Annotated in this window: 47 protein-coding genes (1 of these 47 running past the window's edge); 31 read left to right on the top strand and 16 right to left on the bottom strand. The window is 69.7% G+C overall.

What is annotated here, in order from left to right; translation table 11 throughout:
* Positions 1 to 576, top strand: partial view of a lipoate--protein ligase family protein gene (locus tag ACFQY2_RS00235; RefSeq protein WP_378743575.1) — the 3' portion only. It extends 474 nt beyond the left edge of the window; only the last 576 of its 1,050 coding nucleotides appear in the window; the start codon falls outside the window, past its left edge; the stop codon is at positions 574 to 576.
* 32 nt (positions 577 to 608) lie between these two features.
* Positions 609 to 1,586 (top strand): DNA-methyltransferase, encoded by a 978-nt coding sequence (locus ACFQY2_RS00230; RefSeq protein ID WP_378743574.1) that lies wholly within the window; start codon positions 609 to 611, stop codon positions 1,584 to 1,586.
* 10 nt (positions 1,587 to 1,596) lie between these two features.
* On the opposite strand, the gene ACFQY2_RS00225 is transcribed toward ACFQY2_RS00230, so the two are convergent.
* A complete protein-coding gene (locus ACFQY2_RS00225; protein ID WP_378743573.1) occupies positions 1,597 to 2,490 on the bottom strand; it encodes a LysR family transcriptional regulator in 894 nt (297 codons plus the stop codon).
* 89 nt (positions 2,491 to 2,579) lie between these two features.
* On the opposite strand from ACFQY2_RS00225, the gene ACFQY2_RS00220 reads away from it, so the two are divergent.
* Positions 2,580 to 6,053 (top strand): bifunctional proline dehydrogenase/L-glutamate gamma-semialdehyde dehydrogenase, encoded by a 3,474-nt coding sequence (locus tag ACFQY2_RS00220; RefSeq protein WP_378743572.1) that lies wholly within the window; start codon positions 2,580 to 2,582, stop codon positions 6,051 to 6,053.
* 103 nt (positions 6,054 to 6,156) lie between these two features.
* On the opposite strand, the gene ACFQY2_RS00215 is transcribed toward ACFQY2_RS00220, so the two are convergent.
* Positions 6,157 to 7,599, bottom strand: a complete 1,443-nt coding sequence (locus tag ACFQY2_RS00215; protein ID WP_378743571.1) for a carboxylesterase/lipase family protein — start codon at positions 7,597 to 7,599, stop codon at positions 6,157 to 6,159.
* 291 nt (positions 7,600 to 7,890) lie between these two features.
* On the opposite strand from ACFQY2_RS00215, the gene ACFQY2_RS00210 reads away from it, so the two are divergent.
* Positions 7,891 to 12,516, top strand: coding sequence for a DUF6923 family protein (locus ACFQY2_RS00210; RefSeq protein WP_378743570.1), 4,626 nt, complete (start codon positions 7,891 to 7,893; stop codon positions 12,514 to 12,516).
* A gap of 45 nt (positions 12,517 to 12,561) precedes the next feature.
* Here the strand turns inward: ACFQY2_RS00210 and ACFQY2_RS00205 are convergent, their stop codons facing one another.
* The 4 genes from ACFQY2_RS00205 to galT all read right to left on the bottom strand — a co-directional run bounded on the left by ACFQY2_RS00205 (position 12,562) and on the right by galT (position 16,601).
* Positions 12,562 to 13,071 carry a GNAT family N-acetyltransferase gene (locus ACFQY2_RS00205; RefSeq protein WP_378743569.1) on the bottom strand — a complete coding sequence of 170 codons (510 nt, stop codon included), beginning with the start codon at positions 13,069 to 13,071 and terminating at the stop codon, positions 12,562 to 12,564.
* 4 nt (positions 13,072 to 13,075) lie between these two features.
* Positions 13,076 to 14,053, bottom strand: coding sequence for a UDP-glucose 4-epimerase GalE (gene galE / locus ACFQY2_RS00200; protein WP_378743568.1), 978 nt, complete (start codon positions 14,051 to 14,053; stop codon positions 13,076 to 13,078).
* A gap of 73 nt (positions 14,054 to 14,126) precedes the next feature.
* Positions 14,127 to 15,311 (bottom strand): galactokinase, encoded by a 1,185-nt coding sequence (galK, locus tag ACFQY2_RS00195; RefSeq protein WP_378743567.1) that lies wholly within the window; start codon positions 15,309 to 15,311, stop codon positions 14,127 to 14,129.
* Positions 15,312 to 15,422: 111 nt separating this feature from the next.
* Entirely contained in the window at positions 15,423 to 16,601 is a 1,179-nt protein-coding gene (galT, locus tag ACFQY2_RS00190; protein ID WP_378743566.1) for a galactose-1-phosphate uridylyltransferase, read from the bottom strand.
* 71 nt (positions 16,602 to 16,672) lie between these two features.
* Here galT and ACFQY2_RS00185 point away from each other — a divergent pair, with 71 nt between their 5' ends.
* The 6 genes from ACFQY2_RS00185 (at position 16,673) to ACFQY2_RS00160 (ending at position 23,751) form a co-directional block, all read left to right on the top strand.
* Positions 16,673 to 17,653 (top strand): LacI family DNA-binding transcriptional regulator, encoded by a 981-nt coding sequence (locus ACFQY2_RS00185; protein WP_378743565.1) that lies wholly within the window; start codon positions 16,673 to 16,675, stop codon positions 17,651 to 17,653.
* Between the two features lie 208 nt (positions 17,654 to 17,861).
* Positions 17,862 to 19,820 (top strand): DUF2264 domain-containing protein, encoded by a 1,959-nt coding sequence (locus ACFQY2_RS00180; RefSeq protein ID WP_378743564.1) that lies wholly within the window; start codon positions 17,862 to 17,864, stop codon positions 19,818 to 19,820.
* Positions 19,821 to 19,881: 61 nt separating this feature from the next.
* Positions 19,882 to 21,156, top strand: a complete 1,275-nt coding sequence (locus tag ACFQY2_RS00175) for an ABC transporter substrate-binding protein (RefSeq protein ID WP_378743563.1) — start codon at positions 19,882 to 19,884, stop codon at positions 21,154 to 21,156.
* A gap of 68 nt (positions 21,157 to 21,224) precedes the next feature.
* On the top strand, positions 21,225 to 22,151 hold the full coding sequence (locus ACFQY2_RS00170; RefSeq protein ID WP_378743562.1) for a carbohydrate ABC transporter permease: 927 nt from the start codon (positions 21,225 to 21,227) through the stop codon (positions 22,149 to 22,151).
* A complete protein-coding gene (locus ACFQY2_RS00165) occupies positions 22,151 to 23,065 on the top strand; it encodes a carbohydrate ABC transporter permease (protein ID WP_378743561.1) in 915 nt (304 codons plus the stop codon). The genes ACFQY2_RS00170 and ACFQY2_RS00165 overlap by 1 nt, the downstream gene beginning before the upstream one ends.
* A complete protein-coding gene (locus ACFQY2_RS00160; protein ID WP_378743560.1) occupies positions 23,065 to 23,751 on the top strand; it encodes a DUF624 domain-containing protein in 687 nt (228 codons plus the stop codon). Before ACFQY2_RS00165 ends, ACFQY2_RS00160 begins: the two co-directional genes overlap by 1 nt.
* 94 nt (positions 23,752 to 23,845) lie before the next feature.
* Here ACFQY2_RS00160 and ACFQY2_RS00155 read toward each other — a convergent pair whose 3' ends face one another.
* Positions 23,846 to 24,862, bottom strand: coding sequence for a hydroxyacid dehydrogenase (locus ACFQY2_RS00155; protein ID WP_378743559.1), 1,017 nt, complete (start codon positions 24,860 to 24,862; stop codon positions 23,846 to 23,848).
* 129 nt (positions 24,863 to 24,991) lie between these two features.
* Here ACFQY2_RS00155 and ACFQY2_RS00150 point away from each other — a divergent pair, with 129 nt between their 5' ends.
* The 7 genes from ACFQY2_RS00150 (at position 24,992) to ACFQY2_RS00120 (ending at position 31,535) form a co-directional block, all read left to right on the top strand.
* A complete protein-coding gene (locus ACFQY2_RS00150; protein WP_378743558.1) occupies positions 24,992 to 26,890 on the top strand; it encodes a hypothetical protein in 1,899 nt (632 codons plus the stop codon).
* The gene (locus ACFQY2_RS00145; RefSeq protein ID WP_378743557.1) at positions 26,887 to 27,987 is read left to right on the top strand and encodes a substrate-binding domain-containing protein; all 1,101 of its coding nucleotides are present in this window, start codon (positions 26,887 to 26,889) and stop codon (positions 27,985 to 27,987) included. Before ACFQY2_RS00150 ends, ACFQY2_RS00145 begins: the two co-directional genes overlap by 4 nt.
* 67 nt (positions 27,988 to 28,054) lie before the next feature.
* Positions 28,055 to 29,764 (top strand): MDR family MFS transporter, encoded by a 1,710-nt coding sequence (locus ACFQY2_RS00140; RefSeq protein WP_378744990.1) that lies wholly within the window; start codon positions 28,055 to 28,057, stop codon positions 29,762 to 29,764.
* Between the two features lies 1 nt (position 29,765).
* The gene (locus ACFQY2_RS00135) at positions 29,766 to 30,203 is read left to right on the top strand and encodes a MarR family winged helix-turn-helix transcriptional regulator (RefSeq protein WP_378743556.1); all 438 of its coding nucleotides are present in this window, start codon (positions 29,766 to 29,768) and stop codon (positions 30,201 to 30,203) included.
* 64 nt (positions 30,204 to 30,267) lie between these two features.
* On the top strand, positions 30,268 to 30,747 hold the full coding sequence (locus tag ACFQY2_RS00130; protein WP_378743555.1) for a MarR family winged helix-turn-helix transcriptional regulator: 480 nt from the start codon (positions 30,268 to 30,270) through the stop codon (positions 30,745 to 30,747).
* A gap of 45 nt (positions 30,748 to 30,792) precedes the next feature.
* Positions 30,793 to 31,161 (top strand): YidH family protein, encoded by a 369-nt coding sequence (locus ACFQY2_RS00125; protein WP_378743554.1) that lies wholly within the window; start codon positions 30,793 to 30,795, stop codon positions 31,159 to 31,161.
* Positions 31,158 to 31,535 carry a DUF202 domain-containing protein gene (locus ACFQY2_RS00120; RefSeq protein WP_378743553.1) on the top strand — a complete coding sequence of 126 codons (378 nt, stop codon included), beginning with the start codon at positions 31,158 to 31,160 and terminating at the stop codon, positions 31,533 to 31,535. Before ACFQY2_RS00125 ends, ACFQY2_RS00120 begins: the two co-directional genes overlap by 4 nt.
* A gap of 88 nt (positions 31,536 to 31,623) precedes the next feature.
* Here the strand turns inward: ACFQY2_RS00120 and ACFQY2_RS00115 are convergent, their stop codons facing one another.
* On the bottom strand, positions 31,624 to 32,577 hold the full coding sequence (locus ACFQY2_RS00115; RefSeq protein WP_378743552.1) for a formylglycine-generating enzyme family protein: 954 nt from the start codon (positions 32,575 to 32,577) through the stop codon (positions 31,624 to 31,626).
* A gap of 241 nt (positions 32,578 to 32,818) precedes the next feature.
* Here ACFQY2_RS00115 and ACFQY2_RS00110 point away from each other — a divergent pair, with 241 nt between their 5' ends.
* The 6 genes from ACFQY2_RS00110 (at position 32,819) to ACFQY2_RS00085 (ending at position 39,009) form a co-directional block, all read left to right on the top strand.
* A complete protein-coding gene (locus ACFQY2_RS00110) occupies positions 32,819 to 33,973 on the top strand; it encodes a Gfo/Idh/MocA family protein (RefSeq protein WP_378743551.1) in 1,155 nt (384 codons plus the stop codon).
* Entirely contained in the window at positions 33,970 to 35,139 is a 1,170-nt protein-coding gene (locus ACFQY2_RS00105; protein WP_378743550.1) for a dihydrodipicolinate synthase family protein, read from the top strand. The genes ACFQY2_RS00110 and ACFQY2_RS00105 overlap by 4 nt, the downstream gene beginning before the upstream one ends.
* The gene (locus ACFQY2_RS00100; protein ID WP_378743549.1) at positions 35,136 to 36,017 is read left to right on the top strand and encodes a sugar phosphate isomerase/epimerase family protein; all 882 of its coding nucleotides are present in this window, start codon (positions 35,136 to 35,138) and stop codon (positions 36,015 to 36,017) included. The genes ACFQY2_RS00105 and ACFQY2_RS00100 overlap by 4 nt, the downstream gene beginning before the upstream one ends.
* A gap of 39 nt (positions 36,018 to 36,056) precedes the next feature.
* Positions 36,057 to 36,809, top strand: a complete 753-nt coding sequence (locus ACFQY2_RS00095; RefSeq protein ID WP_378743548.1) for a sugar phosphate isomerase/epimerase family protein — start codon at positions 36,057 to 36,059, stop codon at positions 36,807 to 36,809.
* A gap of 71 nt (positions 36,810 to 36,880) precedes the next feature.
* Positions 36,881 to 37,906 (top strand): LacI family DNA-binding transcriptional regulator, encoded by a 1,026-nt coding sequence (locus ACFQY2_RS00090; RefSeq protein WP_378743547.1) that lies wholly within the window; start codon positions 36,881 to 36,883, stop codon positions 37,904 to 37,906.
* Positions 37,903 to 39,009 (top strand): glycerate kinase, encoded by a 1,107-nt coding sequence (locus tag ACFQY2_RS00085; protein WP_378743546.1) that lies wholly within the window; start codon positions 37,903 to 37,905, stop codon positions 39,007 to 39,009. Before ACFQY2_RS00090 ends, ACFQY2_RS00085 begins: the two co-directional genes overlap by 4 nt.
* Positions 39,010 to 39,044: 35 nt before the next feature.
* On the opposite strand, the gene pgm is transcribed toward ACFQY2_RS00085, so the two are convergent.
* Positions 39,045 to 40,688: a phosphoglucomutase (alpha-D-glucose-1,6-bisphosphate-dependent) gene (pgm, locus tag ACFQY2_RS00080; protein WP_378743544.1), complete on the bottom strand. Its 1,644-nt coding sequence runs from the start codon at positions 40,686 to 40,688 to the stop codon at positions 39,045 to 39,047.
* A 130-nt stretch (positions 40,689 to 40,818) separates the two neighbouring features.
* Between pgm and pheA the strand changes: the two genes are divergently transcribed.
* Positions 40,819 to 41,772 carry a prephenate dehydratase gene (gene pheA, locus ACFQY2_RS00075; RefSeq protein WP_378743543.1) on the top strand — a complete coding sequence of 318 codons (954 nt, stop codon included), beginning with the start codon at positions 40,819 to 40,821 and terminating at the stop codon, positions 41,770 to 41,772.
* A gap of 235 nt (positions 41,773 to 42,007) precedes the next feature.
* On the opposite strand, the gene ACFQY2_RS00070 is transcribed toward pheA, so the two are convergent.
* A complete protein-coding gene (locus tag ACFQY2_RS00070) occupies positions 42,008 to 42,937 on the bottom strand; it encodes an endonuclease domain-containing protein (protein ID WP_378743542.1) in 930 nt (309 codons plus the stop codon).
* A 183-nt stretch (positions 42,938 to 43,120) separates the two neighbouring features.
* Complete coding sequence (locus tag ACFQY2_RS00065) at positions 43,121 to 44,161, bottom strand: LLM class flavin-dependent oxidoreductase (RefSeq protein ID WP_378743541.1); 1,041 nt, start codon at positions 44,159 to 44,161, stop codon at positions 43,121 to 43,123.
* A 91-nt stretch (positions 44,162 to 44,252) separates the two neighbouring features.
* Here ACFQY2_RS00065 and ACFQY2_RS00060 point away from each other — a divergent pair, with 91 nt between their 5' ends.
* From ACFQY2_RS00060 to ACFQY2_RS00035, 6 genes are all read left to right on the top strand, one after another.
* A complete protein-coding gene (locus tag ACFQY2_RS00060) occupies positions 44,253 to 44,888 on the top strand; it encodes a phosphoribosyltransferase (RefSeq protein ID WP_378743540.1) in 636 nt (211 codons plus the stop codon).
* 99 nt (positions 44,889 to 44,987) lie between these two features.
* The gene (locus ACFQY2_RS00055) at positions 44,988 to 46,091 is read left to right on the top strand and encodes an ROK family transcriptional regulator (protein WP_378743539.1); all 1,104 of its coding nucleotides are present in this window, start codon (positions 44,988 to 44,990) and stop codon (positions 46,089 to 46,091) included.
* A 98-nt stretch (positions 46,092 to 46,189) separates the two neighbouring features.
* Complete coding sequence (locus ACFQY2_RS00050; protein ID WP_378743538.1) at positions 46,190 to 47,299, top strand: sugar ABC transporter substrate-binding protein; 1,110 nt, start codon at positions 46,190 to 46,192, stop codon at positions 47,297 to 47,299.
* 57 nt (positions 47,300 to 47,356) lie between these two features.
* Entirely contained in the window at positions 47,357 to 48,175 is an 819-nt protein-coding gene (locus ACFQY2_RS00045; RefSeq protein ID WP_378743537.1) for an ATP-binding cassette domain-containing protein, read from the top strand.
* A complete protein-coding gene (locus ACFQY2_RS00040) occupies positions 48,172 to 49,434 on the top strand; it encodes a sugar ABC transporter permease (protein ID WP_378743535.1) in 1,263 nt (420 codons plus the stop codon). The genes ACFQY2_RS00045 and ACFQY2_RS00040 overlap by 4 nt, the downstream gene beginning before the upstream one ends.
* Positions 49,435 to 49,678: 244 nt before the next feature.
* Entirely contained in the window at positions 49,679 to 51,391 is a 1,713-nt protein-coding gene (locus ACFQY2_RS00035; RefSeq protein ID WP_378743534.1) for a cation:proton antiporter, read from the top strand.
* A gap of 77 nt (positions 51,392 to 51,468) precedes the next feature.
* Here the strand turns inward: ACFQY2_RS00035 and ACFQY2_RS00030 are convergent, their stop codons facing one another.
* From ACFQY2_RS00030 to ACFQY2_RS00010, 5 genes are all read right to left on the bottom strand, one after another.
* Positions 51,469 to 52,887, bottom strand: a complete 1,419-nt coding sequence (locus tag ACFQY2_RS00030; protein WP_378743533.1) for a dicarboxylate/amino acid:cation symporter — start codon at positions 52,885 to 52,887, stop codon at positions 51,469 to 51,471.
* Between the two features lie 151 nt (positions 52,888 to 53,038).
* Positions 53,039 to 53,257: a hypothetical protein gene (locus tag ACFQY2_RS00025; RefSeq protein ID WP_378743532.1), complete on the bottom strand. Its 219-nt coding sequence runs from the start codon at positions 53,255 to 53,257 to the stop codon at positions 53,039 to 53,041.
* Entirely contained in the window at positions 53,257 to 53,502 is a 246-nt protein-coding gene (locus tag ACFQY2_RS00020; RefSeq protein WP_378743531.1) for a helix-turn-helix domain-containing protein, read from the bottom strand. The genes ACFQY2_RS00025 and ACFQY2_RS00020 overlap by 1 nt, the downstream gene beginning before the upstream one ends.
* On the bottom strand, positions 53,499 to 54,107 hold the full coding sequence (locus ACFQY2_RS00015) for a DUF2975 domain-containing protein (RefSeq protein ID WP_378743530.1): 609 nt from the start codon (positions 54,105 to 54,107) through the stop codon (positions 53,499 to 53,501). The genes ACFQY2_RS00020 and ACFQY2_RS00015 overlap by 4 nt, the downstream gene beginning before the upstream one ends.
* A gap of 35 nt (positions 54,108 to 54,142) precedes the next feature.
* The gene (locus ACFQY2_RS00010) at positions 54,143 to 54,769 is read right to left on the bottom strand and encodes a hypothetical protein (RefSeq protein WP_378743529.1); all 627 of its coding nucleotides are present in this window, start codon (positions 54,767 to 54,769) and stop codon (positions 54,143 to 54,145) included.
* A gap of 229 nt (positions 54,770 to 54,998) precedes the next feature.
* On the opposite strand from ACFQY2_RS00010, the gene ACFQY2_RS00005 reads away from it, so the two are divergent.
* Positions 54,999 to 57,527 carry an ATP-dependent Clp protease ATP-binding subunit gene (locus ACFQY2_RS00005; protein WP_378743528.1) on the top strand — a complete coding sequence of 843 codons (2,529 nt, stop codon included), beginning with the start codon at positions 54,999 to 55,001 and terminating at the stop codon, positions 57,525 to 57,527.
* The last annotated feature ends 144 nt before the right edge of the window (positions 57,528 to 57,671 follow it).

Here is a 57,671-nt window from a genome sequence, read left to right as displayed (position 1 = left end):
GAGGGCGCCGCGCGCCACGGCTTCGACGTCGTGCGGCGCATCTCCGGCGGCGGGGCGATGATGATGGCCGCAGGGCAGATCATCACCTACTCGCTGTATGTGCCGGCATCGCTCGTGCAGGGCATGACGTTCGCCGATTCCTACGCATTCCTGGACGACTGGGTGCTGCAGGCGCTGCGCTCGGTCGGCGTCGAGGCGACGTACCAGCCGCTCAACGACATCGCCTCACCGACCGGCAAGATCGGCGGCGCCGCGCAGAAGCGCCTCGCCAACGGCGGCGTGCTGCATCACGCCACGATCTCGTACGACATCGACGGCCAGACCATGACCGAAGTGCTGCGCATCGGGCGCGAGAAGCTCAGCGACAAGGGCACCACCTCGGCAGCCAAGCGGGTGGACCCGCTCCGCACCCAGACCGGCATGGAGCGCAGCGAGATCATCGAGCGCTTCAAGGCGACCTTCCGTGCGCTGACGGGCGCGGAGGACGGGCACATCACTCCTGATGAGTACGCGGATGCCGAGGCCCTGGTGGAGTCGAAGTTCGCGACCGACGCGTGGTTGCATCGAGTTCCTTGACGGCCGGCGCGGAGCGACGGTCGGAGGCTGACGTGGGGAGGGAAGGACCCGGCACCGTCGAGATCATCGAGGGCGACAACCTCGAGGTCGCGGCATCTCTGGCATCCGGGTCGTTCACCCTCGTCTACCTGGACCCGCCGTTCAACACCGGGCGCACCCAGGAGCGACAGGTGGTGACGGCGCGGCGAGCGATCACAACTCCGGAGAATCAGACCGATACCGGTGCGGAACCGGCCGATTCGGACGAACCCGCCCTGGATCTCCGGAGTTCTGAACCGGGCGGAGTGCAGGCAGAGGTGCGGCATGGCTTCCACGGTCACGCGTACGAGCGGGTGCGCGGGATGCTGCGCACGTACGACGACCGCTTCGACGACTATGGCGCCTTCCTCCTGCCGCGCCTGGAGGAGGCCTGGCGGCTGCTGGCGGAGGACGGCACCCTGTACCTGCATCTGGACTACCGCGAAGCGCACTACGCGAAGGTGATGATGGATGCCGTGTTCGGGCGCGACTCGTTCCTCAACGAGCTGATCTGGGCGTACGACTACGGGGCGAAATCACGCAGCCGCTGGCCCACCAAGCACGACACGATCCTCGTGTACGTGAAGAACCCGCGTGAGTACCACTTCGATTCGGACGCCGTGGACCGCGAGCCGTACATGGCCCCTGGCCTGGTGACGCCCGAGAAGGTCGCCCGCGGCAAACTCCCCACCGACGTCTGGTGGCACACGATCGTGCCGACCTCCGGGCGCGAGAAGACCGGCTACCCGACGCAGAAGCCGGAAGGCATCCTGCGCCGGATCGTGCAGGCGTCATCGCGGCCCGGCGACCGCGTGCTGGACCTGTTCGCCGGGTCCGGGACGACGGGTGCCGTGGCCTCGGCGCTGGGCCGCGATGCGGTGCTGGTCGACTCCAGCCCTGAGTCCGTGCGCGTGATGCGCAAGCGCATGCCCCATGCCAGCGTGCGCGGCGCCGCGAGCGTGCGCGGCGCCGCGAGCGGGCGCGACGCCTGACGGGACGGATCTAGGGATCTATGCGGCGGTGGGCGGCGAACGCCTCGCGCAGCGCAGCGCGGACCAGCGCGACGGATTCGTCCGATCGGGACGACATGCGCACGGCCGTGAACACCTCGCGCACCGGCGAGCCTGGCAGCTCGGCGACGGTCAGGGGGCTCGGTTCATCGCCCCAGATCAGGTCCGGCAGCATGCCGACGGCATGACCGGAAGCCACCAGTCTCACATGGGCCGTCAGGTCGGCGGCCTCGAAGCGGACGTCCGGTTCGAACCCTGCCGCCCGGCATTGCTGCACCGCCCATTGCCGCGCCGCGGTGCCCTCCGGCTCCATCACCCAGGCACGATCCCGCAGGTCCGAGAGCGGCCGGGCCGGCTCGGACGGCGGCAGCACGATCCGGATGGGATCCTCTCCGAGCAGGTCGTGGACGACGCCGCCGCGCAGCTCGCGCGTGTGACCGGGGTACTGCTCGGCGATGACGAGGTCGAACCGCCGCGCCCACAACTCGAAGAGGCTCTCCTCGGGCGGCAGCTCCGCCAGCTCCACGCGCAGCTCAGGAGCGCGCTCGGCAACCGCCGTGAGAGCGGCCGGCACGATGGTCTCCGCCGCGGTCGGCATGGCGGACAGGCGCACGGGCTCCCACCCCGCGCTGCCGATCAGCTCGGCCCGCGCGCTCTCGTCGAGCTCCAGTGCGCGGGCGGCGTGCTGCGCCAGCATCCGTCCCTGGGGTGTCAGCCTCACCCGTCTGCCGTCGGGCTCGAGCAGGGCCACGCCGGCTTCGCGCTCCAGCAGCGAGAGCTGCTGGGACACCGTGGAGGGGGAGTAGGAGAGGGATGCCGCGACCTCGGCGATCGTTCCGCGCAGGGCCAATTCGTGCAGCAGTCGCAGGCGTCTCAGCTCGAACATGCGCTCCTCCGGTTCATTCGATCGTCCCGAACATTATCCTTCATGAATCATCGCTTTTCTTTACGGATGCGTCGTCGCATCCTGAAACCATGACCACCTCCGTGCGCTCCACTGACGCAGCCCTCTCCGACCTCACCGAACTGGCCGACGACGCCGTCGCGCTGGTCAGGAAGTGGCTGATCGACAGCCGTGCCGTGCCCGTCGACGCCGCGGGCGAGCGCCTGGCCGGGGTGCTGCGCGACCCCAACGGGCTGGACTTCACCGTCGGCTTCGTGGACGGCGTCGTGCGCCCCGAGGATCTGAGAGTCGCCGCCGCCAAGCTCAAGGAGCTCGTGCCCCTGACGCCGGCGTTCCTGCCGGCCGTCATGCGCGGCGCGATCGGGCTCGGCGGCGCCACAGCCGGCATGCTTCCCGGCATCGTGGTCCCCTCCGCGCGCGCGGTGCTCCGTCAGATGGTGCGCCACCTGATCGTCGACGCCAGGGACGAGAAGCTGGGAGCCGCGATCAAGCACATCCGCGATACGCAGGACGTGCGGCTCAACATCAACCTGCTCGGTGAGGCCATCCTCGGCAAGGACGAGGCCACCCGGCGTCTGGACGGCACCCGCCGTCTGCTGGAGCGCGACGACGTGGACTACGTGTCCATCAAGGTCTCATCCACCGTCGCCCCGCACAGCCCGTGGGCGTTCGATGAGGCCGTGGCCGAGGCGTCCGAGGCGCTGCAGCCGCTGTACGAGATCGCCGCGCGCCCTGCGACGGGCTCAGGGAGCCCGCGCGGGTCGAAGAAGTTCATCAACCTCGACATGGAGGAGTACAAGGACCTCGACCTCACCATCGCGGTCTTCACCAGCATCCTCGACCGTCCCGAGTTCCACGACCTCGAAGCCGGGATCGTGCTGCAGGCGTACCTGCCCGATGCGCTCTCCGCCATGATGCGCCTGCAGGAGTGGGCAGCCCGGCGCGTCGCCGACGGCGGTGCCCCGATCAAGGTGCGCGTCGTCAAGGGCGCCAACCTGCCCATGGAGACCGTGGACGCCGAGACGCACGGCTGGGAGCTGGCCACCTGGTCGAGCAAGCAGGAGTCCGACTCGTCGTACAAGGCCGTGCTGGAGTACGCGCTGCGCCCCGAGCACATCGGCAACGTGCGCATCGGCGTCGCCGGGCACAACCTCTTCGACATCGCACTGGCGTGGCTGCTCGCGTCGCGGCGCGGGGTGCAGGACGGCATCGAGTTCGAGATGCTGCTGGGGATGGCATCCGCGCAGGCCGAGGTCGTCAAGCGCACGGTCGGTTCGCTGCTGCTGTACACGCCGGTGGTGCACCCGGACGAGTTCGACGTCGCCATCGCGTACCTGATCCGCCGCCTCGAGGAGGGCGCGAGTCAGGAGAACTTCATGTCGGCGGTCTTCGACCTCGACTCCGACCCGGCGCTGTTCGAGCGCGAGAAGGAGCGCTTCCTGGCATCCGTCGCCTCGGTCCCGACCACGGTCCCCGGGCCGAACCGCACCCAGAACCGTCAGCTCCCTGCCGCCCCCGCGCAGCGCGACGGCTTCACGAACACCCCCGACACCGACCCGTCTCTGGCGGCCAACCGCGCCTGGGCCGACGGCATCCGCTCCCGGATGCCGCAGTCCACCCTCGGTGACGACACCGTCGCCGAGAACACACTCCGCACCGCGGAGCAGCTCGACGAGCGCATCGCGGCCGGTGTCGCGGCGGGCGAGGCCTGGCGCGCACTGGGCGCCGCCGGTCGCGCGGAGATCCTGCACCGCGCGGGCGACGTGCTCGAGTCGCGCCGCGCCGACCTGCTCGAGGTCATGGGATCCGAAGCGGGGAAGGTCATCGAGCAGGGCGACCCCGAGGTCTCCGAGGCCATCGACTTCGCGCACTACTACGCCGAGAGCGCCAAGAAGCTCGCCGACGTCGACGGTGCCGTCATGCAGCCGGTCGGACTGACCGTCGTCACCCCGCCATGGAACTTCCCCGTCGCGATCCCCGCCGGCTCCACCCTGGCGGCGCTCGCCACCGGCTCGCCGGTGATCATCAAGCCCGCCCGTCAGGCCCGCCGATCCGGCGCCGTCATGGTCGAGGCGCTCTGGGAGGCCGGCGTTCCGCGTGACGTGCTGCAGTACGTACAGCTCGACGGGCGCGAGCTCGGAGCGAAGCTGGTCAGCGATCCCGCCGTCGGCCGCGTCGTCCTCACCGGCGGCTTCGAGACCGCCGAGCTGTTCCGCGGCTTCCGCCACGATCTGCCGCTGCTCGCCGAGACCAGCGGCAAGAACGCCATCATCGTCACACCGTCGGCGGACCTGGACCTTGCCGCCAAGGACGTCGCGTACTCGGCATTCGGCCACGCGGGTCAGAAGTGCTCGGCGGCCTCGCTCGTGGTGCTGGTCGGTTCGGCCGCGAAGTCGGAGCGGTTCCGTCGTCAGCTCGTCGACGCGGTGCGCTCCTACGAGGTCGGCGCCCCGGAGGACGGCTCCAGCCGCATCGGGCCGCTGATCGGTCCGGCCGAGGGCAAGCTGCTCAGTGCGCTCACCGAGCTTCACCCCGGTCAGACCTGGATGCTCGAGCCGGAGAAGCTGGACGAGGCCGGGCAGCTGTGGCGTCCGGGCATCCGCGACGGCGTCGCCCGCGGCAGCGAGTTCCACCGCGTCGAGTACTTCGGGCCGGTGCTCGGCATCATGACCGCGGAGACGCTGACCGAGGCGATCGACATCGTCAACGACATCGACTACGGACTGACCAGCGGAATCCACTCCCTCGACGAGGACGAGATCCAGCAGTGGCTCGCTGCGATTCAGGCCGGGAACGTGTACGTGAACCGCGGCACCACCGGCGCAATCGTGCAGCGCCAGCCGTTCGGCGGCTGGAAGAAGGCCGCCGTCGGCGCCGGTTCCAAGGCCGGAGGCCCGAACTATCTGGTCGGACTCTCGCAATGGACGGATGCCGCCACCACGACCACCCGTCCGCTCGACGAGCTGGGACTGTCCGCTGCAGCGCTCGTCCCCGACGGCGAGGACGCGTCCTGGCTGCGCGGCGCGCTCGCCACTGACATCGACGCCTGGGGCGCGGAGTTCGGGATCGTGCGCGACGCGACCGGCCTGGTCACCGAACAGAATGCGCTGCGCTATCAGGCGCTGCCCGTCACGATCCGGTACGAGGGGTCACGGATCGCCGAACTGATCCGCGTCGCGGCCGCCGGTGTGCGGGCGCGTTCGCGGGTGACGGTGAGTGCCGCATCCCGGCTGCCCGCGCCGGTCGTCACCTGGCTGGGTGCGCACGACGTGGTCGTGGTGACCGAGGATGCCGAGACCTGGGCCGTGCACGCGCGCCGCCTGGCCTCCACCGGATCGCGCGTGCGCGTGATCGGCGCGGACGCCTCCGCCACCGCATCCGCCGTCGACGGCTCGCCGAGCCTGGCGATCTACGCGAATCCCGTCGTCTCGGCGGGCCGCGTGGAGCTGCTGACGTTCTTGCGCGAGCAAGCCGTGTCGATCACCGCGCACCGCTTCGGCACTCCGCACCGGCGCGACATCCCGCTGCTTCAGCCGGTGCGCTGAGAAGCGGGCGTCCCCGCCGTTCGCGGGGCGCGTGTGGTCGCTTCTTGGTGCGGGTTGCGGCGTGTTGCGACCCGCGAACGCCACGGATGCGGGGCAGGGCGCCTCACAGGAGCGGCAGTGCGTCGTCATAGGCGGAGCGCGACAGCGCCGGATCGGCGCCGAACACGCGAGTGATGCCGGGGTCCGTGCGCCAGGCGGGCCAGCCAGGGTCGCCGTCGCGCACGAACGCGACCGCGGCGGCATGCATCTGGTCCGCCAGCCGCTGCGGTGGACGATCGCCGGCGATGTCGGCCACGCGTTCCGCTTGCAGCCGGTCGAACCAGAACGGTACATCCAGGCAGTGATGAGACCAGCCGCTCACCGGGGACGCCCACGCGAAGCGATACGTCCAGGTGTCGGCGTCCCGTCGGGCCTCCGCGGCGCGCACGACCAGAGCCCGGAAGATCCGATCGGCCACGTACCGCCCCAGCACCGGCACGAGCCCGCGACGGGAGCGGTTCGCCTCCAGCCAGCGATGGCGGAGTGCGCCGGTCCTCTCCAGAACACGCAGCGCGAGCCGCGCAGGCACCCAGCGCAGGAACCGAGGCACGGATTCGAAGCCCATGGTGAATTCATCGTCGGTGGCGCCCAGCAGCAGCGGCTTGTCCGCGCCGACGCCGACCGCATAGGAGTCGACGGTGGGACGGGGGATCAGTTCGCCGTCGATCACGGGCGCCCACGGCAGACCGTCGACGAGCGGAGCGGTCGCTTCGGCCAGGCGGGACTTGCCCAGCAGTGACGCCTCGTACTGGCGACGCGTGAGCTGCCGCTCCTTCACCGCGCGGAAGCCGGACAGGGTGGGCGGCGTGTCGACGAGTTCTGCGAGGCGGATGCTGCGTCGGCGGACCAGATCGCGCGGCAGATCACCCAGGGCACCGCTGAATGACATGGCCGCGGCGAACAGGTGCTGCGCCGCCGGCATCCCGAGCAGCGTCAGCACGGCCCCGCCGCCTGCCGAGTGCCCGGCGATCGTGACGCGATCCGGGTCGCCGCCGAAGGACGACACGTTTCGCTGCACCCACTCGAGTGCTGCGATCCAGTCACGCACGCCGCGGTTGTCGGGTGCGCCGTCGATCACGCCGAAACCGTCGAAGCCGAGTCGGTACGAGATCGAGACCGTCACGATGCCCTCACGGTTGAACGTCGCGCCGTCGTACCAGGGGCTTGCGATCGAGCCCGACGAGTATCCGCCGCCGTGGATCCAGACCATCACCGGGTGCGAGCCGTCCAGGCCGGGGGTGAAGACGTTCAGGTTCAGAGTGCTCGCGCCCGGGATGCTCGATTCAGGGATGATCGCCTTGGCCTCCTCGCGGCGCTGCGGCGTCGGCGCGTACTCGACGGCGTCGAGCGGCTCGGTCCACGCCGCGACCGGCTGCGGCGGCATGAAACGCCGTGCGCCGGTGGGCGGCGCGGCGTACGGGATGCCGAGGAACGCCAGCGTGTCGCCGGTTCGGCGGATGCCGCGCACCGGTCCCTCCGTCGTCTGCGCGATCGGTGTCTCGGGCATGCTGAGCCTCCTCCGAATCAGTATGCTCGCAGCGGCTGCGACGGGTCACCTATTGATCGCCCTTGTGTTTTCTATGAGGGTGTCGATATGGTCCTGCATGGGGGGTCTGCACCGGATGTGCACGTTCAGGCCACGCTGGGGATGAAAATGTTCATATCGTGGAGAGGCTTGTCCAGCGTGCGTCGCAGATCTGTCACATCGAACCGGGTTCCGTCTTCCCGCTCCCGCGGCCGTCGTCGGCTCCGGGCAGCAGCGATCGCCGGGATCGCGGCCATCGCCTCGGCGCTGCTCGTGGCCTCTCCCGCTGCGGCAGCCCCGTTCGGCAACGCCGAGCCGACGGTGTACCTCGCGCAGGACTCGCCCACTCAGCTGAAGAGCAGTGTGCAGAACGACGGGGAGCTGGTCTTCTCGAACGTCGGCGCCCGCTCGACCGACACGTACAACGCGATCGGCTACAACGAGACCGACAACTTCCTCTACGGCGTCTCGGGCACCCGGCTGGTGCGCATCCACAGCAACGGCGCGCTGGTGACCGTGCGCAACACCCCGATCAGCGCGCACGTCGGAGCATTCCGCGCCGACACCAGCGACTTCTGGTTCACCAACGGCAGCAGGCTCTTCCACACAAATGTGGCCAACCCCGCGGGACCGATGATCGAGGTGACTCTGAACCGGACCATGCCCTCGGCCGACTTCACCTGGGCCGCCGGGTACTTCTGGGGCATGGGAGGCGGGCTGATCACGCGCACGTCCACCTCCGGTGTCGTGACAACGTTCGCCGCGCCACCCAGGTTGGCCTCGTATGCCGCCGGGGGCGCCTGGACGTACGGCAACGGCAACATCGGCTTCACCGACAACGCCAGCGGCGACATCTCCCAGGTCCGCATCACCAATCCCGGTTCTGCCGCCCCGTCCTTCACGGTCGTGTCGGTGATCTCCGGACCGCCGTCGGGAAACAACGACGCGACCGCGTCACTCGGGTCGCCCGCCGATCTCTCCCTGACGAAGTCCTTCGAGAACACCCGCGTGCTCGCCGGAGGCGACGGCGGCTTCACCCTGACCGTCACCAACAACGGTCCCGGCATATCGTCGGGCTACACCGTCAGCGACACGGTCCCCTCCGGACTGCAGAACCTCGTCGTGCCGACCGGATGCGTCGTCACCGGACTCGAACTCACCTGCAGCGGCGGACGACTGGCGGTCGGAGCCAGCCAGACATTCCGCATCGACGCGACGGTGAACCCCGCGCAGTCCAGCGGAGCGCTCGTGAACACGGCCACCGTGCTCGGCAATGAGGAGGACACGAACTCCGCGAACAACTCCGACAGCGACACGCTCCAGGTCGAGCGGTCGGGACTGACGATCGTGAAGACAGCGGAACTGGGCGACACCGACGGCAACGGCATCCCGGATGTCGGCGAGACCATCCAGTACCGCTTCGCCGTCACGAACACCGGCTCCACGACGGTGACGGGCGTCACCGTGAACGACGCGCGTGTCAGCGGCATCACGCCGGCATCCGTCGACCTGGCGGCCGGAGCGTCGACGACGTTCACGGCGTCCTACCCGGTGACGCAGGCCGACATCGACTCCGGGTCGATCGAGAACACCGCGACCGCGACAGGGTCCGGTGAGTTCGGCGAGACGGTCCAGAGCCCGCCGTCGACCGCAGTGGTCAACGCACCGGCCGAACCGGCACTGCAGGCCGTCAAGAGCGCCTCGCTCGATGACGTCAACGGCAACGGCGCGGCCGACGAGGGCGAGACGATCACCTACACGGTCGCCGTCACCAACATCGGCAACGTGAGCATCGACGGCGTCTCCGTCGACGACCCGCTCGTCGCGCTGTCTCCCGTCAGTGCGGACCTCGCACCCGGCGAGTCGGCCGACTTCACGGCGACCTACGTCGTGACCTCAGCGGATGTCACGACCGGGTCGGTGGCGAACACGGCCGTCGCGTCCGGCACGACCCCGGGCGGAGACCCGATCGATTCCCCACCGACCAGCGTGACCGTGGACACCGCACGCCCCTCGCTCACCATGGTCAAGTCCGCTGAGTTCAACGATGCCGACGACGACGGTCTGCTGAGCCTGGGCGAGGAGATCACCTACTCCTTCGTCGTGACCAACGACGGCAACGTGGCCATCCAGGGTGTGACGATCGATGACCCGCGGGTCAGCGGCATCACCCCGACCAGCGCCGACATCCCCGCCGGCGGCCAGCAGGTGTTCACCGCCGACGTCTACACCGTCACCAACGACGACGTCATCGCGGGCAGCGTCGAGAACACGGCCACAGCCACGGGTACCCCCTTCGGCGGCAGTCCGATCACGACGCAGCCGTCCACGGTGACGGTCCCGACCGTGGATCCCGTCGCAGCCTGGACACTCGTCAAGCAGGCGGACCTGAACGACCTCAACGGCAACGGCCGGGCGGATGCGGGTGAGACGATCGACTACTCGTTCCTCGCCACCAACACCGGCACGCTGACCCTCACCGACGTGACCGTCAGCGACCCGAAGGTAACGGGCATCGCACCGGCGAGCGCCACGCTGCTCCCGGGCCAGCGGATCGCCTTCACGGCGGCGCCGTACACGGTCACCCAGGAGGACGTCGACGCTGGAGAGGTGAACAACCAGGCGACGGGCACGGCGAACGACCCCGAGGGCGGCGTCGTGACGACTCCGCCGAGCAGCATCACCGTACCCGGGCCGGACCCGGTGTCGACGCTGCGGACGGTCAAGACGGCTGTGCTGACCGACTCGAACGGCAACGGCGTGGCGGATGCCGGTGAGGAGATCGCCTATGCGATCACCGTGACCAACACCGGCAACGTGACGCTGACCGACGTCGTGGTGTCGGATCCGAAGGCCGGAGCACTCACACCGGCGACGGTGGCGTCGCTCGCGCCGCGCGCTTCGGCGCGGTTCGTGGCCCAGCCGTACGTCGTCACCGACGCGGACGTGGCGACCGGATCGGTGGAGAACACCGCCACCGCGACGGGAACGCCGCCCAGCGGCACGCCCGTCTCCTCCAGCAGCAGCACCTCCACGGAGACGGTCGCTCCCGCGCTCGAGGTGGTGAAGTCCGCGGCGCTCGACGACGTGAACGGCAACGGCCTGGCCGACCCCGGCGAGGTCATCACCTACACCTTCGTCGTCAGCAACACCGGCAACACGCGACTCGAGGACGTCACGATCGACGACCCGCGGGTGGACTCGGTGTCCCCGGCGTCCGCCGACGTCGACGTGAACAGCAGCCAGCGGTTCACGGCGTCCTACACGGTCCTGGAGGCGGACATCCTCTCCGGCGATCCGATCTCCAACACGGCGACAGCCTCGGGAAGCGTTCCCGGCGGAGGGGACGTCGATTCGCCGCCATCGACCGCGACGGTGCCCCCGGCGCCGATCTCGGCGGGACTGACACTGGAGAAGTCCAGCATCCTCAACGACGGCAACGGCAACGGCGTCGCCGACGTGGACGAGACCATCGAGTACTCGTTCCTCGCGCAGAACACCGGCAACGTCACGCTGACGGATGTGGCAGTGGCAGACGCCCGGGTCACCGGACTCGCGCCGCTGACCGCCACCATCGCGCCGGGCGGCTCGCAGGTCTTCACCGCCGACCCGTACACGGTCACGCAGGCCGACGTCGACGCGGGACAGGTGCTCAACGAGGCGACCGTCACCGGCACCGCGCCCGGCGGAGGCACCGTGCCCAGCGACCCGGCCACGAACATCGTCGAGGTCCCGGACCCGATCGGAGCGATGGTCGCGGACAAGACCGCGACGCTCGATGACGTCAACGGCAACGGCGTCGCCGATGAGGGCGAGCTGATCACCTACACGATCGTGCTCACCAACACCGGCAACGTGACGCTGCACGACGTCGCCGCCCACGACGCGATGCTCACCGGGCTCACCCCGACCACCGTGGCATCCCTCGCACCCCGCGACTCGGCGACCTTCACGGCGGACCCGTACGAGGTCACGGCGCAGGATGTCGAGGACGGCGTCGTGCTCAACGTCGCGACCGGCACCGGGACGACCCCCGGCGGCGCGACGGTGACCTCCCCGGAGGACTCCGTCAGCACTCCGACCTTCGACCCCGGGATGCTGATGGAGAAGCACGCCGCGCTCGACGATGCGAACGGCAACGGCATGGCGGACCTCGGCGAGCAGATCGTGTACACGTTCGCGGTGCAGAACACCGGGAACGTGGCCATCGACGGCGTCACGATCACAGACCCGAGGGTCACCGGGGTCACTCCCGCCTCGGCGACCGTCGCCGTGGGGCAGACGCTCGTGTTCACGGCCGATCCGTACGTCGTGACCGAGGAGGACATCCTCGCCGGCAACCTGCAGAACACGGCGACCGCCGAAGGGACGCCCGACGGAGGGACCGCCATCACGACCCCGCCGTCGGTGGTGAACGTGCCGCCGGCGCCGGTCGCACCGAGCCTGCAGGTGGACAAGCAGGCTCGGATCATCGACACCGATGGCAACGGCCTCGCCGAGACCGGCGAGCGCATCGAGTACACGATCACCGTCACCAACACGGGCAACGTGACCATCACCGATGTCGAGATCAGCGATCCGAAACTCGTCAACCTCACGCCCTCGAGCGTTGCATCCCTCGCTCCGGGGGAGTCGGTGACGGCCACCGCCGACCCGTACGTGGTCACCGAGGCGGATGCCGCACGCGGATCCGTCACCAACGTGGCGACCGCGCAGGGGCAGGATCCGGCAGGGGACACGGTCAGTGCCGAGTCGCCGGAGGTCGTCACTCCGACCGCCGGGCTGGCGACGACGGGATCGACTCCGCCCTGGGCGCTGATCGGTTTGGCGGCCCTGATGCTGATCGCCGGTGCCGCGGTGATCGTGATCGCCAGGCGGATTCACGCCGAGCGCGTCTGACCGCCGGCTGAAGGATGGGCCCTCGCACTGCGCGGGGGCCCATCCTCATGCCAGTCGCTTCACGTGCCGATGCTCGCGCAGCACCAGACCCGGACGCCGATCGACCTTCTTCCCGCCGTCGACCGCCCAGCCGTGCCGTTCGTAGAAGGCGGCTGCGCGGCTGTTGCCCTCCAGCACCCAGAGGTAGGCGATCTCATGTCCGTCGGCGCGCAGCGACTCCTCGACGGCTTCGATGAGCAGATGGCCGACGCCGGTGGACCAGGCGTCCGGGTGCGCGTAGATTCCCCACAGCTCGCCGGTGCCGACGGCATCCTCGTCCCGGGCGCCGCCGAAGCTCGCCCACCCGACGATCGCCCCGGCGTGCTCGGCGACCAGTGTCTGCGATCCGCGTGAGGTCTCCGCGATGATCCGTGCCCAGTTGGCCTCGCGCTCCGCGATCGACAGACCGTCGAGCACGCGCTGGGGCATCAGTCCGCGATACGCCGCCTGCCACGACCGCACGTGCACGACCGCCAGCCCGTGGGCATCCGCGACGGTGGCGCTGCGGATCAGCATCCGCTCAGCCCGCGTTGCGTCGGGCCTCCCAGCCCGATCGCACCATCTCGTCGACGCTGTGGCGCATGGTCCAATCGAGGTCACGAGCGGCGAGGGCGCCCGCCGCGACGATCCGGTCGGGGTCGCCGGCGCGGCGCGGCGCGATCGTCGGCTCGAAGTCGATGCCGGTGACGCGCACCATGGCGTCCATGATCTGCCTCACGCTCAGCCCCTCACCGGAGCCGAGGTTGTACGCGGGCTCGATGGGCTCGCCGCCCGCCAGACGCTTGGCGGCCTCCACATGGGCGGCGGCGATGTCTCCGACATGCACGTAGTCGCGCACGTTGGTGCCGTCGGGGGTGTCGTAGTCGTCGCCGTTGATGCGGGGGGTATCACCGGCCAGCAGTGCTTCGAACACGATCGGGAAGAGGTTGTGCGGGCTGACGTCATAGACGGACGGGTCGGCAGATCCCACGACGTTGAAGTAGCGCAGCGAGGTGTGCCGCAACGGCGCCTCGGATGCCGCGGTCGCGACGGCCTGGTCGCGCAGCAGCCATTCGCCGATCAGCTTGGACTCGCCGTACGGGCTGGCCGGACGCTTCTCGGTGTCCTCCGTGACGAGGGCGACGTCGGGGGTGCCGTAGACGGCCGCACTGGAGGAGAAGACGATGTTGGCGACGCCTGAGGCCTGCATGGCCTCGAGGATCACGCGGGTGCCCTCGACGTTCTGCGCGTAGGTGTGCAGTGGTCGCTGCACCGAGACGCCGGCGTACTTGAATCCGGCGACGTGGATCACGCCCTCCACGGCGTGCTCGCGCAGGGTCCGCTCGACGAGCTCGCGGTCGAGGATGCTGCCTTCGACGAGCGCCACCTCCCCGGAGACGAACGACGGACGCCCGCTGGAGAGGTCGTCCAGGACGATGGGGGTCAGTCCCGCCGACGCCAGCGCGCGCACGACATGCGCTCCGATGTATCCGGCACCGCCGGTGACAAGCCAGGACATGGGACTCCTTCCGCTGCGCTCGTGCGCAGTGTTCATTCTGTCAGGCGCGGCGCGCGGGCTCGGCGTCGCGGATTCAGACGTCGCGGCGCGGACCCGCTGAAGGGGAGACCGGGAAGACGTGCGGGGCGGTGAAACCGGCATCCGCGAAGGCCTTGGTGACGGCATCCGTCACGGCGGCCACCTGGGTGTGCTCCACCAGCGCGATCGCCGCACCGCCGAAGCCGCCGCCCGTCATCCGGGCTCCGAGCGCGCCGGCGCCGAGAGCGGCGTCGACCGCGGCGTCGAGCTCCGGCGCGGAGATCTCGAAGTCGTCGCGCATCGAGGCGTGCGAGGCGATCAGCAGGTCGCCGATCGCCCGCGGTCCCTGCTCGGTGAGGGCGGCGACCGTGTCGAGCACGCGCTGGTTCTCCGTGAGGATGTGGCGCACGCGGCGGAAGGTGACGTCGTCCATCAGCCCGGCGGCGCGCGGCAGGTCGTCGACGCCGGCGTCGCGCAGCGACCGGATGCCGAGCAGCTCAGCCCCGCGCTCGCAGGATTCCCGGCGCTCGCGGTAGCCGCCCGTGGAGTGGGCGTGCGAGACACGGGTGTCGATCACGAGCAGTTCGAGCTGCGCGGCGGTGAAGCCGGTCGGGATGGAGCGCGTCTCCAGCGTGCGGCAGTCCAGGAACGTCGCAGCGTCGGGCCGGCCCAGCATCGACGCCATCTGGTCCATGATCCCGGTGGGCGCCCCGACGGCCTCGTTCTCGGCCCTGCGGCCGACCTCGGCGAGCGTCACGGCGTCGAGACCCAGGTCCCACAGCTCGTTCAGGGCGGATGCGACGGAGCCCTCGATCGCCGCGGACGAGGACAGTCCTGCGCCGACGGGAACGTCGGAGGCGATCGCGATGTCCACGCCCGTGAGCCGGGCGTCGGGGCGCAGCATCCGCAGTGCCCATGCGACGCCGAGCACGTAGGCCGACCATTCCGGGACTGCCGGCGCCTGACCCTGCGCGGTCGGGAAGAGGCCATCGAGCTCATCCAGGTGCGCGACGACCTGACTGTCGGCGAAGGTCGACGCGACGCGGAGATCGCCCGTGCCGTTGAGCCCCACCGCCGCGTACGTGCGGTGCTGGATGGCGAACGGCAGCACGTAGCCCTCGTTGTAGTCGGTGTGCTCGCCGATGAGGTTCACCCGGCCGGGCGCCGACCAGACGCCGCCCGGTTCGCGGCCGTAGGACGCGGCGAACAGCTCGCGGGCGGCGGTCGATGATGCGCTCATGAGATTCTCCTGTGGTGTCTGGGGGGCAGAACTTCGCAGTCCTGCGGTTCTTCGCATCCGGATGCCGGATCTCTGCGCGATCGTGCAGATCTGCGGGAATGCGCTGCGGGGTCAGAGCTCGGAAACCGACTCGATCGCCGCGCGCAGACGCTCGGCGGCGGCCTCGGGGAGGATCTCCGCCGTCCACGCCGCCATGGCGGCCTCGGAACCGGCCAGGAACTTCAGCTTGTCGGCGGCGCGGCGCGGGCTGGTCAGCTCCAGGCGCATCCGCACGGTGTCGCGACCCGTGTGCACGGGTGCCTGGTGCCAGGCCGCGATGTACGGAGTGGGAGAGGAGTAGAGCGCATCCACACCGCGCAGCAGCCGCAGATACAACGGCGCGAGCTCATCCCGCTCGGCGTCGTTCAGCTCCGCGAAGTCCGGCACGTGGCGATGCGGCATGAGCTGCACCTCCAGCGGCCAGCGGGCGGCGAACGGCACGAATGCCGTCCAGTGCTCGCCCTGCAGCACGACCCGCCCGGACCCGCGCTCGGCGTCCAGCACACGGGCCATGAGATCCGGGACGGTGCGGTGGATGCTGTCCAGCAGCCGCTGCGTGCGCGGCGTCACGTACGGGTACGCGTAGATCTGGCCGTGCGGGTGCGGCAGTGTCACACCGATCGCCTCACCGCGGTTCTCGAAAGGGAACACCTGCTCGATACCGGGCAGCGCGGACAGGGCGGCCGTCCGATCGGCCCACGCCTCGATCACGGTGCGTGCGCGGGTGACGGACTGGGTGCCGAACGATCCCGTCTGCTCGGGGCTGAAGCACACCACCTCGCAGCGTCCGACGCTGCTGCGGGAGCGACCGATGCCGAGTTCGGCGAGGTCGTCGAGTCCGCGGGTGGGGTCCACGGCCGCGGGCACGCCTCCGGTGGCCTCATTGAGTGCGGGGCCGAAGGACGGCGAACGGTTCTCGAACACGGCGACGTCGTACACCGACGGCACCTCGGAGGGGTTCGTGGCGGTCTGCGGAGCCAGCGGGTCGGCGTCGGCGCCTGGCATCATGACGCGGTTCTGGCGTCCGGTGGCGTAGGTGATCCAGTCACCGCTGAGGATGTCCTGCCGCATGGTGGCGGTGGCGGGGCGCTCGCCGAGTTCGCGGGTGTCGGCGTTGCGCGTGGCGCCGAGCGTCGTGTCCGGGTCGTCGAAGTAGAACAGCTCGCGTCCGTCGGCCAGCACCGTGCTGCGCTTGGTCACGCCCGCGCCGAGGACGGTCGTCCGCAACTCCGGAGTTTTGTTGATGTTCACGTCAACACGTTACCTCTCGACGCGTGATAACGTCAACAAACCGGAGTTGCGAACGCGGAAGGAACAAGCGGATGCCGCAGAGCGCACGCGTGTCGATGGCGATGGTCGCGGCGAAGGCCGGCGTGTCCGGGCAGACCGTGTCGCGGGTGGCGAACGGGAGCCCCCGTGTGGACCCGGGCACTCGCCGACGCGTCGAGCAGGTGATGGCGGAGCTCGGCTACCGGCCCAACCGCGCCGCCCGAGCGCTGCGCACCGGTCGCACGCACACGCTGGGACTCGTCGCGCAGACGCTGGCCACCGTGGGCAATTCGCGCATGCTGCAGGCCGTCGCCGAGTCCGCCGCATCCCGTGGCTACGCGGTCACCGTGGTGACCCTCGGTGCCGACGGGGACATCGATGCCGCCTTCGACCGCCTGCGCGAGCAGGGCGTGGACGGGGCGATCGTGGTGAACGAGGCCACGGCGCTCGCTCGCGATGCGGCCGCCGCGGAGCTTCGCCTGGTCGTCGTCGACTCTCCGCCCGACGATCGCTTCACCGTGATCGGCACCGACCACGCCGCCGGCGCGCGCGCGGCGACCCAGCACCTGCTCCAGGCCGGACATCTTCTCGTTCACCACCTGGCCGGCCCTGTCGACTCGTTCGCGGCGTCCGAGCGCGAGCGCGGCTGGCGGGAGGCGCTCGCCGCGGCAGGTCTCGCCGCTCCGGAACCCGTCCGCGGCGATTGGACGTCAGCATCCGGTCATCGAGGGACGGTGCGCCTGCTGGCGTCGGGCGGCGTCGCCGCCGTCTTCGCGGCCAACGACCAGATGGCCCTGGGCGCGCTTCGAGCCGTCGCGGAGTCCGGCCGACGCGTGCCCGACGACGTCGCGGTGGTCGGATTCGACGACATCGCCGACGCGGGCGAGTTCCAGCCGCCGCTGACCACGGTTCGACAGGACTTCGATGCGCTGGGTGAGCAGGCCGTGCGGAGTCTGGTGTCGCGGATCGAGAGCGGAGCGGATGCCCTGCCCGACCTCCTGACTCCGCGCCTCGTGCTCCGCGCGAGTGCGTGACGGCATCCCCTTGTCGGCATCCCCGCGCGAAGGCAGTGATCCCCAGGCCAAGGTAAGCGTTTACCGGAAAACCCCCATCCGATCGGGACGAACGAACAAAACCGTTCACAATAGAACGCAAATCTTCTTGATGTGAACAATTTGCGTTGCTAATCTCCTGAATCAGTCACCGTCGCCGGCGACCCGATCACAGCTCGAAGGAGAACCCGTGACCCGTTCCTCGCATCCCTCGCCGCGCAGCCCTCTGCGGGCGCAGTCGCGTGAGGCGCTGGTCGCGTTCGCCGATCGGATGCTGAGCGGCGCCGCCGCCTGGGCCTCCCCGGGATTCGCGCGCATCACCCCACCGGGCGCACCGGGGGGATACGGCGCCGCCGTCGACGGGCTGGAGGGCTTCGCGCGCACCTTCCTGCTCGCGGGATTCCGCATCGTCGGGGCCCGCGGCGAGGGCGTGGGGCAGCTCATCCACGACTACTCCCGGGGAATCGCCGCCGGCGTCGACCCCGCATCCGAAGAACGCTGGGTGCGTCTGGACGAGCATCCCCAGGCCAAGGTCGAGGCGGCGTCGATCGCCCTCATCCTGGACATGACGCGCCCGTGGATCTGGGACCGACTCGACGACCTCACCCAGCAACGCGTGATCGAGTACCTCTCACCGGCGGTCGGCGACGACAGCTACCCGCGGAACAACTGGGTGTGGTTCCGGATCGTCGTGCAGACGTTCCTGCGCTCGGTCGGCGGGCCGTGGTCGGCCGACGACATCGCCGCCGATCTGGCCCGGCACGACTCCTTCGCGCGCGAGAACGGGTGGCTCTCGGACGGCGACGATCGCAACTACGACCACTACGTCGGCTGGGCGCTGCACCTGTATCCGGTGCTGTGGTCGCGCATGCAGGGGGCCGCAGAGATCGCCGCGGACCGGTTCGCGGATGACGTGGCCGCCCTGGACCGCTACCTGCAGGACGCCGTGCACCTGGTCGGAGCCGATGGATCCCCGCTCATCCAGGGTCGCAGTCTGATCTATCGGTTCGCGGCAGCCGCGCCCTTCTGGGTCGGCGCGCTGGCCGAGGTCCCCTCCACGGATCTCGGCACGCTGCGTCGCACGGCGATGGGGATCGTCGCGCACTTCGACGAGCACGGCGCCCCCGATCAGGACGACCTGCTGACCATGGGATGGCACGACCGGTGGCGGCGCCTGGCGCAGAGCTACTCCGGTCCCTCCTCGCCGTACTGGGCCGCGAAGGGAATGCTCGGAGTGGCACTGCCCGCAGACCATCCGGTGTGGAGCGCGCCGGAGCCGGGACCCGTCGTCGACGACCTGCGCGCCGTCGCATCACCGGGATGGATCGTGTCGGGCACGGCATCCGACGGCATCGTCCGCGTGACCAACCACGGTACCGACCACTCGCTTCCGGATGCGCTGGTCGGAGACTCGCCGCTGTATGCGCGGCTGGGGTACTCCACGGCCGTGGCGCCCCTGCTGAACGGCGACGCCTGGGCCGAGCCGCTGGAGCAGTCCGTCGCCCTGGTGGACGCCGCGGGTCGTGCCTCCCACCGCGCCGGGCTCACCCTGCTCGACGTGCGCGTCGAGGGCGAGGTCGCTGCGGCCGGCTCCACCAGCCGGGTGCACTGGGTCGATCCTGCCCAGATCCAGACGCGGCACGGAGCAGGAATCACCGGGGACACCACCGTCGGCGGACGGATCACGACATGGTCGCTGGTCCGCGGCGCCTGGGAGGTGCGGATCGTCCGCGTCGAGTCTCTGGAGGGCTCCGGCGCGCTCGTGCCCGCCGACAGCCCCGTGCGCCTGCGCGTCGGTGGCTGGGCAGTGGCCGGCGAGCTCGGACAGGTCGAGACCTCCGCGTCCGCGGAAGCCGCCTCCGCGCGCCTCGGGGCCCTCACCAGCGTCGTCGTCCCGCTCACCCCCGGCCTGAGCTGCGGCATCGAGCGCCGGACGGATGCCAGCCCGCTCGGCCCCGACGCCGCCGTGCCCGTCGTCGTCGCCGTCCCGCACGAGGGCGACGTGCTCGCGGTGGCCGTGCTGCTCAGCGCCACCGACGAGCACGCGGCATCCGCTCCCACCCTGGGGCTGGACGCCGACGACGCTCACGTCGTGTGGCCGGACGGGCGGCGCACCACCAGCCGGCTCGCACCGTCCGCGGGCGCCTGACCTCCGATCCGACCGAACCTCACCAGCGGACCCACCGCGATCACGAAGGAGCATGAACAGCATGAACAGAAAGATCCTGGCCGCCGGCAGCATCGCCGCTGTCGCCGCACTCGCACTGACCGGCTGCAGCGGCGGGAGCGACACGCCGGCGGAGCCGTCCGGCCCGGTGTCGCTGACGCTCTCGGGCTGGAGCCTCGACACGACGCCCGAGTTCCAGGCGCTGGCCGACGCGTTCCACGAGAAGAACTCCGACATCACCGTCACGTTCAAGGAGTACGACCCGACCGAGTACAACACCCTCGTCACCGCCGACCTCGCCGCCGGCTCAGGCCCTGACATCATCACCCAGAAAGAGGTCAAGTACCTGACCACGTTCCAGGAGGGCGGCCAGCTCCTCGACGTCTCCGACGTGAAGCTGCCCGACGGCATCGGGGGCGCGGACTCGTACAAGGTCGACGGCACGGCCTACGCGGTGCCGTACCGTCAGGACTCCTGGGTGCTCTATTACAACAAGGTCCTGTTCGACGCCGCCGGCGTGGACTACCCCGACGGCTCGTGGACGTGGGACGACTACGACGCGGCGGCCGAGAAGCTCAGCGACGGCGCGGTCAAGGGCAGCTACATGCACCGCTGGCAGTCGGTCGTGCAGGGCTTCGCCAACGCGCAGAGCGACGTCAGCGTGCTCGACGGAGACTTCGGGCACCTGAAGGCCTACTACGACCGCGTGTTGAAGCTGCAGGACGACGGGGCGCAGGTCGACTTCAACACCTCCAGCGCGAACCAGCTCACCTACCAGGGCGAGTTCGGCAAGCAGAAGGCGGCCATGATGCCCATGGGCAGCTGGTACACCGCCACGTTGATCGCTCAGCAGGCGACCGGTGAAGCCGATGCCTTCGAGTGGGGCATCGCCCCGGCGCCGCAGCTGGACGCGTCCACCACCGGCACCGACGGCACTCCCGTCACCTTCGGCGACCCGACAGGGTTCGGCATCAACGCCGCGCTGGACGGCGACAAGGCCGCGGCGGCGAAGAAGTTCCTCGAGTTCGCCGCGAGCGAGGACGCGGCGCAGGTGCTCGCCGCCATCGGCATCACCCCCGCTCTGACCAGTGACGCCGTCACCGAGACGTACTTCGGCGTCGAGGGTGCGCCCACCGACGAGCTGTCCACCTTCGCGTGGTCGACCCACAAGGTCCTCCCCGAGAACCCGACGTCCGCCAAGACCGCGGCGATCCAGGGCATCCTGGGCGACATGCACACGGCGATCATGTCCGGCTCCACCGGCGTCGACGACGCCATCAAGGAGGCGCAGGACCGCGTCGCCAACGAGGTCGGCTGACCCGCCGTCCGGGGTCGGCCCGCGAGGGCCGGCCCCTTCCCTCCACCGCACCACCCGAGAGAACCCTCATGACAGCCACACTCACGCCGGATGCCGTGAAGACGCCGCCGCCCAGACGCCGGTCTGCGCTTCGCCGTCGGAACACGCTGATCGGCTGGACGTTCATCCTGCCGAACTTCGCCGGGTTCGCGGCGTTCACGCTCGTGCCCGTCGTGATCCTCTTCTACATGGCGTTCACCAACTGGAACATCTTCGGCAAGGCCGACTGGGTCGGACTGGCCAACTTCCAGCGACTGCTCGGCGACGGCAGCTTCCGCAACGCGTTCTGGAACACCATCTACTACTCGGTGATGCACATCCCGCTCACCATCGTCGTCTCGCTGGGGCTCGCGCTGCTGCTGAACAACAAGCTGCGCGGGGTGGCCTTCTTCCGCACCGCCGCGTTCTTCCCGTACATCACCTCGATCGTCGCGATCGCGGTGGTCTGGAACCTGCTCTTCAGCCCCGACTACGGCCCCATCAACGCGATGCTGCGTTTCATCGGCATCGAGAACCCTCCCGGCTGGCTCACCGCGAAGGACTGGGCGATGCCTGCCGTGGTGATTGTCAGCACGTGGCGCGACATGGGTTACTACATGATCCTGTTCCTCGCGGGCCTGCAGACGGTGCCGCGAGAACTGCACGAGGCCGCCCGCGTGGACGGCGCGAACGTCTGGCAGCGCTTCGTCAACGTGACGCTGCCGTGCCTGCGGCCGACCATGTTCTTCGTCACCGTGATGCTGACCATCAATTCGCTGAAGGTCTTCGACCTGATCCTCGTGATGACCGACGGCGGTCCCGGTCAGGCGACGATGGTGCTCTCGCAGTTCATCTACCGCAAGGGATTCGAGGAGTCGCAGTTCGGCTACGCGTCAGCGGCGGCAGTGGCTCTGTTCTTCCTGTGCATCATCGTCACCATCGGTCAGTTCCTCTGGAACAAGAGGAGGAGCGTCTGATGACTCAGACCCAGCTCATGGTCGCCGGCGAGCGGAAGCTGCGCAGGCTCTCGGATCCGGCACCGCAGCGCCGGGCGGGCGAGTCCCGCGCCGGTCGACGCATCGGCCGGATCGTCGGCTACGCCGCCCTGGGCGTCTTCGCCATCGGCCTGCTCGCGCCGTTCGCCTGGATGCTGCTCAGCTCGCTGAAGAACGCCAACGAGGTGTTCTCGGTGCCGGTGGTGTGGTGGCCCGAGGTGTTCGTGTGGCAGAACTACACCGACATCTGGGCCAAGGCCGACATGTTGACCTGGATCCGCAACACGCTGCTGCTGGCGGTCGTGGTCACCTTCCTCCAGGTGCTGACCGGGTCCTTCGCGGCGTACGGCTTCTCCCGCATCCGCTTTCCCGGTCGTGACGTGCTCTTCCTCGCCTACATCGGCACCATCGCGGTGCCCTGGCAGTCGTACATGATCCCGCAGTTCATCCTGCTCTCCAACCTCAAGGTCTCCAACACCCTCTGGGCGATCATCCTCATCCAGGCGTTCGGCGCCTTCGGCGTCTTCCTGATGAAGCAGTACTACGAGACCATTCCGGAGGAGCTCAGCGAGGCCGCCCGCCTGGATGGACTCAGCGAGTACGGGATCTGGCGGCGGATCATGGTGCCGCTGTCCGTGCCCGCGATCGCGAGCCTGACGCTGCTGACGTTCGTCAACACCTGGAACGACTATCTCGGACCGCTGATCTACCTGCGCAACCCGGATCTCTGGACGATCCAGCTCGGCCTGAAGAGCTTCGTGTCGAACCTGTTCGACACGAACTACGCCCTGCTGTTCGCCGGCCTGTGCATATCGGTCGTCCCGATCGCGATCATCTTCATGCTCGGTCAGAAGTACTTCGTCGAGGGAATCGCCACCAGCGGGATGAAGGGCTGATGGTGACGCGCGTCGCGCACGACACCTGGGCATCGATCCTGGGGGTGCTCTACCTGGGGCTGATGGTGAACCTGCTCGCGCTCGTGGCGGCCGGTCCGCTGGTGGTGCTGCTGATCACGACCGATCCTGCGCACTCCTGGCCGTTGCTGGCCGTGGCCGCGCCGCTCGCCGTTCCCGCCCTGACGGCGGCTTTCGGCACGTTCCGGGCGCACGGCGAGGGCGAGACCCAAGTGGTGCGCGCCTTCGTGCGCGTATGGCGGCGGACACTGCGCGGCTCAGTGCTGCTCGGTGTCATCGTCGTGGGATCCGCGGTCGTGCTGCTGGTCGACGTGCGTGCGCTGTCGGACACCGCGGCCTCGGTGGTGATCGTCCCGGTGCTGCTGCTCCTGGTCGTGCTGGCGGCGATCACCGGTCTGCTGGGTGCCGTGGCTCTGGCCGAAGTGCCGACCGCCCGGCTGCGCGACGTGCTGCGCTCGAGCCTGTACCTGGGGGTGCGCCGGTGGTACTTCCAGGCGCTGTCACTGGCCGTGCTCGGTGTGCAGATCGGCGTCTTCGCGACCATGCCCGCCGTCGCGATCGGTATCACCGCCGCCCCGGCGCTGTACGTCGTCTGGGCCAACGGGCGCTACTGCCTGCGCCCGGTGCTCGAGGGGCCGACGCGCGGCGAGAAACCACATCCTGCATGAGACGCACGTCCACGCGGGGTTTCTCACGCCGGAAGTGGTTTCTCGCGGGGGATGTGGTGGCGCGGTGGCCACCGGGGCGGCGTGCGCGTCCGGCTCAGGCGCTGCGACCCAGCGAGGCGGCGTCCATCGGATGGTGCAGCGGTGAGCCGGACGCGTACGCCTCGAGCTCGTCCAGCGCGGAATCGGTCAGCCGCCGCGTCTCGGTGCCCAGCGAGCCGGCCAGGTGCGGCGTGATGGCGACGTTGGGAAGCTCGAGCAGCGGCGAGGACGACGGCAGCGGCTCGGGGTCGGTGACGTCGAGCACCGCATCCAGGCGACCTGCGCGGCATTCGGCGAGCAGGGCGTCGTGGTCCAGCAGTGCGCCGCGCGCCGTGTTGATCACGGTGGCGCCGTCGGGCAGGGCGGCCAGCTCAGCGGCGCCGATCATGCGGTGCGTGGACGGCAGCGCCGGGGCGTGCAGTGAGAGCACGGCGACGCGGGGGAGCATCTCCGCCAGTGGCACCAGCTCCGCCCCGGCCGCCGCCACCTCGGTCGCGTCGGCGAACGGATCGGCGACCAGCACGCGCAGGCCGGTGAACGGGCGCAGCAGATCCACGACGCGCCGCCCGATGCGGGAGAAGCCCACGATGCCCACCGTGCGGTCGAGGTTCCCGAGCGCGTGTGCGCGGAGGTTGCCGCCCCACAGCTCCTGCCCCAGTGACGGTGTGCGCATCTGCACGAGCGCACGCTTGCCGGCCAGCAGGATCGCCGCGAGCGTGAACTCGGCGACGGGCACGGCATTGGCCTCCGCTGCCGTGGTGATGCGGATGCGACGGTCCCAGAAGTCCGCGGACACGTGGTGGCGGATGCTGCCGGCGGCATGGAACACGGCGCGCAGGCGCGGCATCCGGTCCAGAAGCGGTGCCTCGAAGCGCGGCGCGCCCCAGGACGTCACCAGCACCTCGGTCTCGGCGAGCAGATCGTCCAGAGCCGGATCGGCGAGGTCGGCGATGTGCATCGGCGTGCGCACGTCGGCCAGGTCGGCGAATCGCCGGCGGCGCGCGTCGTCGAAGAGCAGTTCGAATGCCTCGGTCGACATGACCGCGTGGGCCCGGGGGCGGGATGGGGGCATCGGTGTCTCCGTCGAGATTCATGGTGCAGACCGCTTGCGTGATGCGGTCATCCCAGTGAAGACTGATCATCCATTCATTCGCAACCCAATCGAAGCATAAAACGCTTACTCGAACATAAAGGTTCAACCATGGCGACAGGCGCGCTCATCCGTCGAGGGGCGCTGAACGACGTGTGGGCACGCCACGACGATGCGAATGCCGTCGTGTCGTTCCCGACCGCGGCAGATCGCCCCTTCTGGAGCGGGATGGATCCGCGCACGCGCGAGGCGCTCCTCGCCAAGGCCGATGCGCTTCACCGCACGCCCTGGCCGCAGCCGCTTCTCTCGGACTGGGCGGCCTATGCCCGCACGGGCGACCGGTCGGCTTACGAGCGGGCGCTGTTCCTGCGCAACCGTCGCACGCGCCTGGCCGTGATCGCGGCGGCGCTGGACCCGTCGGAGGATCGACTTCGCGACGCCGCGGACGGACTCTGGCTCAAGGTGGAGCAGAGCACCTGGTGCTGGCCCGCGCACGACGACGTCTTCTCGCGGGGAATGCGGGTTCCCGACGGGCGGCATCCATTCGTCGACCTCGGCGCCGGTGAGGACGCCGCGCTCGTGGCCTGGGCCGCTCTGCTGCTCGGCGGAGAGCTGGAGCACGTCGCGGCCGGGCTGCGCGAACGCCTGGCTGCGGAGACTCGCGAGCGCGTGCTGGAGCCGTTCGTCGGCCGCGCCTGGCACTGGGAGGGCACCGAGGATCATGTCCACAACTGGGCGCCGTGGATCCACGGGAATCTGCTTCCCGCCGCGATCGCCTTCGCCGAGCCCACGCTGCGCGCACGGGTCATCACCCGGTGCGTCGACGGGCTGGACCGGTACCTCGCACAGCTCCCCGCCGACGGCGCGATCGACGAGGGCTTCGCGTACTGGTGGCAGGGCGCCGGGCGGGCGTTCGACGCCCTGGCTCTACTGGACGAGGCGGCCGGTGGTGCCGTGACGACCGCCGTTCGCGAGGGTGCGCTGCAGGGACTGGCGGAGCTCGCGCGATTTCCGCAGCGGATGCAGGTGGGACGGGGCTGGTTCGCGAGCTTCTCCGATGCCGAGGCACGGGCGGATGCCGGCATCCCCTGGCATGTGCTGCACCGGGCGGCGAGCCTGTGCGCGCTTCCCGACACGGCCGTGTTCGCCCGCGCCGAGCAGGGCGATCGCGTGCTGTGCGGGCTCGATGACGGCGTGCACGCCGGTCTCGGACGCATGCTCGCCGAGCTGCGTGACATCCGATCCGGTGCACTGACCGACGCCGCGCCGACTTCCTCGGCCCACGCGCACTCGCGCGACGTCTTCCTGCCCTCGCTCGGCGTCGGGCTCCGCGAGCGGGCCGGCCTCGGGGTCGTGGTCAAGAGCGGACACAACGGCGAGAACCACAACCACAACGACCTGGGCTCCATCGCGGTCGCCGTGGACGGCGTGCCCCTGCTGCCCGACCTCGGTCGCGCGACGTATCGGGCGGAGACCTTCTCGGAGCGCCGCTACGAGCTCTGGAACATGCGCAGCGACTGGCACTCCACGCCTCTGCCGCGCGGTGCCGTGCAGCTGCCAGGGGCGCAGTGGCGCTGCGAGGCGACGGTCATCGACGACGGATGGGTGCTCGACCTGACGGCCGCCTACCCGGGCGGCGACCGCTGGCGGCGCACCGTGCAGGTGACGGATGCCGGCATCAGCGTCCTGGACGAGTCCGCCGCCCTCGCCGATCCCGCGACGCGGATCGTGCTGGTCTGCGCGGGCGTTCCGGTCCGTCAGGAGGACGGCGCCGTGCTCGTTCCGGGCAGGCACGGGTCGCGCGGACTCCTGCTCAGGTACGATCCGGCCGAGGTCGCGTTCGAGACCGTCGAGGTCGACGATCCGTACCTGCAGCGTTCCTGGGGTGATCAGGTGACTCGGATGCTGTTCGCCCCGGCGTCCGCCTCGCGCGGACCGGCGTCCGCCTCGCGCGGAGATGCGACGTCGCGCAGCGAGGAGAAATGGGAACTGAGGGGAGAGGCGACATGACGGATGCCGACAACCGCCCGGTGTTCGGGATCGCGCGCCGCGAGCGGATCATGGACCAGTTGCGCACAGCGGGCGCGGTGCGCGTGGCGGACCTGGCGCGGGAGTTCGCCGTCTCGGAGCTGACGGTCCGGCGCGACATCGGCGAGCTCGCCGATCGGGGGCTGGTGACGCGCGTGCACGGCGGAGCGACGCTGCGGAGCCGGCTGGACACCACGGTCGCGCCGCGCGCTTCCGCGGCAGGTCCGCGGTATCGCGTGGGCATGGTGGTGCCCTCGCTGAGCTACTACTGGCCCCAGATCGTGATCGGCGCGCGGGCCGCGGCGACCGAGCTCGGGGTGCAGCTGGTGCTGCGCGGAGCGAGCTACGAGCCCGCCGATCAGCGCCGGCAGATCAGCTCACTCATCGACTCCGGCGGTTTCCACGGCCTGATCGTGGCGCCCGAGAACCAGGGGCCGGACGGGCACGCCCTGTTGAGCTGGCTCGAGCAGCTTCCGGTTCCCGCGGTGCTCGTCGAGCGGCAGGCGCCGTCCTCCCTCGCGCTCACCCGACTGGAATGGGTGACCACCGACCACGTCTTCGGCGGCTACCAGGCGGCGTCGCACCTGGCCGCGCTGGGGCACCGGGCGGTCGGCCTGCTCACCTCCTCGCAGTCGCCGACCTCGGGGCAGTTGCGGCGGGGCTGGGGGAGGGCCGTCGAGGAGCTGGGGCTGGTGCAGACCGTCGACCTGAACGCGTCGCTGGACACCCTCGAGGGTGCCGAGCGCGCGGAGTTCATCGATCGGATGCTCGATCAGCTGCGCAGCACGAACACGTCGGCGATGCTGATCCACTCCGATCCGCAGGCGCTGCTGGTGCAGCAGCAGGCGATCGATCGCGGGTGGTCGCTCCCCGAGGAGCTGTCGATCATCGCGTACGACGACGAGGTCGCGGAGAACGGAGCCCCGCCCATCACGGCGCTGCGTCCGCCGAAGCAGCATGTGGGACGCCGTGCGGTGGAGATGATGCTCGCGCGATTGGTGGAGGGGTCGGCTCGCCCTGTCGAGCGCATCCAGATGGTGCCGGTGCTGCATCCGCGGGAGTCGACCGCGGCGATGTGATGCCGGGGAATAGTTGATCGACGGCAATGGTTGAGGAACATCAACTAATGCTGTATCGTTGACGAAGATCAACCATTATCTGCAGGAGAGCCCGCTTTTGAACTCCACCACATCCTCCGCGCCTGAGGCCGTGCGCTCGGCGCGCGAAGTCTTCACCGCGATCTCCGGCCTCATCGTCGGCATGTTCGTCGCCGTGCTCTCGGGCACGGTCGTCTCGACCTCGCTGCCGGTCATCATCGCCGACCTCGGGGGAACCCAGGCGCAGTACACCTGGGTCATCACCGCCAGCCTTCTGGCGACCGCCGTCACCACCCCGATCTGGGGCAAGCTCGCCGACCTCGTCGACCGCAAGGTGCTCGTTCAGCTGTCGCTGATCCTGTTCACCGTCGGCACCGTCATCGCCGGCTTCTCCACCGACACCAACATGCTCATCGCGGTGCGCGTGATCCAGGGCGTCGGCGTCGGCGGACTCATGTCCCTCGTCATGGTCGCCGTGGCGCTGATCATCTCACCGCGCGAGCGCGGCAAGTACATGGGCGTCGTCGGCGGCATCATGGCCCTCGCCACGATCGGCGGCCCGCTGCTCGGCGGCTTCATCACGGACGTGCTGGGCTGGCGCGCCAACTTCTTCGTCGGCGTCCCCTTCGCCGTCGTCGCACTCATCCTGCTGCAGGTCACGCTGCATCTGCCCAAGCCGCAGAACGTGAAGGTGTCGATCGACTACTTCGGCACCGTGCTGCTGATGGTCGGCGTCTCGGGTCTGCTGATCTGGGTGTCCATGGGCGGCAGCCAGTTCGAGTGGGACTCCGTCACCAGTTACGCGCTCGGCATCGGCTCGGCCGTCGCCATCGTGGCGTTCGTGATCGTCGAGATGCTCGTCAAGGAGCCGATCATCCCGATGACGCTGTTCCGCAACCGCACCTTCACCCTGTCGGTGCTGGCCTCGATCGCCATCGGCGTCTCGATGTTCGCCACCTCGGTGTTCCTCGCCCAATACTTCCAGCTCGCCCGCGGGGCGACGCCGACCGAGTCCGGTCTGATGACCATCCCGATGATCATCGGGCAGATGGGTGCGTCGATCATCATCGGCCAGCTGGTCAGCCGCTTCGGCAAGTGGAAGAGCTGGATGATGCTGGGCTCCGTTCTCACCGTCATCGGCGTGACGATGATGGCGACGCTGCGCTACGACACCCCGTTCCCGCTCGTGGCGACCTACATGTTCGTGCTCGGCGCAGGCCTCGGCATGGTCATGCAGAACCTCACTCTGATCGTGCAGAACGACACCCCGCCGCAGCAGCTGGGCGCGGCGTCCTCCGGCGTCAACTTCTTCCGCACGATCGCCGGCACCATCGGTGTGACCATCATGGGGTCGATCCTCGCGACCAACGTCGCCGCCTACATCAAGGACGGACTCGGCACGTTCGTCCCGAAGTCGCCCGATGAGATCGACGCACTCAAGCACCTGGCCACCGGCGATGTGCCGAACATGAGCGGTCTGCCGGACAGCATCCGCACGGTCGTCGAGTCGTCGTACGGGCACGGCATCGCCGACGCCTTCCTGATCGCCGTCCCGCTGGCCGTCATCGGCGTGATCGCGATCGCCTTCATCCGGAACAAGCCGCTGTCCACGAAGAACTCCGCCGAGCAGCTGCGCGAGCAGGCGGAGGAGTCCGCGATGGACGTCGCCGGGGCCGAGGTGGGTGCTGTCACCGGCAGCATCCGCGTCGTCACGGAGAACGACGGTCGCGGGCGCGACGTGCAGGAGCCGGTGCGCTGACATGAACGCCGACACCATCGACGATGAGCTCGCGGATTTCCAGGGGCACCTGAACCTGATCTTCGCGCGAGCGCGGACGATGTGGCGCGAGTCCGCGGCGCGGGTGCACCCCGAGCTGCAGCCCGCCGGCTACAAGCTGCTCGCGTTCATCTCGCGGACGGGCGCCACCAGTGCTCATCAGCTGGCGGAGCGATTCGAGATGGACAAGTCGACGGTCAGCAGACAGATCAGGATGCTGGAGGACTTCGGGCTCCTCGAATCGCGTCCCGACGAGCACGACGGCCGGCTGCGGGTGCTCACCGCGACACCGGTGGCCGCCAGCGCCCTCGCCGTGCTGCACAACGAGCATGCCGAGCGCATGCGGACCGTGCTCGCGGGCCTCACGCCCGAGGAGGTGAAGGCCGCGTCGAAGGCCTTCCGCCTGCTCGCCGAGGTCTGACGCGGTGACGGCCTGAAGGTCCGCTGTCGATCCGGCAGTGGACCTTCGCCGTACACTGACGGCTATGACAGCATTGCCCGGTGAGTCCGACGCCTCCGCTTCGGATGGACTCGCCGGACCGCAGCTCGACGACGCGATCGCCCGGGTCGAGCGCGAACTCGGCCGCCTGTTCGCCCGTATTCGCGTCAGCTGGCGCGAGGCGGCGGCGACCGTGCACCCGGATCTGCAGCCGCTGGGGTACCAGGTGCTCGTGGCCGTCCTCGGCGGTGAGGCGACCACCGCGGGGGCGATCATGGAGCGCCTGCAGACCGACAAGTCGGCGGTGAGCCGCCAGGTGCGCCAGCTGACCGAGCTGGGCCTGGTCGACAGCATCCCGGACGCCGAGGACCGTCGGGCCCGGCGGCTGGTGGCCACCGATCTCGCGAAGGAACGGGTGGGGATCGCCCGCGCCGCCTACCACGGCCGGATCGGCGAGCGGCTGCGCGCCTGGTCGCCCGCCGACCTCGATCACTTCGCCGACCTGCTGAATGCGCTCGGACGCTGAGCCGGCGCGATCGGGAGTCGGTGGGGGCGCTTGTAGGCTGAACGCGTGACGCAGACGCCCGACCGCCGATTCCCCCGCGCGGTATTCCGTCATGGCAGCGAGCCCGACGTGCGCTTCTCGCTCGCCAACGAGCGCACCTTCCTGGCGTGGACCCGCACCGCGCTGGCTCTCATCGCGGGCGGGGTGGCGCTGGAGGCGCTCGCACTGGACATGTACGCTCCGCTGCGACTGGCCGCCTCGCTGGTGCTGATCATCACCGGCATCCTGCTGCCGGTCGTCGCCTGGGCCGAATGGGGTCTCGTCGAGCGGGCGATGCGACTGGGGCGTCCTCTGCCGCATCCGCCGACCGGCATCATCCTCGGCCTCTCCGTCGTGGCCTCGGGCGTGCTGGTCCTGCTCGCCATACTGCGATGAGTGGGTCCGGCGGGGTCGGTCCGGGGGCGGACGCGGCCGCGTACAGGCCGTTCGACGCCGGGCTGCAGCTGGAGCGGACCTCCCTCTCGTGGCGCCGCACGGCGCTCTCGCTCGCCGTCGGTTCACTGGTCTCGCTGCGTCTGCTGCCCGAGTGGCTGGGCGCCGGGGCGTGGGTCGTGCCCGGGATCGTCGGCCTGCTGGGTGCGTCCGTGCTGTGGGCGGTGTCGCGCCGCAGGCATCACGCGTTCATGGCGCGGGTGCGACGCGGCGAGGAGCCGCGCGCCGGTGGGGCGATGACGATCGCTGTGATCGCGGCGGGTGTCGCGGGGACCGGACTGCTCGGGCTGATCGTCGTGCTCGTCACTGCGCCCTGACGCGCCGCCTCGGTCCTGATGCCGGAGCGTCGCCGGCCGGCGTCATCCGTCGGGTCGGAGGCCACCGCTGGTCAGAGTTCCGTGCGACTCAGAGCCCGACGGTGCGGAACCCGGCATTGCCCATCGACGAGTCGGGCGTGTTCTGCGAGCGTGCGGAGTTGCGGTAGCGATTGCAGTGGGAGATGTGGCACAGGTAGCTGCCACCGCGGAGGACGCGCGACTGCCCGCGCTCCGGACCTGTCGGCATCGAGTCCGGGGAGGCGCCGTAGTAGCCCGGGTCGAACCAGTCGGACGCCCATTCCCACACATTGCCGACCATCTGCCACAGCCCGTAGCCGTTCGGTGCGAACGAGCGGGCGGGTGCGGTGGTCAACCAGCCGTCCTCGAGCGTGTTCGAGGCGGGGAACACGCCCTGCCAGATGTTGGCCCGCCAACCCCCGTCGTCGATCTCCTCGTCGCCCCACGGGTACTTCCGCTGCTCCAGTCCGCCCCGCGCGGCGTACTCCCACTCGGCCTCGGTGGGAAGGCGTCGACCGGCCCACACGCAGTACGCCTGCGCGTCGTTCCAGCTGACGTGCACGACGGGATGATCGCCGAGGCCCTCGATGCTCGAGAGGGGCCCGCCGGGGCGGCGCCAGTCCGCGCCGCGTACCCCGACCCACCAGGGCGTCTGCGGAGGGCGACCGAGCAGGTCCTCCTCGTCGGCGGCGACGGCGAGATGGAACACGGCGGAGAATCCGAACACCTCGGCCTCGGTGCGGTATCCGGTGGCGTCGACGAAGCGCGCGAAGTCGTCGTTGGTCACGCTGGTCGTGTCGATGGAGAACGCGTCGAGCGACACACGATGCTGAGGAAGCTCGCCATCGCCGGGATTGCGGTCGCCGGAGGAGTCACCCATCGTGAAGGTCCCCGCGGGGATGAGCGCCTGGGGGATGCCGTGCTGCGCCGGGGCATCGACCGGGTCTGCCCCGCGACGCAGCGTGACCGCACCGAACACCGCGCGGGACGGCGAGGAACAGCCGCACGAGCATTCATCGGCCATTGTCGTCCTTCCCCGCCGCGACGGATCGGCGGCACATCTCCTGGGAGCCTATCGCTCGCGCTGCCCCGACCCGGGTCACGTCGCCCGCTTGACCTGGCTCACGTCGCCGACCCACAGGGTGCGCTCGGACGCTGAGCCCGGGACGCTTGCGCTCCACGCTGGGACCTGATCTAATATGGGAAAGCGCTTACCGCTCCGAGGTGCGCGACGGCTTCTCAACAGAACGACAGAACGGAACAGCATGGCGAACGTGCGCGAGATCGGCATCATCATGAACGGCGTCTCCGGGCGCATGGGCTACCGGCAGCACCTGGTGCGTTCGATCCTCGCGATCCGCGATCAGGGCGGCATCGAGCTCTCCGACGGCTCGAAGGTGACCGTCAAGCCGATCCTGGTGGGCCGCAGCGCGGAGAAGCTCGCCGAGCTCGCAGCCCTGCACGGCATCGACGACTACACGACCGACCTGGACGCCGCGCTCGCCGACCCGCAGTCGGAGATCTACGCCGACTTCCTGGTGACCAAGGCCCGCGCCAGCGCCATCCGCAAGGCCATCGCCGCAGGCAAGGCGATCTACACCGAGAAGCCGACCGCCGAGTCGCTGGAGGAGGCGCTCGAGCTCGCGGCGCTGGCGAAGAACGCCGGCGTGAAGACCGGCGTCGTGCACGACAAGCTGTATCTCCCCGGTCTGCAGAAGCTCAAGCGCCTGATCGACTCCGGGTTCTTCGGCCGTATCCTCTCCGTGCGCGGGGAGTTCGGCTACTGGGTGTTCGAGGGCGACTGGCAGCCCGCCCAGCGTCCGAGCTGGAACTACCGCACCGAGGACGGCGGCGGCATCATCACCGACATGTTCCCGCATTGGAACTACGTGCTGGAGAACCTGTTCGGCGAGGTCAAGAGCGTGTACGCGCAGGCCGCCGTGCACATCGCCGACCGCTGGGACGAGAAGGGCGAGCACTACGACGCCACCGCCGAGGATGCCGCCTACGGCATCTTCGAGCTCGAGGGCGGCATCATCGCCGAGATCAACTCCTCCTGGACCGTGCGCGTGAACCGCGACGAGCTCGTCGAGTTCCAGGTCGACGGCACGCATGGCTCGGCCGTCGTCGGTCTGTTCGGCGCCAAGATCCAGCCGCGCAACGCCACCCCCAAGCCGGTGTGGAACCCCGACCTCGAGGACACCCACGACTACGACGCCGACTGGCAGGACGTGCCCACCAACGACGTGTTCCTGAACGGCTTCCGCCAGCAGTGGGAGGAGTACCTGGAGTCGTACGTGCTCGGCACCGATTACGCCTTCGATCTGCTGGCCGGCGCCCGCGGTGTGCAGTTCGCCGAGGCCGGGCTCGCCTCCAGCGCCGAGGGGCGAAAGATCGCCATCGACAGGCTGTCGCTGTGACCACGCTGCGCCTGCTCTCGACCGCCGGGGCCCTGTCGGATGCCGAGCTGAACGACTCCGGCGTCTACGCCCGGCCGACCTCCCCGCTGCGGTCCCGCGTGGCCTACGCCGCCGCGCATGTCGTGCCCGTGGTCTGGGGCGACAACACCCCGGGCCGGCCCGCCGACATCGACTGGGACTCGACCCTCGCCTTCCGCCGCAACGTATACTCCTGGGGGCTGGGAGTGGCGGATGCCATGGACACCGCTCAGCGGAACATGGGCCTGGACGCCGCGGCCACCCGCGAACTCATCTCCCGCAGCGCCGACGTCGCCCGCGAGGAGGGCGGATCCGTCGTCGTGGGCGTCAACACCGACCACGTCGATGAGACGCACATCACGCTCGCGCGGGTGATCGACGCGTACAAGGAGCAGCTGCACTTCGCCGAGGAGCAGGGTGCGGGGCCGGTGCTGATGGCATCCCGACACCTCGCCCGCGTCGCGAGAGGAGCCGACGACTACCGACGCGTGTACCGCGAGGTGCTGCAGTCGGCGACCGTTCCGGTCGTGCTGCACTGGCTGGGCACCGCGTTCGACCCGGAGCTGGACGGCTACTTCGGGGCGACGGACTGGCAGACGGCATCGGCGGTGCTGCTCGACATCATCGCGGAGAACCCCGGCAAGGTCGCGGGGGTGAAGATGAGCCTGCTGAACGCCGAGAGCGAGATCTCGGTGCGCGAACGGCTGCCTGAAGACGTGCGGATGTTCACCGGCGACGACTTCAACTACGTCTCGCTGATCGGCGACTCCGGGGTCGGCGCTCGCACCTACTCGGACGCACTACTCGGCGCGTTCGCGGCGATCACGCCCGTGGCATCCGCCGCGATCCAGGCGCTGGATGCCGGAGACCACGCCGCCTACCGGCGCATCCTCGGACCGACCGAGGAGCTGAGCCGCCAGGTCTTCGCCGCGCCCACGTTCTACTACAAGACCGGCGTCGCGTTCCTGGCCTGGTTGAACGGCCACCAGCCCGCGTTCCAGATGGTCGGCGGGCTGCACTCCGCGCGCAGCCTGCCGCATCTTTCCCGGATCGTCGAGCTGGCCAACGCCTCGCTCGCCCTGGAGGACCCCGAGCTCGCGCGTGAGCGGTGGCACGGGATGCTGCGACTGAACGGACTCGACGCATGACCCTTCGAGAGGCTCAGGGACCGGACACGCGCCTGTCCATCAACCAGGCGACGATCAAGTACGCCGACCTCGCGACCGCGCTGAAGGTCACTGCGGACGCCGGTGTGCAGTCGATCGGCCTGTGGCGCGAGCCGGTGAACGAGGTCGGTCTCGACGTCGCCGCGCGGATGCTCGCCGATTCCGGTCTGCGCTTCTCCTCGCACTGCCGCGGCGGCTTCTTCACCCTGCCCGTCGGACCGGAGCGCGACGCCGCCCTGGACGAGAACCGCCGGGCCATCGAGGAGACCGCGACGCTGGCCGCCGCGGGCGCCGAGGGCTCCGCCGCCGTGCTCGTGCTCGTCGCCGGTGGTCTGCCCGCAGGGTCGCGCGATCTCATCGGCGCCCGTGAGCGCGTCCGCGACGCCGTCGGCGCACTGGCCGACGACGCGAAGGCGGCCGGCGTGACACTCGCGCTGGAACCCCTGCATCCGATGTACGCGTCGGACCGCGCCGTCGTCTCGACGCTGGGGCAGGCGCTCGACATCGCCGCCGACTTCGACGCCCAGGTCGTGGGCGCCGCCGTCGACACCTTCCACATCTGGTGGGACCCGCAGGTGCTCGAGCAGATCGCCCGTGCCGGCCGCGAGGGGCGCATCGCCACCTATCAGGTGTGCGATTGGAAGACGCCGCTTGCCGAGGACGTGCTGCTGAGCAGGCACTACATGGACGAGGGCGTCATCGATTTCGGCTCGCTCACGCGTGCGGTGATCGAGACAGGCTATGACCGAGACATCGAGGTCGAGCTCTTCAACGCCGAGATCTGGGCCGATGATCCGGCGCACGTCGTGGCGCGCACCGTGGAGTCCTTCGGCACCGCGGTCTCGCCGCACCTCCGCTGAGAGCGGGGCTGCAGGCGATGAGGCGGGCAGGATGAGGGGATGATCATGCGACCAGGACTCTGCTCGGTGACGTTCCGTCAGCTCACGCCCGCGCAGATCGTCGCGCGCGCCGCGGACGCCCGGCTCGAGGTCATCGAGTGGGGCGGCGACGTGCACGTGCCTCCCGGAGATCCGGAGCACGCCGCGCAGGTCGCCAGGGCGACGACGGATGCCGGTCTCTCGGTCTGCTCGTACGGCTCCTACTTCCGCGCCGGGGCGGACGAAGCGCTCACCCCGATCCTCGACAGCGCGCAGGCGCTCGGCACGGATCGAGTGCGGATCTGGGCCGGCCGCGTCGATTCCGCCGATGCGACCCCGCAGCAGTACGCACAGGTCGTCGGCCGGCTGCGGGATGCCGCCGACGAGGCGTCCGAGCGGGGCATCGGTCTGGCCCTGGAGTATCACCGCGGCACCGTCGCCGACACTCCCGACGCCACCCTGCGTCTGCTCGCCGACGTTGCCAGCCCGGTGCTGTCGACGTACTGGCAGCCCTCGGTCGGCGCGGAGGACGCCTCCGCGCTCGCCGACTACGACGCGCTCGCCGCGCAGACCAGCGCCGTGCACGTCTTCTCATGGTGGCCGCGCACGGAACGGCTGCGACTGCGCGAGCGCGCCGAGATGTGGAAGGCGCTGTTCGCGGCGGCATCCGCTGCCTCGCACCCGCCGCGCGACGCTCTGCTGGAGTTCGTGCCAGGGGATGACCCCGACCTGCTGACCGCCGAAGCCGCGACGCTGCGTGGCTGGCTCGCCTGATGGCTCTGCGACCCGGACGCGGCCGTGAATCACGACCCGGACCGGCCCGAAGACATCGATAGGCTCAACGCATGACTGCTGAAGCCACGCGCGCGAGCGCACCGACGCTGCACGACGTCGCCCGGGTCGCCGGTGTGTCGCTGGCGACCGCCTCGCGCGTGCTGAACGGTTCCGATCGCAAGGTGGCGGATTCGTTCCGCGAGAAGGTGGAACTGGCTGCCGCGGAGCTGGGGTACATCCCGAACGTCTCCGCCCAGGCCATCGCCCGCGGCACCTCCCGGGTGATCGCACTGCTGGTCGCCGACATCGCCGACCCGTTCTTCGGGCTGATCGCCTCGGGTGTCGCGCGCGGCGCCGAGGAGGACGGGCTCATCGTCACCGTCGCCATCACCGAACGCGAATCCGAGCGCGAGGCCCGGGTGCTGCACGCACTGCGCGGGCAGCGACCCCGCGGCGTGATCCTGTCGGCCTCCCGCGAAGGCGCCGGCGATCCGGTGATCGCCGAGGAGCTCGCGGCCTTCCGCGCCCTGGGCAGCCGCACGGTCACCTTCGGCGTCGGCGGCGATCGCAGCATCCGCATCGACAATCGGGGCGGCGCGGAGCAGCTGGGTACGACGATGGCGCAGCTGGGCTACCGGCGCGCGATCGTCATCGGCGCGGCCGAGGGTGTGCGCACCTCCGACGACCGCCTCGCCGGCTTCACCGCCGGTTTCACCTCGGGCGGCGGGGAGATCCGGCGCGTCTACCGCGGCACCTTCGAGCGCGACTCCGGTGCGGCGTCCATGACCACCGCCCTCGCCGACGGCGTCGACGAGGGCACGCTCGTCTTCGCGCTGAGCGATGTGGTGGCGATCGGTGCCATGACGGCGATCCGGGATGCCGGACGCGCAGTGGGCGCCGACATCGCGGTCTGCGGATTCGATGATGTGCCGGTGAGCCGGGACGTCACGCCGCAGCTCTCCACCGTGCACGTCCCGCTCAGCGACCTCGGCTATCAGGCGTTCCGCGCCACGGTCGATCCGGAGTGGGAGCAGCCCGCGACAGAGCTCGAGGTTCTCGTGCGCGCCAGCACGCCCGGCCTCCCCGGGAGCGCATGATGCGGGTCGTCTTCGCTCCCGACAGCTTCAAGGGCACCATCACCGCGGCCGATGCCGCCCAGGTGCTCGCCGACGCGTGGCTCGGCGTCGACCCCGCGGTCGAGATCGTGCTGCGGCCGATGGCAGACGGGGGAGAGGGTACGGTCGCGGCGTTCGCGGCGGCGGTGCCGGGCGCCACCCGGATGCCGATCGTCGTCGACGGCCCGGCGGGGGAGCCGCTGCAGACGACGTGGCTGCTGCTGCCGGCATCGGATGACGCCCCGAACGGCGCGGGCGTGATCGATCTCGCGTCCACCTCGGGCATCGAGCTTCTGGATGAGCTTCGCCCGTGGGATGCCGATTCGTCCGGGTTCGGACAGGCCATCGCGGCCGCCATGGATCACGGCGTCTCGCGCCTGGTGCTGGGCATCGGATCGAGCGCGTCGACCGACGGCGGCATGGGGATGCTGCGCGCCCTCGGCGCCCGGTTCCTCGATGCCGCCGGTGCGGAGGTGGCCGCCGGTGCGCGCGGACTGGCCGCACTCTCCGGCGTGGATCTTTCCGGCCTGCGCACGGCACCCGAGGTGCTGGTGCTGACCGATGTGACCAACCCGTTTACCGGCCCGCGAGGCGCGGCGGAGGTGTTCGGCCCGCAGAAGGGGCTCACGGATGCCGTCGATCGCGCCGCTGTGGACGCCGGCCTCACCCGATTGGCCGCGTTGCTCGGCCTGGACGTCTCGGTTCCCGGGGCGGGTGCCGCCGGCGGCGTCGGAGGGGCTCTGGTGGCCTGGGGAGCGCGGCTGCTGCCGGGGGCGCGAGAGGTCGCGCGCCTGATCGGACTCGCGGACGCGATCGCCGACGCGGACGTGGTCGTCACCGGCGAGGGGGCGTACGACGGACAGTCCGGAGCGGGCAAGGTCCCGTCGTTCGTGGCGAGCGTCGCGGCGGACGCCGGTGTGCGCGCCGCCCTGGTCGCCGGCCGGATCGACGAAGATGCCGATACCGGCATATTCGCGGCATCCGCGTCACTGACCGAGATCGCCGGATCGTCGGCATCCGCTCTCGCCGAGACCCCGCGCTGGCTGCGCGAGGCCGGCGACGCACTCGCCCGCTCACTGACCTGACCCGAGCCCCGCGACAAGCGGGGTCCGCCGTGTCGTCAGCCCTCGAGCGCGGCGCTGACCACCGCGCGCGCCTCCTCCTGCACCTGAGCCAGATGCTCGGCGCCCCGCAGGCTCTCGGCATACAGCTTGTAGACGTCTTCCGTGCCCGACGGGCGGGCGGCGAACCAGGCGTGCTCGGTCTGCACCTTCAGCCCGCCGATGGCGGCGCCGTTCCCCGGCGCGTGCGACAGCTTCGCGGTGATCTGCTCGCCGGCGAGTTCGGTGGCCGAGACCGCCGACGGTGACAGCCTGCCCAGCGTCGCCTTCTGCTCGGGCGTCGCCGGGGCGTCGACGCGCTGATAGGCGGAGGAGCCGAAGGCCGCTTCCAGCTCGCGGTAGCGCTCTGAGGGCGACTTGCCGGTGACGGCGATGATCTCGGCCGCGAGCAGGCACAGCAGGATGCCGTCCTTGTCCGTCGACCACACGCTGCCGTCGCGGCGCAGGAAGGACGCGCCGGCCGACTCCTCGCCGCCGAAGGCCACGCTTCCGTCGAGCAGACCGGGGACGAACCACTTGAAGCCGACGGGCACCTCGAGCAGCCGGCGTCCCAGGGACTCGGCGACCCGGTCGATGATCATCGACGAGACGAGCGTCTTGCCGACGGCCGCATCCCGTGGCCATTCGGTGCGGTGCGAGAACAGGTAGTCGATGGCGACGGCCAGGTAGTGATTGGGGTTCATCAGACCAGCATCCGGGGTGACGATGCCGTGCCGGTCGGCATCCGCGTCATTTCCGGTGAGCACGTCGTACTCGCCCTTCTTCGCCACCAGCGACGCCATGGCGCTGGCCGACGACGGGTCCATCCGGATCTTCTCGTCCCAGTCGAGGGTCATGAAGCGCCAGGTCGGGTCCACTTCGGGGTTGACGACCGTCAGATCCAGGCCGTGCACGTCGGCGATGTGCGCCCAGTACTCCACCGACGCGCCGCCCAGGGGGTCGGCGCCGATGCGCACGCCCGCGTTCCTGATGGCCTCGATGTCGATGATCGACGGCAGGTCGCGCACGTACGCGTCACGGAAGTCGTAATCGCCGATGGTGCTGGCGTCGATGTCGGCGTAGCGGGTGCGCGCGACCCCGTCGAGTCCCGCCTCGATGAGCTCGTTGGCCCGCTGGGCGATCCAGCCGGTGGCATCCGTGTCGGCCGGCCCGCCGTGCGGAGGGTTGTACTTGAAGCCGCCGTCGCGCGGCGGGTTGTGCGAAGGCGTGACGACGATCCCGTCCGCGCGGCCGGGATCGGATGCCGCGCGGCCGCGGTTGTACGTCAGGATGGCGTGGCTGAGGGCGGGCGTCGGGACCCAGGCATCGCGGGAGTCGACGCGCACGTCGACGCCGTTGGCGACGAGCACCTCGATGGCGCTGCGCTCGGCGGGCCGCGACAGGGCGTGCGTGTCTCGGCCGAGGAACAGCGGGCCGTCGATGCCCTGTCCCCGCCGGTAGTCCACGATCGCCTGTGTCGTCGCCAGGATGTGGTCCTCGTTGAAGCTGCTCGACAGCGACGACCCCCGGTGGCCGCTCGTGCCGAAGACGACCCGTTGCCCGGCGAGATCCGGGTCGGGATGCCGGTCGTAGTAGGCGGCGATCAGCTCGTCGACGTCGATGAGATCCTTTTCCTCCGCGGGGAGGCCTGCACGGCTCGTCATGAGCTAAGTCTGCCGCGCGCGTGCCGCTCGCGCATCCTCGGCGTCCCGATGCGTCGTCCCCGGGCACGACGTCGGTCGCAGTGGACGCCGCCCCCGTAACCGACCGGATGCTCAGCACTAGGCTTGCGGGGTGACCGATCGCCGCACCTACAGCTACCTGGGCCCTGCTGGAACATTCACCGAGGCGGCGCTGGACCAGGTGCCCGAGGCGCGCGGCCACGACTGGAAGCCCGTGCACAACGTCGGCGAAGCCCTCGCCGACGTGCTCGAGGGGCGCAGCCATGCCGCGATGATCGCCATCGAGAACTCGATCGAGGGCGGCGTCTCCACCACGCAGGACGCGCTGGCCAACAACTCGGGGCTCCGCATCATCGGTGAGTACCTGGTCAACGTCGACTTCGTGCTGGTCGCTCCACCCGGCACCCGCCTCGACGACGTGCAGGTAATCGCCGCGCACCCCGTCGCCTACGCGCAGTGCCACGGCTGGCTGGACGCGAACCTGCCGAAGCACGCGCACGTGCCGGCGGCGAGCAACGTGGCATCCGCTCTGGGAGTCCTGGACGGCTCCCTGCCCGCGCAGGCGGCGATCGCGGCACCCGGCATCGTCCGTCATCAGGACGTCGAGGTGCTCGCCGAGCAGATCGGCGACAACGACAACGCCGTGACTCGCTTCGTGCTGGTCGCGCGGACCACGGTCGCGGGGGAGCCGACCGGTGCCGACAAGACCTCCCTGATCGTCGAACTGCCCGATGACCGTCCGGGCGCGCTGCTGGAGATGCTCGAGCAGTTCTCCACCCGCGGCATCAACCTGTCGCTGATCGAGTCGCGGCCGATCGGCGACGAGCTGGGTCGCTACCGCTTCGTGCTGGACGCCGACGGCCACATCCACGACGAGCGGATGGCCGACGCGCTGCTCGGCATCCGCCGCTTCAGCCCGCGGGTCGTCTTCCTCGGCTCCTATCCGCGCGCCGACCGCCGCATCGTCCAGTACCCCGACCGCTACGCCGACGAGATCTTCGTCGAGGCGCGCGACTGGCTGCGCGGCCTGATCGCGGGCGAGCCCGACGTGCCCGCAGACCTGTAGGCCCCCGCCCCGCCCCCCGCCCGCGCCGCACCCGCCCTCGCGCCGCCCTCGCGCGGCCCCCCGCCCCGCAAAGATGGAAAGCGCTGGTCCGAGGGCCTCCCTACCCACGTTTTCCATCTCCCACCCGGGGTCGCAGATGGATAACGCGGGTTCCGGGGCGTCCGTACCGACGTTTTCCAGCCGCGCAGCGCTCAGGCCGCGGTGCCGTGACGCTCAGGTCGCGGTGGCGTGACGCTCAGGCTGCGGTGCGAGCCAGGATCGCGCGCCGGACGCGGGAGAGGAACGCGCCGGATGCTGAGCCGAGGTCCTGCTGGGTGAGGCGGATGACGATCCACCCCCGGTCCTCCAGGTCGCGCTGACGCTGGATGTCGCGGCGCCACTGCTCCCTGCTCGTGCGATGCCCGTCGCCTTCGTATTCGATGGCGATCTTCAACTCGGGGTATGCCAGGTCGACGCGGGCGATGAAGCGGCGCCGGTCGAACACCTCGTGCTGCACGGCCGGTTCGGGCAGGCCGGCGTCCATGATGAGCAGCCGGGTCTCCGTCTCCTTCGGCGACTCCACGTTCGCGCGGGCCAGGGGAAGCGCGGCTCTGATCGTCCGGCACCCGGGAAAAGTGCGCCACATCCGGAGCCGCTCCGAGATCTCCGCTGCGCTCACGGGCGGCAGGTCCGGGCGCCGATCCGGGTAGTCGGATGCCGAGGTCAGCAGCGCATCGATCATGACCACGGCTTCACCGACGGTCAGGGCATCCGCGCAGGTGAACAGCGCGGCGACGGGATCGACCACGGGCATGCCGTCCACCTTCCAGGTCTGGGCGCGATCGAGCGTCAGTCGCCTTCCCCTCACGCCTTCGGTCTTCGGCGGCGTCCGGTCGAGAGGGACGGCCACCTCCACCGGCTCCCTCGCCGACCAGGCTTTCGGATAGGGCAGTCCCCACAGCCGTGCGGCGGTGCGCCCCACGTGTCTGTGGTGCGCCTTCAGCCTCGGGCGATGGCAGTCCAGCTGCTCGGCGAAGGTGCGAGGTGGCGACGCGGAGCGGATGCCGTGGAAGGGCCGGTGCAGGTCGGGGGTGTCGCGGCGCCATCGGCCGACGCCGACAGCATCCGCGGTTCTGACCGCGAACTGCTGACCGAGACTGACGGGGAGGGGGATCCGGTGGCGCATCTCGACATCGTGACTCCCCGCGACCCGGCCGGCGGCGCGCTCTCCGGTGACTGTGGAGAACTCGCCACCTCAAGCGACTGTGCAGGAGGTTTCCGGTGACGCGCTGTCATCCGCGGGCTGTGTCGCAGATGGAAAAGGCGGGCTACCGGGCCCACGGACCCGCGTCTTCCATCCGCACGCGGATCAGACCAGCAGCTCCAGGGTCTGGGCCCGGCCGGAAGCCGAGTCCAGGGGCTCGGATGCGTACGAGCCGGCGACGGGCGAGATCATGATCTCGTCGACTCCGTGCTGCGAGGCGAAGGATGCGAGCTGCCCGCGCACCGTCTCCGGATCGCCGACCAGCCAGTTCGCCCTGGCGCCGTCGATGATCGTCTGCTCCGCGGCGTCCGCTGCGTCGGCGAGGCCCTGCTGCGCCTGCTCCACCGTCTCGAGAGCGACCAGCGGCAGATTCCTGCGCAGCCGGGCCATCATCCGCAGCTGGGGCAGGGCCCGCGCTTCCGCTTCGTCGCTCGTGGGGGAGACGACCACATTCGCGGTGAGGAACGTGCGCGGTTCGGCGAGCGACTCGCTGGGCTGGAACGCCGACCGATACAGGTCGAGCGCCCGCTCCAGACCCTGACCGGCGAAGTGGTTCGCGAAGACGTAGGGCAGTCCCAGGGATGCCGCGAGCTGGGCGGAGTAGTCGCTGGAGCCCAGCAACCAGATCTCAGGCGCACCGGATGCCGCGGGTGTCGAGCGCACCGCGTACTCGCGTCCGGTCGTGAACTTCACCGCCGCACCCTCGGACCCCAGCATCAGCCCGATGTCCTGCACGTGCGAGGGGAACCGCTCCACGTCGCCGGCCGTGCCGGACTGGCGCAGCAGCTGAGTGATGACGGGGTCGCTGCCCGGTGCCCGGCCGATGCCCAGATCGATGCGTCCCGGGGCGAGCGCCTCGAGAGCGGCGAACTGCTCGGCGACGATCAGCGGAGCGTGGTTGGGCAGCATCACCCCACCCGATCCGACGCGGATGCGCGTGGTGCGCGCCGCAGCGGCGGCGATGAGCACCGGCGGAGACGTCGATGCCACGGACGGCATGTTGTGGTGCTCGGCGAACCAGTAGCGACGGAAACCGAGCTGATCGGCACGCTGCGCGAGGGCCATGGACGAGGTCACAGCCTGGGCGCTGGTCTGGCCCGTGCGCACGGGGACGAGATCGAGGACGGAGAGGATCGGAGCAGTCATCAAGAGAGGCAACCGCACCGGTGTCCCTGGCATTCCTCCAGGGGCTTGACCGGCGCGGTCGCGCGGCGTAGGCCGGGAGTCGGGTGATCTCATGTGGAACTTCGAGGACCGGATCGACGCAGGGCGCGAGCTGGCGAGGAGCCTGATGCATCGCACGCACGATGATGCTGTCGTGCTCGGCCTTCCTCGCGGCGGTGTGCCCGTCGCGGCCGAGGTCGCCCGCGGCCTGAACGCCCCGCTGGACGTGATCGTCGTGCGCAAGGTCGGCGCGCCCGGGCACCCCGAGCTCGCGATGGCCGCGGTCGGTGAGGAGGGCGCGGTGGTGCGCAACCCGGATGTCATCATGGCCGTCGGCGTGGGCGAGGAGGAGCTCGCCGCCGCCGAGCGTCGGTCGCGTGACGAGGTGGAGAGCAGGCTGAGGGCACTGCGCCCGGGGCGGTCGCCGGAGCCGATCGCCGGCCGGGTCGCGATCATCGTCGATGACGGGATCGCCACCGGTGCCACGATGCGCGCGGCGTGCGCCGTCGTCCGTGCCCGGGGTGCGAGCCGGGTGATCGTGGCCGTGCCGGTCGCCGCGCCGGATGCGCTCGCCGGGCTGGACGATGCGGACGAGATCGTCTGCCTCTGTGCGCCCTCCGACTTCATGGCGGTCGGGATGCACTACATCGACTTCCGCCAGACGACGGATGACGAGGTGAGCCGCCTGCTCGCCGACGACACTCGGTGATCGCGCGCTCGCCCTGCTCCCCGGTAGTGTGTCGTCGTGGCATCACATCGGCGTCCTCCCGGGTCTCAGGCTTCACTGCGTGAAGCCAACCGGCGTCGTGTGACCGCTGCGATCAAGAAGCAGGGCAGCCTGACGCAGGTGGAACTGGTCGCCGTGACCGGGCTGTCCGCCGCATCCGTCTCGAACATCGTCAAGGAGCTTGCGGCCGCGGGCATCCTGCGCACCACTCCCAGCATCCGCAGCGGCCGCAGGGCCACGCTCGTCTCGTTCGCCCGTGCGGTGGGGCTGGTCGCCGGAATCCATGTCGCGGCCCGCCACCTGCGGGTGCTGGTGGCCGACGTGAACGGCACGGTGCTGGGCGAGAACCACATGCCGCTCGCCCGAGATCATCGCGCGGACAACGAGCTCGATCGCGCATCGCTGCTGCTCTCGGACATCCTGGGCAATCTGGAGTCCGGGATGGACGAGCTGCGCGGGGTGGGCATCGCCGTCTCCGCACCGATCGACCGCGCATCCGGGCGAGTCGCGGGGCGCGGCATCCTTCGCGGCTGGACCGGTGTGGACATCGTGGAGGTCGTGCATCGGAGGCTGCGTCAGCCCGTGTTCCTCGACAACGCCTCCAACCTCGCGGCGCTCGCCGAGGCCAGGCTGGGGGCGGGCAGGGGAAGACGGAACATCGTCTACCTGGATGTCGGCGAGGGCGTCGGCTCTGGCCTGGTGCTCGACGGCAGGGTGCTCCGCGGCCACAACGGCACGGCGGGGGAGCTCGGGCACACGGTGATCATCGAGGACGGTCCGCTCTGCCGATGCGGCAACCGCGGCTGCCTGGAGGCGATCGCCGGCGGCCCGGCGATCCTGGAGCGTCTGGGCGACGCCGGCGGCATCACGAAGGTCAGCGATGTCGTCGTGCGCGCGATGGCCAACGACGGGGACTGCATCCGTGCACTGGCCGAGGCCGGACGGCACATCGGACTGGCCGCCGGGAATCTGTGCAACCTCTTCGACCCGGAGCGGATCATCGTCGGCGGGGATCTCGCACGGGCGGGTGAGCTGCTGCTCGGGCCCATCCGCCTGGCGATGGAGAACACCGTGATCGTCGAAGGGGATGCCGTGCCCGATGTCGTGCAGGGACAGCTCGGTCCTGCCGCCTCCGCACGAGGCGCGGCCGTGCGTGCGATCGACGAGACGAACGTGCGCGAGTGACCGTTGTAACGGATTGAGTTCAAGTCTTGACGTCAATGCGTGAAGCCTGACACACTCAGGACGTCGCCAAGGTGGTCGGCACAGCTATGGAGGTTTCGATGAAGAACATGACCAAGCGGACGCTGGCGGTCGGCGCCGCGCTCGCCCTTTCCGTGGGCATGCTCAGCGCATGTGCCAACGGCACGTCGTCTGGGGAGGAACCGGCCGATTCGGGCAAGGACGGTGCCGCGACGATCGGCCTGCTGCTTCCCGACAACGTCACCGAGCGCTATGCCAGCGCCGACAAGCCGTACTTCGAAGAGCGCGTGAAGGAACTGTGCGCGGACTGCAAGGTCCTCTTCGCCAACGCCGACGGCGACGCGGCGAAGCAGCAGCAGCAGGCCGAGTCGATGCTCACCCAGGGCGTCGACGTGCTGGTCCTGGACCCGTTCGACGGCAAGGCCGCAGCCGCCGTCGTGAACCAGGCCAAGTCCAAGAACGTCCCGGTCATCTCCTACGACCGTCTCATCGACAGCGCCGACGTCTCCTACTACGTGTCGTTCGACAACGAGAAGGTCGGAGAGCTGCAGGCGCAGGCCCTCGTCGATCAGATGAAGGAGCTCGGCCTGCCCGAGGACTCCGGCATCATCATGGTCAACGGCTCGCCCACCGACCCGAACGCCGCGCAGTTCAAGAAGGGCGCGCACAGCGTCATCGACGCCTCCGGACTGACCGTGCTCTCCGAGTACGACACACCCGGATGGGAGCCGCCGAAGGCACAGGACTGGGTGTCCGGTCAGGTGACCAAGTTCGGTGACAAGATCACCGGGGTTTACGACGCGAACGACGACACCGCCGGCGGCGCCATCGCGGCGCTGAAGGCCGGCGGCATCACACCGCTTCCTCCGGTCACGGGGCAGGACGCCTCGCTGTCCGGCATCCAGCGGATCCTCGCGGGCGACCAGTTCATGACCGTGTACAAGGCGTTCAAGCCGGAGGCGTACAAGGCGGCCGAGCTGGCTGTCGCACTGGCCCAGGGGGAGTCGCCCAAGGCGGACACCACGGCGGACACCGCCAGTGGCGATGCCGTCCCGTCGTTCCTGCTGAAGCCGGTCGCCGTGACCGTCGACAACATCAAGGACACGGTCGTCGCCGACGGCCTGTACACGATCGACCAGATCTGCACCGCAGCGTACGCGGACGCGTGCGCCACGCACGGTCTCAAGTGATCACCCCGCGGTGCCGGCGGTCCGCCGGCACCGCGGCCGCACAGCGAAGGAGCCGCAGTGGCTTTAGCATCCGACCTCGATGAGCAGTACGCAGCGGTGCGTGAGCCCGTCCTGTCCATCCGAGGCATCTCCAAGGGCTTCGGCGCCGTCAGAGCGCTGACCGACATCGATCTCGACGTCTACGCCGGGGAGGTCGTCGCCCTCGTCGGCGACAACGGCGCAGGCAAGTCGACGCTGGTGAAGATCCTCGCCGGCGTGCACCCCGCCGACAGCGGGGTGATCACGTTCAACGGCTCGCAGGTGTCCATCCCGTCTCCCACCGAATCCCGGGAGCTGGGCATCGCCACGGTGTTCCAGGACCTCGCCCTGTGCGACAACCTCGACGTCGTCGCCAATCTGTTCCTCGGGCGCGAGCGCGGTGGCTTCCTCGTCGACGAGGAGCTCATGGAAGAGCAGGCCTGGGCGCTGCTGCGCCAGCTCTCGGCCAAGATCCCCTCGGTGCGCATCGCCGTCGCCTCCCTCTCCGGAGGCCAGCGGCAGACGGTCGCCATCGCGCGGTCGCTGATCGGCGAGCCGCGCGTGGTGATCCTGGACGAGCCCACCGCAGCGCTCGGCGTCGCCCAGACCGCGGAGGTGCTCAATCTCATCGAGCGTCTGCGGGAGCGGGGGCTCGGCGTCATCCTCATCAGCCACAACATGGCCGACGTGCAGGCTGTCGCCGACCGTGTGGTGGTGCTCAGGCTCGGCCGCAACAACGGCGTGTTCCGCACCGCCGATGTCAGCTACGAGGACATCGTCGCCGCCATCACCGGCGCCACCGACAACCCCGTCAGCAGCCGCAGTGCCGCGCAGTCGAGCGAAGAGGACGCACAATGAGCGAGCAGACGAAGGACAACTCCGCGCCGACCACGATCGCGACCGATCTGCAGGACGAACGGGTGATGCGCGGCGAGGGCCTGCGCGGCGTGGTCAGCGGGTTCGGTGTGCGCGTGCGCACCGGCGATCTCGGCTCGCTGCCGGTGTTCCTGGGGCTCATCGTGATCTGGATCGTCTTCCAGATCCTCAACCCGCGCTTCCTCTCGGCGACGAACCTCGTCGACCTGACGCTGCAGTGCGCAGCGCTCGGTGTGCTCGCACTCGGCGTGGTCGTCGTGCTCCTGGTCGCTCAGATCGATCTGTCCATCGGGTCGCTCGCGGGTCTGTCCTCCGCGATCCTGGGCGTGACCTTCATCAGCTGGCAGTGGCCGATCTGGCTGTCCATCGTCGTCGCACTGGCCGTCGGCGCGGTGATCGGCTACCTCTACGGGTTCCTGTTCACACGGTTCGGGGTCCCCACGTTCGTGGTGACGCTGGCCGGGCTGATGGGTTTCCTCGGCCTGCAGCTGTGGGTGCTGGGACCGACAGGGACGATCAACCTGCCGTACAACTCCTGGATCGTGCAGTTCTCGACGAACTGGTTCCTGCCGCCGTGGCTCGCATACACGGTCGCCGGGGTCATCGTCCTCGCGATCGTCCTCAACGACGTCGCGAAGGCCCGGCGCCGCACGAGGGCGGGGCTCTCCACCGGACCCACCTCGCTCATCGTGATCAAGGCGGTCGTCATCGCGATCGTGGCCTTCGTCGCGATCGCGTGGCTGGCGACGAACCGTGGTGTCGCGGTGTCGTTCCTGCTCTTCATCGTCCTGGTCGCCGTCATGGCTCTGCTGCTGACGCGCACCCGCTGGGGGCGGTGGATCTATGCGGTCGGCGGGAACGAGGAGGCGGCGCGTCGCGCGGGCATCAACGTGCGCGCGATCTACATCTCGGCGCTCATGGTCGGCACGGTGCTGGCGACGCTGGGCGGTCTGATGCTCGCGGCGCGCCTCACGGCGGCGAGCATCTCCACCGGCGGCGGAACCACCAACCTGGTGGCCATCGCCGCGGCTGTGATCGGGGGAACCAGCCTGTTCGGCGGCCGGGGATCGGCGTGGTCTGCGCTGCTGGGGATCGTGGTGATCCAGTCGATCTTCAACGGGCTGACGCTGCTGAGCCTGGACTCGGATGTGCAGTTCATGGTCACCGGGGGAGTGCTGCTGCTCGCGGTGATCATCGACTCGCTGTCGCGCAGGTCGAGGGCGCAGCACGGCCAATCCTGATCGGGACATGACCGCCATCCGTGGGGACGCGATGGCGGGGTGGTGGACGGATGCGGCCGGCGGCCGGCCTTCGGGTCGACGCCGGCCGCAGGCGCGTGCAGGCCCGCCTGCCGCGTGGGCGCGGATCGGCTCCTGCCGCGTGCGCGGGCACGCTCGCGCGGAGCATCCGGACCCGCGTCGTTCATCTCGGCCGCGGCGGAACGGCATCCGTTTTCCCGCCGGATGCCGGCAGTAGCATTTCCGAATGGACGCCAGCATCTTCTTCGTCGTCGTCTGCGCGGTCGCCGTCGCCGCGATCGCCCGATGGAAGGGATGGCCCGCCCCGCTCCTCGTGACGGTGGTCGCGCTCGCGGCATCCTTCCTGCCGTTCGTGCCCAACCCGGCCATGGACGGGCACGTGCTGCTGAACATCGTGCTGCCGCCGCTGCTGTACTCCGCAGCGCTGGATGTGTCGTTCATCAGCTTCACCCGCGCGATGCCGCAGATCCGCCGGCTCGGGATCGGACTCGTCGTCGTCACGACGGTCGCGGTCGGGTTGATCGCCTGGTGGCTGTTCCCGGCGCTCACCCTGCCCGGCGCGCTGCTGCTGGGGGCGATCGTCGCGCCGCCGGATGCCGTGTCCGCGGCCGCCATAGGACGCAGACTCGGTCTGCCTCGGCGTGTGATGACCGTGCTGTCGGGGGAGAGCCTGATCAACGACGCCACGTCCCTGACGCTGTACCGGGTGCTGGCCGCCGTGGTCGCGGGTGCCGCGACATTCAACGCCTGGGCGACGATCGGGCAGTTCGTGCTCGCCGTGGTGGTCGGCGTGGTCGTCGGGGTGCTGTTCGGCGCCGGCATGCACCAGCTGCGGATGCGCAGCCAGGACACCGTCATCAATGGGACGGTCGGCCTGCTCGCGCCGTTCGGCGCTTATGCGATCGCCGAGCAGCTGAGCGGTTCGGGCGTGATCGCGGTGGTCGCGATGGGGCTGTTCGTCGGATTCAACGCCCCGCGCACCAGCTACACGACCCGGCAGCAGGAGGCGCCGCTGTGGCTGTCGGCCGACTTCCTGCTCGAGGCCTTCGTGTTCGCGTACATCGGGCTGCAGCTGCCGCGTGTCGTCGCCGACCTCAATGACGGTGATGTGTGGCCGGTGATCGGCCTATCGGCGGTGGTGCTGCTGGTCGTGCTCGTCGTGCGGCCGCTGTTCGTGTACCCCGCCCACGCGTGGGGGCAGTGGTGGACGAAGGTGCGCCTGCGGCGATGGGAGGCGATGAAGCGCACGCACGGCCAGGCACCGGTCGACGTGTCGCGGCGAGGACGCGAGCCGCTCACCGAGCAGCAGTTGCGCATGCGGCTCGTCGAGACCACGCTGTCCTGGCGCGACAACGCCGTGATCTCGTGGGCGGGTATGCGCGGCGTGGTCACCCTGGCGACGGCGCTGGCGGCAGCCGACCTCGCCGGGCTGGACAGCGAGGCCGCTCACGCGATCGTGGTGACCGCGTTCGTGGTGACGGTGGGCACGCTGCTGCTGCAGGGGCTGACGCTGCCGTGGCTGATCAGGCGTCTCGACATCGTCGACGACACCGAGGCCCGTGAGGATGCGGTGCAGCTGGCGGCCGTGCGCGAGCGGAGCCGGGAGGCGGGCAAGGCGTACCTGCGTGAGGTGCGGCGCAAGTGGGCGCAGGCGCACGGCGAGGGGCAACTGGCAGCGTTCGACTCGTACGCCCGCCGACTGGTGCGGACGGAGGCGGATGCCGAGACCACGCAGCTGGATGCACAGCCGCGGCTGACGTATGAGCAGTTCGTGGAGATCTCGAAGGGGTGGTTGGCCGTGCGCCGCCAGCTGCTGCTGGAGGAGCGTGACGCGGGCAACCTCAGCGAGGAGGTCATGCACGAGCTGATCACGGCCATCGATGCCGAGGAGCTGGCGCTGGACACCCGTGCTGCGACGCGGAGCCAGTCGCGCCCCTGAGGGTGACACGTCGCCCCTGACGTCGAGAGCGCCCCGCCCCCGGGTGGGGGGCGAGGCGCTCTCGCGCACGGGTGCTGTCAGCGGATGGCTGCAGGCTCCTTGCCGGACTCCGGGGCGGCGGCATCCGCGTCGTCCAGGTCCTCTGCGAACGGCAGGCCGTTGCGGGGAGCGTTGTAGAGCTCCTCGTCGAGGATGCCCTCGCGCTTGGCGACGATGGTCGGGACCAGCGCCTGGCCCGCGACGTTGAGCGCGGTGCGTCCCATGTCCAGGATGGGGTCGATGGCGAGGAGCAGACCGACACCCTCGAGGGGCAGGCCCAGGGTCGACAGCGTCAGGGTGAGCATGACGATCGCGCCGGTGGTGCCGGCGGTGGCGGCCGAACCGACGACCGACACGATGACGATCAGCAGGTACTGCACGAGGCTCAGCTCGATGCCGAAGAACTGCGCGACGAAGATCGCGGCGATGGCCGGGTAGATCGCGGCGCAGCCGTCCATCTTGGTGGTCGCGCCCAGCGGCACGGCGAAGGAGGCGTAGCCACCGGGCACGCCGAGGTTGCGCTCGGTCACGCGCTCCGTGAGCGGCAGGGTGCCGATCGACGACCGGCTGACGAACGCCAGCTGGATCGCGGGCCATGCGCCGGAGAAGTACTGCTTGACCGACAGGCCGTGGGTGCGCACGAGGATCGGGTAGACCACGAAGAGCACCAGCGCGAGACCGATGTAGATGGCGCCCGCGAACCAGGCGAGCGAGGTCAGCTTGTCCCAGCCGTACTTGATGACGGCGGAGCCGATGAGGCCGAAGGTGCCGATCGGGGCGATGCGGATGATCCACCACAGCACGCGCTGGATGATCTTCAGCAGCGACTCGGTGAACACCAGGAAGGGCTCCGCCTTCTTGCCGGCCTTGAGGGCGGCGATGCCGACGACCGCGGCGACCACGATCACCTGGAGGATGTTGAAGCCCACACCCGACGTGACGATCTGCGCGTCGGCGTCGAACGAGCTGTTGACGGTGAGTCCGAGGAAGTTCTGCGGGATGAGGCCCAGGAGGAAGTTCCACCAGGTGCCGACCGTGTACGGGGCGCCGGTCTCGAGTCCGTCGCCGGCCTTCGCGCCGGGCTGGATCACCAGCCCCAGCACGATGCCGATGATCACCGAGATGAACGCGGTGATCGCGAACCAGAGGAGCGTCTGACCGGCCAGGCGGGCGGCGTTCTGCACGCGACGCAGGTTCGAGATGCTGGCGACGATCGCCGTGAAGATCAGCGGCACGACGGCGGCGCGCAGCAGGGTGACGTACGAGCTGCCGATGCGGTCCAGCGTGTCCGACAGCACCGTCGGGTTGGTGCCGCTGGCGCCGAGGGACACGCCGATGAGGCCGACGGCGATGCCGAGTACGAGGGCGACGAGGATCTGGAACCCGAAGGAGGTCAGCAGTTTGCGAACCGGTCCTCGGGTGTCTGGCGCCTTCTGGGCGCGGGATGTGCTGCTCACGGGGACTCCATGTCTTCGCGCGCACGGTGCGCGCCACGAGAATCCACGTTAAGAGAGAACCGGTATTTCGGGCTTGACATGACGAAGGATGACGTAACGTCGCCGCCGTCGTGCGGCGCTCCCGGATGCTGCGGGACTCATCACCGGCACGTCACTGCCGGTTCCGCGGATGCTGCTTCGCGGTGCGTTCGTTGCCGGGCTTGTAGTTCCCGGTCCAACGGGCCATCGCGCCCTGCGGGTCGGCTTCCGCATCCGAAAGGAACTCCGCGGCACGCGCACCCCGCAGCGTCGTCACCCTGCGGCCGTGGTGAGAGATCGCGACGCTGCCGTCGGCGCGCGCGTCGTACTCGAACCCGTGCGCGCCGCCCATCAGTTCGTCTCCGAGGCGCTCAGCACCAGGAGGTCGCCGACCTCGCAGTCCAGCGCCTCGCAGATCGCCCGCAGCGTCGAGTACCGGATCGCCCGCGCCCGATCGTTCTTCAGCACCGACAGGTTCACGATGCTGACTCCGACCCGTGCGCTCAACTCGGTCAGCGTCATCCCGCGCTCGACGAGCAGCTCGTCCAGCCGGCAGTGGATGCCGGTGGCCTCGTCATCCGGATCCGCGGGACTCATACCAGCCCCTCCGTCTCGCGCTGCAGCCGCGCACCGACGACGAACACGGTGCCGATCACGGAGAGCGCGAACGCGGCGAGGATGAAGGTGAACGGCTCGATCGACATCACCGCCGTGTCCGTGGGGCCGTCGGTCAGCTGCGCCATCGCGGCATTCGCCAGCATGTTGTCGAAGAAGCGCGACGCCGCCGCACCGAGCAGTCCGATCATTCCGCCGATCGTCACGATCCGCGTGTTCGCGCGGCCGAACACGCGCCCGCGCAGAATGTTGCGGCTCAGCAGGATCAGGCAGGTCACGACCGCGATGATCGTGAGGGCGAACGCCAGTTGGCCGAGAACTCCCGGGACTGCGCCCATCATCCCCAGCGAATCGACGGTGACCGACGCGCGATCCAGCTGCACGGGAAGCGCGCCGCTCGGCAGGCGCGCCTCGGCAGGCGCGTCGAGGAACTCCACCGCCACCCGCACGTCTCGACCCAGCGACAACTCGGCGATGCGCAGGACCGCCTGCCAGACGGTCCACCCGGCGATCGCGACTCCGGCCACGATGAACAGCCACATCGCACCGGTGTCGCCCTTGCTGAGCGAGCGCTCCTGAGACTTCATGGCATCCCTTCCGTGATGACGATCGCCGCGGGCCATCAGACCAGTCCTTCCGTCTCGCGCTGCAGGCGGTTGCCTGCAGCGAACGCCATGGCGATGAGCGCCAGCGCGAAGCCCCAGCCGAGCGGTGCGAGATCGAGGTCGAGCCGGAACGCGGGGAAGGTCTCGTAGATGGCGGGATCGGCGGATGCCAGTGAGTCGACGATCATGGCGCGACCGATCGCCCCGGCCAGCTGCCCGAACAGGCCGCCCGCCACGACGAGGCAGGCGGCGACACCGATCGTCGTCGACATCGTGGTGCGGAACGGCCGTGCGCGGATCAGCGAGACGCCGAGCCACCATGCCACGGCGCACACCCCGATGGTGGCGAGCGCGGGCAGCGCACCCTCCAGGAGCAGCATCCATCGGGCTGTGCCCGTGATCGCGTCGAAGGCGACGTCGGCGCTGGCCGGTTCGGCGCCGCGGATGCCGTCGATCGTGCCGAGGTCCATGGCTTCGGCGCCGGTGAGAGGCATGCGCACCACGGCATCTGCACCGAACACGTCGAAGGCCCCCTTGACGACGGCGACGACGGCCGCTGCAGCGATGGACACCGCGCCGGTCGCGATGAGACCGAGCCCGAAGCCATCGGCTCGAGAGAGTGCGTATCCGTTCCGCCGGTTCATGTTCAGCCTCCGTATTAACGATTATCGTTGTTATCGACTCTCGTTAACATAACGACTGTCGATATGGGCGTCAAGGGGTGGGCGTCTGAACCCGCTGCGATCGCGCGACGACCGGGACAGGAGTGCGCTATGCCGACGGCGAACACGGCCGATCGGGCACCTCGCGCTCGTTACGCTCGATGTACACGGCGCAACCGCCGCTTCGCCCCGCGCGAAAGGAAGACACAGCATGTTCGAGAGATTCACGGACCGAGCCCGTCGAGTGGTCGTCCTCGCCCAAGAAGAGGCGAAGATGCTCAATCACAACTACATCGGCACTGAGCACATCCTGCTCGGCCTCATCCACGAGGGCGAGGGCGTCGCGGCAAAGGCGCTCGAGAGCCTCGGCATCTCGCTCGACGCCGTGCGCGAGCAGGTGCAGGACATCATCGGCCAGGGGCAGCAGCAGCCGACCGGCCACATCCCCTTCACGCCGCGTGCCAAGAAGGTGCTCGAGCTGAGCCTGCGCGAAGCGCTGCAGCTCGGCCACAACTACATCGGGACCGAGCACATCCTGCTGGGCCTGATCCGCGAGGGCGAGGGCGTCGCAGCCCAGGTGCTCGTCAAGCTCGGCGCCGACCTGAACAAGGTGCGCCAGCAGGTCATCCAGCTGCTCTCGGGCACCCCGGGGCGTGAGACGGCGTCCGTCGGCGCCCAGGCGAACGAGGGTCCCGCCTCGGCGCAGGGCGGTTCGCAGGTGCTCGACCAGTTCGGTCGCAACCTCACCCAGGCCGCGCGCGACGGCAAGCTCGACCCCGTCATCGGCCGCGAGAAGGAGGCGGAGCGGGTCATGCAGATCCTCTCCCGCCGCTCCAAGAACAACCCGGTCCTGATCGGTGAGCCCGGCGTCGGCAAGACCGCCGTCGTCGAAGGCCTCGCCCAGGCGATCGTCAAGGGCGTCGTGCCCGAGACGCTCAAGGACAAGCAGCTCTACTCGCTCGACCTCGGCTCGCTCATCGCCGGTTCCCGCTACCGCGGTGACTTCGAGGAGCGTCTGAAGAAGGTCACCAAGGAGATCCGCACCCGGGGCGACATCATCGTCTTCATCGATGAGATCCACACCCTCGTCGGTGCGGGCGCCGCCGAGGGCGCCATCGACGCCGCCAGCATCCTGAAGCCGCTGCTCGCCCGTGGTGAACTGCAGACGATCGGTGCGACGACCCTCGACGAGTACCGCAAGTACTTCGAGAAGGATGCCGCGCTGGAGCGCCGCTTCCAGCCCGTTCAGGTGAACGAGCCGACACTGCCGCACACCATCAACATCCTCAAGGGCCTGCGCGATCGGTACGAGGCGCACCACAAGGTGCAGATCACCGACGGTGCGCTCGTGGCTGCGGCGAACCTCGCCGACCGCTACGTCTCGGACCGGTTCCTGCCGGACAAGGCGATCGATCTGATCGATGAGGCCGGCGCCCGTCTGCGCCTCAGCATCCTCTCCTCCCCGCCGGAGCTGCGCGAGTTCGACGAGAAGATCGCGAAGGTCCGCGAGGACAAGGAAGCGGCATCCGAGGAGCAGGACTTCGAGAAGGCGGCCGCGCTGCGCGACCAGGAGAAGGAGCTGCTCGGCGAGCGGCTGCGCCTGGAGAAGCAGTGGCGTTCCGGTGAGGTCGCGGGCCCCGCTGTCGTCGACGAGGGCCTGATCGCCGAGGTGCTCGCACAGGCCACCGGCATCCCGGTCTTCAAGCTGACCGAGGAGGAGTCCAGCCGCCTCGTGTTCATGGAGCGGGCGCTGCACCAGCGCGTCATCGGGCAGGAAGAGGCCATCGCGGCGCTCTCCCGCACGATCCGTCGTCAGCGTGCGGGTCTGAAGGACCCGAAGCGCCCCTCGGGCTCGTTCATCTTCGCCGGCCCGACCGGTGTGGGAAAGACCGAGCTCGCCAAGGCCCTCGCCGAGTTCCTGTTCGACGACGAGGCCGCGCTCATCTCGCTCGACATGTCGGAGTTCGGAGAGAAGCACACCGTCTCGCGTCTGTTCGGCGCCCCTCCCGGGTTCGTTGGATTCGAAGAGGGCGGTCAGCTCACCGAGAAGGTGCGGCGCAAGCCGTTCTCGGTCGTCCTGTTCGACGAGATCGAGAAGGCGCACCCCGATATCTTCAACTCGCTGCTGCAGATCCTCGAGGAGGGTCGTCTGACCGACGGTCAGGGACGCATCGTCGACTTCAAGAACACCGTGATCATCATGACGACGAACCTCGGTTCGTCGGCGATCGCCGGTGGGCCGGTGGGCTTCCAGATCGAGGGCAACTCGCAGACCACCTACGAGCGGATGAAGGGCAAGGTCGACGAGGAGCTCAAGCGCCACTTCAAGCCCGAGTTCCTGAACCGTCTCGATGACGTGATCGTCTTCCCGCAGCTGGACAAGTCCGAGCTCCGCCAGATCGTGGGCCTGTTCACCAAGCAGCTGGGCGACCGTCTGCTCGACCGCGACATGACGATCGAACTGTCGGATGCCGCGAAGGACAAGCTCATCGACATCGGCTTCGACCCGACGCTCGGTGCGCGTCCGCTGCGTCGCGCCATGCAGCGCGAGATCGAGGACCAGCTCTCCGAGCGCATCCTGCACGGTCAGCTCGACGCCGGCGATCACGTGAAGGTCGACGTCGTCGACGGCAAGTTCCACTTCGAGCACGCTCCGCGCGGTGAGAAGGTCTCGGTCGGCGTGAACACCGGCGGTGGCATCTCGGCCACTCCGGACCTCGCGGCCACCGGCACGGACTGACCCCGACGCGCCGCTCCGGCGCATCGGGGCCCTCGCCGGCACGGTTCGAGGGCGGTGCAACCACACGAGAAGGGGGCGGATGCTGTGAACTGCTCCCTGGAAGTTGGACTGATGAATTCAGTTCCGACATCCAGGGAGCAGTTT

Origin of the sequence: Microbacterium sp. GCM10027623 (assembly GCF_042666935.1) — a bacterium.
In the GTDB taxonomy this organism is placed as follows: Bacteria; Actinomycetota; Actinomycetes; order Actinomycetales; family Microbacteriaceae; genus Microbacterium.
This window is presented reverse-complemented; position numbering and strand designations above follow the sequence as displayed.

Bases quoted from the DNA above. Each gene is read 5' to 3' on its own strand.
- ACFQY2_RS00225 (WP_378743573.1), bottom strand. From the start codon at position 2,490: ATGTTCGAGCTGAGACGCCTGCGACTGCTGCACGAATTGGCCCTGCGC.
- ACFQY2_RS00220 (WP_378743572.1), top strand. From the start codon at position 2,580: ATGACCACCTCCGTGCGCTCCACTGACGCAGCCCTCTCCGACCTCACC.
- ACFQY2_RS00215 (WP_378743571.1), bottom strand. From the start codon at position 7,599: ATGCCCGAGACACCGATCGCGCAGACGACGGAGGGACCGGTGCGCGGC.
- ACFQY2_RS00205 (WP_378743569.1), bottom strand. From the start codon at position 13,071: ATGCTGATCCGCAGCGCCACCGTCGCGGATGCCCACGGGCTGGCGGTC.
- galE (WP_378743568.1), bottom strand. From the start codon at position 14,053: ATGTCCTGGCTTGTCACCGGCGGTGCCGGATACATCGGAGCGCATGTC.
- galK (WP_378743567.1), bottom strand. From the start codon at position 15,311: ATGAGCGCATCATCGACCGCCGCCCGCGAGCTGTTCGCCGCGTCCTAC.
- ACFQY2_RS00185 (WP_378743565.1), top strand. From the start codon at position 16,673: ATGCCGCAGAGCGCACGCGTGTCGATGGCGATGGTCGCGGCGAAGGCC.
- ACFQY2_RS00175 (WP_378743563.1), top strand. From the start codon at position 19,882: ATGAACAGAAAGATCCTGGCCGCCGGCAGCATCGCCGCTGTCGCCGCA.
- ACFQY2_RS00170 (WP_378743562.1), top strand. From the start codon at position 21,225: ATGACAGCCACACTCACGCCGGATGCCGTGAAGACGCCGCCGCCCAGA.
- ACFQY2_RS00165 (WP_378743561.1), top strand. From the start codon at position 22,151: ATGACTCAGACCCAGCTCATGGTCGCCGGCGAGCGGAAGCTGCGCAGG.
- ACFQY2_RS00160 (WP_378743560.1), top strand. From the start codon at position 23,065: ATGGTGACGCGCGTCGCGCACGACACCTGGGCATCGATCCTGGGGGTG.
- ACFQY2_RS00155 (WP_378743559.1), bottom strand. From the start codon at position 24,862: ATGCCCCCATCCCGCCCCCGGGCCCACGCGGTCATGTCGACCGAGGCA.
- ACFQY2_RS00150 (WP_378743558.1), top strand. From the start codon at position 24,992: ATGGCGACAGGCGCGCTCATCCGTCGAGGGGCGCTGAACGACGTGTGG.
- ACFQY2_RS00145 (WP_378743557.1), top strand. From the start codon at position 26,887: ATGACGGATGCCGACAACCGCCCGGTGTTCGGGATCGCGCGCCGCGAG.
- ACFQY2_RS00135 (WP_378743556.1), top strand. From the start codon at position 29,766: ATGAACGCCGACACCATCGACGATGAGCTCGCGGATTTCCAGGGGCAC.
- ACFQY2_RS00130 (WP_378743555.1), top strand. From the start codon at position 30,268: ATGACAGCATTGCCCGGTGAGTCCGACGCCTCCGCTTCGGATGGACTC.
- ACFQY2_RS00120 (WP_378743553.1), top strand. From the start codon at position 31,158: ATGAGTGGGTCCGGCGGGGTCGGTCCGGGGGCGGACGCGGCCGCGTAC.
- ACFQY2_RS00115 (WP_378743552.1), bottom strand. From the start codon at position 32,577: ATGGCCGATGAATGCTCGTGCGGCTGTTCCTCGCCGTCCCGCGCGGTG.
- ACFQY2_RS00110 (WP_378743551.1), top strand. From the start codon at position 32,819: ATGGCGAACGTGCGCGAGATCGGCATCATCATGAACGGCGTCTCCGGG.
- ACFQY2_RS00100 (WP_378743549.1), top strand. From the start codon at position 35,136: ATGACCCTTCGAGAGGCTCAGGGACCGGACACGCGCCTGTCCATCAAC.
- ACFQY2_RS00095 (WP_378743548.1), top strand. From the start codon at position 36,057: ATGATCATGCGACCAGGACTCTGCTCGGTGACGTTCCGTCAGCTCACG.
- ACFQY2_RS00090 (WP_378743547.1), top strand. From the start codon at position 36,881: ATGACTGCTGAAGCCACGCGCGCGAGCGCACCGACGCTGCACGACGTC.
- ACFQY2_RS00085 (WP_378743546.1), top strand. From the start codon at position 37,903: ATGATGCGGGTCGTCTTCGCTCCCGACAGCTTCAAGGGCACCATCACC.
- pgm (WP_378743544.1), bottom strand. From the start codon at position 40,688: ATGACGAGCCGTGCAGGCCTCCCCGCGGAGGAAAAGGATCTCATCGAC.
- ACFQY2_RS00070 (WP_378743542.1), bottom strand. From the start codon at position 42,937: ATGCGCCACCGGATCCCCCTCCCCGTCAGTCTCGGTCAGCAGTTCGCG.
- ACFQY2_RS00065 (WP_378743541.1), bottom strand. From the start codon at position 44,161: ATGACTGCTCCGATCCTCTCCGTCCTCGATCTCGTCCCCGTGCGCACG.
- ACFQY2_RS00060 (WP_378743540.1), top strand. From the start codon at position 44,253: ATGTGGAACTTCGAGGACCGGATCGACGCAGGGCGCGAGCTGGCGAGG.
- ACFQY2_RS00050 (WP_378743538.1), top strand. From the start codon at position 46,190: ATGAAGAACATGACCAAGCGGACGCTGGCGGTCGGCGCCGCGCTCGCC.
- ACFQY2_RS00040 (WP_378743535.1), top strand. From the start codon at position 48,172: ATGAGCGAGCAGACGAAGGACAACTCCGCGCCGACCACGATCGCGACC.
- ACFQY2_RS00035 (WP_378743534.1), top strand. From the start codon at position 49,679: ATGGACGCCAGCATCTTCTTCGTCGTCGTCTGCGCGGTCGCCGTCGCC.
- ACFQY2_RS00025 (WP_378743532.1), bottom strand. From the start codon at position 53,257: ATGGGCGGCGCGCACGGGTTCGAGTACGACGCGCGCGCCGACGGCAGC.
- ACFQY2_RS00020 (WP_378743531.1), bottom strand. From the start codon at position 53,502: ATGAGTCCCGCGGATCCGGATGACGAGGCCACCGGCATCCACTGCCGG.
- ACFQY2_RS00015 (WP_378743530.1), bottom strand. From the start codon at position 54,107: ATGAAGTCTCAGGAGCGCTCGCTCAGCAAGGGCGACACCGGTGCGATG.
- ACFQY2_RS00010 (WP_378743529.1), bottom strand. From the start codon at position 54,769: ATGAACCGGCGGAACGGATACGCACTCTCTCGAGCCGATGGCTTCGGG.
- ACFQY2_RS00005 (WP_378743528.1), top strand. From the start codon at position 54,999: ATGTTCGAGAGATTCACGGACCGAGCCCGTCGAGTGGTCGTCCTCGCC.